Source organism: Leucobacter aridicollis (assembly GCF_013409595.1).
In the GTDB taxonomy this organism is placed as follows: Bacteria; Actinomycetota; Actinomycetes; order Actinomycetales; family Microbacteriaceae; genus Leucobacter; species Leucobacter aridicollis.
The window spans coordinates 342,533-399,181 of record NZ_JACCBD010000001.1; the positions used below are offsets into that span (position 1 = coordinate 342,533).

53 protein-coding genes (2 of these 53 only partly in view) are annotated in these 56,649 nt (G+C 68.2%); 40 read left to right on the plus strand and 13 right to left on the minus strand.

The genetic code is table 11. The features are described from left to right. From BJ960_RS01510 to BJ960_RS01525, 4 genes are all read left to right on the plus strand, one after another. On the plus strand, nt 1-526 hold the 3' portion of the coding sequence (locus BJ960_RS01510; RefSeq protein WP_185985972.1) for a carbon-nitrogen hydrolase family protein. The gene continues 275 nt to the left of window position 1, outside the view; only the last 526 of its 801 coding nucleotides appear in the window; the start codon falls outside the window, past its left edge; its stop codon occupies nt 524-526. Nucleotides 527-550: 24 nt separating this feature from the next. Further along, a complete protein-coding gene (locus BJ960_RS01515) occupies nt 551-1,237 on the plus strand; it encodes an RraA family protein (protein ID WP_185985973.1) in 687 nt (228 codons plus the stop codon). A gap of 111 nt (nt 1,238-1,348) precedes the next feature. Continuing rightward, the gene (locus tag BJ960_RS01520; protein WP_185985974.1) at nt 1,349-2,074 is read left to right on the plus strand and encodes a 3-keto-5-aminohexanoate cleavage protein; all 726 of its coding nucleotides are present in this window, start codon (nt 1,349-1,351) and stop codon (nt 2,072-2,074) included. 89 nt (nt 2,075-2,163) lie between these two features. Continuing rightward, on the plus strand, nt 2,164-2,628 hold the full coding sequence (locus BJ960_RS01525) for an Lrp/AsnC family transcriptional regulator (RefSeq protein WP_307814713.1): 465 nt from the start codon (nt 2,164-2,166) through the stop codon (nt 2,626-2,628). A 6-nt stretch (nt 2,629-2,634) separates the two neighbouring features. Here BJ960_RS01525 and BJ960_RS01530 read toward each other — a convergent pair whose 3' ends face one another. Beyond that, a complete protein-coding gene (locus BJ960_RS01530; protein WP_185985976.1) occupies nt 2,635-3,162 on the minus strand; it encodes an Lrp/AsnC family transcriptional regulator in 528 nt (175 codons plus the stop codon). A gap of 144 nt (nt 3,163-3,306) precedes the next feature. Here BJ960_RS01530 and BJ960_RS01535 point away from each other — a divergent pair, with 144 nt between their 5' ends. From BJ960_RS01535 to BJ960_RS01560, 6 genes are all read left to right on the plus strand, one after another. Next, on the plus strand, nt 3,307-4,134 hold the full coding sequence (locus BJ960_RS01535; protein ID WP_185985977.1) for a nitrilase-related carbon-nitrogen hydrolase: 828 nt from the start codon (nt 3,307-3,309) through the stop codon (nt 4,132-4,134). A gap of 109 nt (nt 4,135-4,243) precedes the next feature. Beyond that, complete coding sequence (locus tag BJ960_RS01540; protein WP_185988096.1) at nt 4,244-7,273, plus strand: DNA polymerase III subunit gamma and tau; 3,030 nt, start codon at nt 4,244-4,246, stop codon at nt 7,271-7,273. Between the two features lie 3 nt (nt 7,274-7,276). Beyond that, on the plus strand, nt 7,277-7,885 hold the full coding sequence (gene recR / locus BJ960_RS01545) for a recombination mediator RecR (protein ID WP_121073939.1): 609 nt from the start codon (nt 7,277-7,279) through the stop codon (nt 7,883-7,885). A gap of 85 nt (nt 7,886-7,970) precedes the next feature. Beyond that, complete coding sequence (locus tag BJ960_RS01550; RefSeq protein WP_121073937.1) at nt 7,971-9,248, plus strand: aspartate kinase; 1,278 nt, start codon at nt 7,971-7,973, stop codon at nt 9,246-9,248. A gap of 58 nt (nt 9,249-9,306) precedes the next feature. Further along, complete coding sequence (locus tag BJ960_RS01555; protein ID WP_185985978.1) at nt 9,307-10,374, plus strand: aspartate-semialdehyde dehydrogenase; 1,068 nt, start codon at nt 9,307-9,309, stop codon at nt 10,372-10,374. Nucleotides 10,375-10,400: 26 nt separating this feature from the next. Beyond that, entirely contained in the window at nt 10,401-11,621 is a 1,221-nt protein-coding gene (locus BJ960_RS01560; protein ID WP_185985979.1) for an LL-diaminopimelate aminotransferase, read from the plus strand. A gap of 158 nt (nt 11,622-11,779) precedes the next feature. Here BJ960_RS01560 and BJ960_RS01565 read toward each other — a convergent pair whose 3' ends face one another. Further along, nucleotides 11,780-12,712: a metallophosphoesterase gene (locus tag BJ960_RS01565; protein ID WP_185985980.1), complete on the minus strand. Its 933-nt coding sequence runs from the start codon at nt 12,710-12,712 to the stop codon at nt 11,780-11,782. A 6-nt stretch (nt 12,713-12,718) separates the two neighbouring features. Then, the gene (locus tag BJ960_RS01570) at nt 12,719-15,247 is read right to left on the minus strand and encodes a transglycosylase domain-containing protein (RefSeq protein ID WP_237463731.1); all 2,529 of its coding nucleotides are present in this window, start codon (nt 15,245-15,247) and stop codon (nt 12,719-12,721) included. A gap of 185 nt (nt 15,248-15,432) precedes the next feature. Here BJ960_RS01570 and sp36 point away from each other — a divergent pair, with 185 nt between their 5' ends. Continuing rightward, entirely contained in the window at nt 15,433-15,600 is a 168-nt protein-coding gene (gene sp36, locus BJ960_RS01575; protein ID WP_121073925.1) for a Sp36 family protein, read from the plus strand. Nucleotide 15,601: 1 nt separating this feature from the next. Continuing rightward, nucleotides 15,602-16,078 carry a RidA family protein gene (locus BJ960_RS01580; RefSeq protein ID WP_185985982.1) on the plus strand — a complete coding sequence of 159 codons (477 nt, stop codon included), beginning with the start codon at nt 15,602-15,604 and terminating at the stop codon, nt 16,076-16,078. Nucleotides 16,079-16,145: 67 nt separating this feature from the next. Here the strand turns inward: BJ960_RS01580 and acs are convergent, their stop codons facing one another. Further along, complete coding sequence (gene acs, locus BJ960_RS01585; RefSeq protein ID WP_185985983.1) at nt 16,146-18,149, minus strand: acetate--CoA ligase; 2,004 nt, start codon at nt 18,147-18,149, stop codon at nt 16,146-16,148. 156 nt (nt 18,150-18,305) lie between these two features. Between acs and BJ960_RS01590 the strand changes: the two genes are divergently transcribed. The 5 genes from BJ960_RS01590 to BJ960_RS01610 all read left to right on the plus strand — a co-directional run bounded on the left by BJ960_RS01590 (nt 18,306) and on the right by BJ960_RS01610 (nt 21,587). Then, the gene (locus BJ960_RS01590) at nt 18,306-19,307 is read left to right on the plus strand and encodes a TadA family conjugal transfer-associated ATPase (RefSeq protein WP_185985984.1); all 1,002 of its coding nucleotides are present in this window, start codon (nt 18,306-18,308) and stop codon (nt 19,305-19,307) included. Next, the gene (locus tag BJ960_RS01595; protein ID WP_342354335.1) at nt 19,285-20,298 is read left to right on the plus strand and encodes a type II secretion system F family protein; all 1,014 of its coding nucleotides are present in this window, start codon (nt 19,285-19,287) and stop codon (nt 20,296-20,298) included. Before BJ960_RS01590 ends, BJ960_RS01595 begins: the two co-directional genes overlap by 23 nt. A gap of 169 nt (nt 20,299-20,467) precedes the next feature. Then, complete coding sequence (locus BJ960_RS17115; RefSeq protein ID WP_307814705.1) at nt 20,468-20,878, plus strand: DUF4244 domain-containing protein; 411 nt, start codon at nt 20,468-20,470, stop codon at nt 20,876-20,878. 14 nt (nt 20,879-20,892) lie between these two features. Continuing rightward, complete coding sequence (locus BJ960_RS01605) at nt 20,893-21,261, plus strand: pilus assembly protein (protein WP_185985985.1); 369 nt, start codon at nt 20,893-20,895, stop codon at nt 21,259-21,261. Continuing rightward, nucleotides 21,258-21,587 carry a helicase gene (locus BJ960_RS01610; protein WP_185985986.1) on the plus strand — a complete coding sequence of 110 codons (330 nt, stop codon included), beginning with the start codon at nt 21,258-21,260 and terminating at the stop codon, nt 21,585-21,587. Before BJ960_RS01605 ends, BJ960_RS01610 begins: the two co-directional genes overlap by 4 nt. Here BJ960_RS01610 and BJ960_RS01615 read toward each other — a convergent pair. Further along, nucleotides 21,553-22,767 (minus strand): TetR family transcriptional regulator, encoded by a 1,215-nt coding sequence (locus BJ960_RS01615; protein ID WP_185985987.1) that lies wholly within the window; start codon nt 22,765-22,767, stop codon nt 21,553-21,555. The two genes, BJ960_RS01610 and BJ960_RS01615, sit on opposite strands and share 35 nt — an antisense overlap. A 196-nt stretch (nt 22,768-22,963) precedes the next feature. Continuing rightward, a complete protein-coding gene (locus tag BJ960_RS01620; protein WP_185985988.1) occupies nt 22,964-23,902 on the minus strand; it encodes a DUF808 domain-containing protein in 939 nt (312 codons plus the stop codon). Nucleotides 23,903-24,091: 189 nt separating this feature from the next. Here BJ960_RS01620 and topA point away from each other — a divergent pair, with 189 nt between their 5' ends. Then, entirely contained in the window at nt 24,092-26,920 is a 2,829-nt protein-coding gene (gene topA / locus BJ960_RS01625) for a type I DNA topoisomerase (RefSeq protein ID WP_185985989.1), read from the plus strand. Nucleotides 26,921-26,927: 7 nt separating this feature from the next. Beyond that, entirely contained in the window at nt 26,928-27,548 is a 621-nt protein-coding gene (tmk, locus tag BJ960_RS01630) for a dTMP kinase (RefSeq protein WP_185985990.1), read from the plus strand. A 173-nt stretch (nt 27,549-27,721) separates the two neighbouring features. Here tmk and BJ960_RS01635 read toward each other — a convergent pair whose 3' ends face one another. Beyond that, complete coding sequence (locus tag BJ960_RS01635) at nt 27,722-29,116, minus strand: glutamyl-tRNA reductase (protein ID WP_185985991.1); 1,395 nt, start codon at nt 29,114-29,116, stop codon at nt 27,722-27,724. Between the two features lie 110 nt (nt 29,117-29,226). Between BJ960_RS01635 and hemE the strand changes: the two genes are divergently transcribed. The 6 genes from hemE to hemL are packed head-to-tail and all read left to right on the plus strand — an operon-like array spanning nt 29,227 to nt 36,009. Then, nucleotides 29,227-30,336 (plus strand): uroporphyrinogen decarboxylase, encoded by a 1,110-nt coding sequence (hemE, locus tag BJ960_RS01640; RefSeq protein WP_185985992.1) that lies wholly within the window; start codon nt 29,227-29,229, stop codon nt 30,334-30,336. Next, a complete protein-coding gene (locus BJ960_RS01645; RefSeq protein WP_185985993.1) occupies nt 30,326-31,792 on the plus strand; it encodes a protoporphyrinogen/coproporphyrinogen oxidase in 1,467 nt (488 codons plus the stop codon). Before hemE ends, BJ960_RS01645 begins: the two co-directional genes overlap by 11 nt. Beyond that, nucleotides 31,789-32,826 (plus strand): hydroxymethylbilane synthase, encoded by a 1,038-nt coding sequence (gene hemC / locus BJ960_RS01650; protein ID WP_185985994.1) that lies wholly within the window; start codon nt 31,789-31,791, stop codon nt 32,824-32,826. The genes BJ960_RS01645 and hemC overlap by 4 nt, the downstream gene beginning before the upstream one ends. Continuing rightward, the gene (locus BJ960_RS01655; protein WP_185985995.1) at nt 32,823-33,674 is read left to right on the plus strand and encodes a uroporphyrinogen-III synthase; all 852 of its coding nucleotides are present in this window, start codon (nt 32,823-32,825) and stop codon (nt 33,672-33,674) included. The genes hemC and BJ960_RS01655 overlap by 4 nt, the downstream gene beginning before the upstream one ends. After that, nucleotides 33,671-34,645, plus strand: coding sequence for a porphobilinogen synthase (gene hemB / locus BJ960_RS01660; protein ID WP_185985996.1), 975 nt, complete (start codon nt 33,671-33,673; stop codon nt 34,643-34,645). Before BJ960_RS01655 ends, hemB begins: the two co-directional genes overlap by 4 nt. Further along, nucleotides 34,642-36,009 carry a glutamate-1-semialdehyde 2,1-aminomutase gene (gene hemL, locus BJ960_RS01665; protein WP_185985997.1) on the plus strand — a complete coding sequence of 456 codons (1,368 nt, stop codon included), beginning with the start codon at nt 34,642-34,644 and terminating at the stop codon, nt 36,007-36,009. Before hemB ends, hemL begins: the two co-directional genes overlap by 4 nt. Nucleotides 36,010-36,387: 378 nt before the next feature. Here hemL and purL read toward each other — a convergent pair whose 3' ends face one another. Then, on the minus strand, nt 36,388-38,715 hold the full coding sequence (gene purL, locus BJ960_RS01670) for a phosphoribosylformylglycinamidine synthase subunit PurL (RefSeq protein ID WP_185985998.1): 2,328 nt from the start codon (nt 38,713-38,715) through the stop codon (nt 36,388-36,390). Between the two features lie 138 nt (nt 38,716-38,853). Here purL and BJ960_RS01675 point away from each other — a divergent pair, with 138 nt between their 5' ends. From BJ960_RS01675 to BJ960_RS01700, 6 genes are all read left to right on the plus strand, one after another. Beyond that, nucleotides 38,854-39,816, plus strand: coding sequence for a hypothetical protein (locus tag BJ960_RS01675; protein ID WP_185985999.1), 963 nt, complete (start codon nt 38,854-38,856; stop codon nt 39,814-39,816). Nucleotides 39,817-39,913: 97 nt separating this feature from the next. Then, nucleotides 39,914-40,942, plus strand: coding sequence for a GNAT family N-acetyltransferase (locus BJ960_RS17120; RefSeq protein ID WP_185986000.1), 1,029 nt, complete (start codon nt 39,914-39,916; stop codon nt 40,940-40,942). A gap of 224 nt (nt 40,943-41,166) precedes the next feature. Beyond that, a complete protein-coding gene (locus BJ960_RS01685; RefSeq protein ID WP_307814706.1) occupies nt 41,167-42,177 on the plus strand; it encodes a siderophore ABC transporter substrate-binding protein in 1,011 nt (336 codons plus the stop codon). Continuing rightward, nucleotides 42,174-43,265, plus strand: a complete 1,092-nt coding sequence (locus tag BJ960_RS01690) for an ABC transporter permease (RefSeq protein ID WP_185986001.1) — start codon at nt 42,174-42,176, stop codon at nt 43,263-43,265. The genes BJ960_RS01685 and BJ960_RS01690 overlap by 4 nt, the downstream gene beginning before the upstream one ends. Further along, nucleotides 43,258-44,286, plus strand: coding sequence for an iron chelate uptake ABC transporter family permease subunit (locus BJ960_RS01695; protein WP_121073866.1), 1,029 nt, complete (start codon nt 43,258-43,260; stop codon nt 44,284-44,286). Before BJ960_RS01690 ends, BJ960_RS01695 begins: the two co-directional genes overlap by 8 nt. Further along, a complete protein-coding gene (locus tag BJ960_RS01700) occupies nt 44,283-45,047 on the plus strand; it encodes an iron ABC transporter ATP-binding protein (protein WP_121073863.1) in 765 nt (254 codons plus the stop codon). Before BJ960_RS01695 ends, BJ960_RS01700 begins: the two co-directional genes overlap by 4 nt. Before the next feature lie 262 nt (nt 45,048-45,309). Here the strand turns inward: BJ960_RS01700 and purQ are convergent, their stop codons facing one another. Both purQ and purS read right to left on the minus strand, forming a co-directional pair. Then, nucleotides 45,310-46,014, minus strand: coding sequence for a phosphoribosylformylglycinamidine synthase subunit PurQ (gene purQ, locus BJ960_RS01705; protein WP_185986002.1), 705 nt, complete (start codon nt 46,012-46,014; stop codon nt 45,310-45,312). After that, on the minus strand, nt 46,014-46,280 hold the full coding sequence (purS, locus tag BJ960_RS01710) for a phosphoribosylformylglycinamidine synthase subunit PurS (protein ID WP_121073857.1): 267 nt from the start codon (nt 46,278-46,280) through the stop codon (nt 46,014-46,016). The genes purQ and purS overlap by 1 nt, the downstream gene beginning before the upstream one ends. A 116-nt stretch (nt 46,281-46,396) precedes the next feature. Between purS and BJ960_RS01715 the strand changes: the two genes are divergently transcribed. Then, nucleotides 46,397-47,419 (plus strand): nitronate monooxygenase, encoded by a 1,023-nt coding sequence (locus tag BJ960_RS01715; protein WP_185986003.1) that lies wholly within the window; start codon nt 46,397-46,399, stop codon nt 47,417-47,419. Nucleotides 47,420-47,480: 61 nt separating this feature from the next. On the opposite strand, the gene BJ960_RS01720 is transcribed toward BJ960_RS01715, so the two are convergent. Next, entirely contained in the window at nt 47,481-48,407 is a 927-nt protein-coding gene (locus BJ960_RS01720) for a phosphoribosylaminoimidazolesuccinocarboxamide synthase (RefSeq protein ID WP_185986004.1), read from the minus strand. A gap of 113 nt (nt 48,408-48,520) precedes the next feature. On the opposite strand from BJ960_RS01720, the gene BJ960_RS01725 reads away from it, so the two are divergent. After that, nucleotides 48,521-49,447: an SRPBCC family protein gene (locus tag BJ960_RS01725; RefSeq protein WP_185986005.1), complete on the plus strand. Its 927-nt coding sequence runs from the start codon at nt 48,521-48,523 to the stop codon at nt 49,445-49,447. A gap of 252 nt (nt 49,448-49,699) precedes the next feature. On the opposite strand, the gene purD is transcribed toward BJ960_RS01725, so the two are convergent. Beyond that, on the minus strand, nt 49,700-50,962 hold the full coding sequence (purD, locus tag BJ960_RS01730) for a phosphoribosylamine--glycine ligase (protein ID WP_185986006.1): 1,263 nt from the start codon (nt 50,960-50,962) through the stop codon (nt 49,700-49,702). 22 nt (nt 50,963-50,984) lie between these two features. Here purD and BJ960_RS01735 point away from each other — a divergent pair, with 22 nt between their 5' ends. The 4 genes from BJ960_RS01735 to tatA all read left to right on the plus strand — a co-directional run bounded on the left by BJ960_RS01735 (nt 50,985) and on the right by tatA (nt 52,461). Then, nucleotides 50,985-51,350: a sterol carrier family protein gene (locus BJ960_RS01735; RefSeq protein ID WP_185986007.1), complete on the plus strand. Its 366-nt coding sequence runs from the start codon at nt 50,985-50,987 to the stop codon at nt 51,348-51,350. A 79-nt stretch (nt 51,351-51,429) separates the two neighbouring features. After that, complete coding sequence (locus BJ960_RS01740; protein ID WP_185986008.1) at nt 51,430-51,846, plus strand: hypothetical protein; 417 nt, start codon at nt 51,430-51,432, stop codon at nt 51,844-51,846. A gap of 52 nt (nt 51,847-51,898) precedes the next feature. Further along, entirely contained in the window at nt 51,899-52,108 is a 210-nt protein-coding gene (locus tag BJ960_RS01745) for a Sec-independent protein translocase subunit TatA/TatB (protein WP_121073836.1), read from the plus strand. Nucleotides 52,109-52,248: 140 nt separating this feature from the next. Further along, nucleotides 52,249-52,461, plus strand: a complete 213-nt coding sequence (tatA, locus tag BJ960_RS01750; protein ID WP_121073834.1) for a twin-arginine translocase TatA/TatE family subunit — start codon at nt 52,249-52,251, stop codon at nt 52,459-52,461. 66 nt (nt 52,462-52,527) lie between these two features. On the opposite strand, the gene BJ960_RS01755 is transcribed toward tatA, so the two are convergent. Continuing rightward, nucleotides 52,528-53,688, minus strand: a complete 1,161-nt coding sequence (locus BJ960_RS01755) for a helix-turn-helix domain-containing protein (RefSeq protein ID WP_185986009.1) — start codon at nt 53,686-53,688, stop codon at nt 52,528-52,530. A gap of 169 nt (nt 53,689-53,857) precedes the next feature. Between BJ960_RS01755 and BJ960_RS01760 the strand changes: the two genes are divergently transcribed. The 3 genes in view from BJ960_RS01760 to BJ960_RS01770 are tightly spaced (at most 2 nt apart) and all read left to right on the plus strand, a layout consistent with a single transcriptional unit that may run on beyond the window. Beyond that, nucleotides 53,858-55,201, plus strand: a complete 1,344-nt coding sequence (locus BJ960_RS01760; protein ID WP_237463732.1) for an MFS transporter — start codon at nt 53,858-53,860, stop codon at nt 55,199-55,201. Beyond that, a complete protein-coding gene (locus BJ960_RS01765) occupies nt 55,201-56,427 on the plus strand; it encodes a thiolase family protein (RefSeq protein WP_185986011.1) in 1,227 nt (408 codons plus the stop codon). Before BJ960_RS01760 ends, BJ960_RS01765 begins: the two co-directional genes overlap by 1 nt. A 2-nt stretch (nt 56,428-56,429) precedes the next feature. Beyond that, nucleotides 56,430-56,649: the 5' end (the start) of a class I adenylate-forming enzyme family protein gene (locus BJ960_RS01770; RefSeq protein WP_185986012.1), read on the plus strand. 1,415 nt of this gene lie beyond the right edge of the window; the window shows 220 of its 1,635 coding nt (coding positions 1-220); its start codon is at nt 56,430-56,432; its stop codon lies off the right edge, out of view.

Consider the following 56,649-nt stretch of genomic DNA (forward strand, 5'->3'; position numbering starts at 1 on the left):
GCCATACAACACGATCCTCGCGGTGGACGCCACGGGGCTCGAGGTCGCGCGCTATCACAAGCTGCACACGTACGATGCGTTCGCCTACCAGGAGTCGGCATACGTGACGCGCGGGAGTGAACTCCCTCCCGTGATCGAGATTGCCGGGGTAACAATCGGCATCGCGAATTGCTATGACATCCGTTTCCCGGAGCTGTTCCGCAGCATTGCCGACCGCGGTGCCGATGTGATCTCGCTCTCTGCGGCTTGGGTATCTGGCAAGGGTAAGGAGATGCACTGGGAAGTGCTCACACAAGCACGTGCCATCGAGAACGTCGCCTGGCTCGTCGCCTCCGGCACTGTCGGCGACGAATCGGTCGGGCTCAGCCGGGTGATTGACCCACTCGGCATGGTCGTTGCAAGCGCAAACGCGCATTCCGAAGGCCTTATCTTCGCGACCATTGACAGTGAACGCACCCGCAGCGCACGCGCGATGCTTCCCGCGCTCGACAATCGTCGTATCGAACTCAGCTACCGCGTAGCGTAACGCTGCGCCCAGAAAGGAACTGCGATGTTCTTCCACACCGGTCAAGCGCCCGCCCCCCTGCCTGCGACGCTCCGCGACAAGCTCGAGAAGCTCAGCTTTCCGACGCTCGGACACTACCTTGAAGAGGGATTTGCTGACACCGAGGTTCGCCGGATCGTCGCTGCGGGCGGCCGCGTCATCGGTTCCGCGTTCACCGTGCGCACGACAGCGACAGACTCCACCGCGTTGCATCATGCGGCAGGGCTGATTGGCGAGGGCGACGTGTTGGTCATCGACACTGGCGGCGACCGCAGGCATGCTCCGCTCGGCGAGGTCGTTGCGGCGCAGCTTGTCGCCCGGGGCGCCGCCGGTGCGATCGTCGATGGCGTAGTGACAGATACCGACGAGATCACCGAACTCGGTCTCAGCGTGCACGCCCGCGGCACGAGCATGCTCACCACTAAACTTCACGGCATCGATGCGGGGGGAGTGAACATCCCGGTCACCTGCGGCGGTGCCGTGGTGAACCCAGGCGACGTCGTCCTCGCCGACGCGAACGGCGTGCTCTTCGTCGCACCCGACGTGCTCGCGCGCATCGTCGACATCGCGCTCGCCGATGATGCCGAGGAACCCGAGCTTGTCGAAGAACTGCGAACAGGCGCCCCACTGGGGAGCCTTACAGGCGCAAGCGACACGGTCGCAGAACTACTCGCGCTCGACTCCCCGCAGTAGCGAACCGAGGCGCTTCGGCGTCGTCCGAACTCAACCCCACCCTGGCGGCGGAGCACCGGCACCATGCCGGTGCTCCGCCGTGCCCAAAATTTGTGAAAGGACCATACACACATGCTTCTCAAGGCAGCAATCAATGGAGGCCGTTCGACGGACGAGCACCCCGCAGTGCCTCGTACCACCGACGAGATTGTCGCCGCGAGTCGCGCCGCGATCGCCGCGGGCGCCGATGTCGTGCACGCGCACGTGCTCACCGAATCGGGAGAACAAACGATTCACCCGGACGACATTGGCACCTGGGTTCGTGCGATGCGCGCTGCAGACCCCACTGTTGTGATTGGTACCACCACAGGCCTGTGGACTGTGACCGGTCACGAACAGAGAATGTCCTACCTTGCAGAGTGGCCAGCTGACGCGCTGCCCGACTTCGCCTCCGTCGCGTTCTGCGAGGAAGGCGCCGCTGAGGCCGCCCAGCTCGTGCTTGAGCGAGGAATGGTGCTAGAGTCGGCAGTCTGGTCGATGGCTGATGTCCCCGCACTACTCGCCTCGCCGACACTGCACCAGAACGTGCGCGTGCTCATCGAGCCCGAGACGGAAAACCCAGACGAGGCAGTCCAGCAGTGTCGCGAGATTGCTGCAGTGATCCGTAAAGCCGGCGTGACGGCGCCGATTCTCTACCACGGCTACGACACGACAGTTTGGCCTGTCGTCGAGGCAGCTATCGCCGACGGGTGCGAGACTCGTATCGGATTTGAGGACGGCGTTACGATGCCCGACGGGAGCGCGCCGGTCGACAACGCGGACCTCATTCGTGCAGTGCGCGAACTCGAGGGGCGCTGATCGAGCGAGCGGCCGCTGAACGGCCCCTCTCTGCCGGCAAGGTACCCTGGTACTCCGCGCGGAGAGGGGCGTTCGACGTGTTAGATGAGGTGGATCGGGAGCTGATACAGCTGCTCGCGAGAGATGGCCGACGCAGTTTTGCGGCGCTATCGGAGGAGCTGGGCGTTTCGCAGTCGACCGTGCGCACCCGGCTCGCGAAACTGCGTGAAGACGACACCCTGCAAATCGTCGCACTGTGCAACGCGCTCCTGCTGGGGCACCAGGTCGTCCGATTGCTCCTGCGCGTGCGAAACCTGACGCCACGCTCGGTCGCAGATAGCCTCCTCGGGATCCACCAAATCAATCATGTCGCGCTGGTCACTGGCTCCCACGACCTCTACCTCGAGGCAACATGTCGTGACCAGAACCAGCTCATCGACCTCATGGACGAGATCCGTCGGCAGCCTGGCGTGGCATCCATCCAACCAATCATCGTGACGTCGCTGGCCAAGGACTACACGTGGGAGGGGTTGCGTGGCACTGCTGGTCAGAGCATCAGCGACCCGGGGAAGTAGCCGCGGCTAACGCGACGGACGCGCGATGAGTCTGCCTGCCCGATTTGCCGGGATGGGATCGCGGAACCCCTGCCATAGGTACGTATCCTTCATGACCTCAAGTACCGTGAGCGTCTCGAGGTCAGAGATACCACGAATCCTGCGGAGATCCTGCAACACGATTTGGCCGAGTTCCTGGGCATCTTGGGCCACGATGTCAAGGATGATGTCGTAGTAGCCAAGCGCGCAAGCCACGTACTTGATGTTCGGATGATCAGCAATCTCAGCGGCGACTTTCGCGACGGGGACCCCGGCAACGCGGATCCCCACGTGTGCTGCGATCCCTCCGATTTTTGTCTCGTCGTACATTCCCGCGACGTAGATAATCCCGAGCGACACGAGGCGGTTGTAGCGCTGACGAACAGTGGGCTCAGAGAACCCGATCCTGCGAGCGATTTCGCCGAATGAGAGTCGGCCGTCGACGCGTAGCTGGTCGATGATGTCGCGGTCGACATCGTCGAGCAGGTGCTCCTCGGTGCGCGGGGGTGCATCCATGACGCCAGTGTACCGTCGGCGGGACTACGCAGACCGCCGATCGGCGCTCGGGGAACGCGATGAGGCGGAGTGGCCCCGCACCGCTCACCTGATTCAGCCCCGTGGCACTCGCGGTTCCCTCCGAGCTCAGGCAGAATCGGTGCTATGAAGATCGCAGCCATTCAGATGACGCCGTCGGTCGAGCCGAGCGAGAACTTCGCGACGATGCGGGCGCGCGCGGCGGAGGCGGCAGCCGACGGTGCGCGGGTGATCGTGTTTCCCGAACAGGCGATGATACTCCTACAGTCAGTGACCGTTGACGCGCTCACGGGGATTGCCGCCGAGTGGTGGGACGCGTTCGCGGCGCTGACAGCGGAGCTCGCAATGGAGCATCGTGCCGTGGTGATCTCGGCGGGCTTCGAGCCTTCGGCTGATGGTCTGCCGTTGAACACGGTCATCGCCGTCGGGCCCGACGGCGCGGAGCTCGCCCGCTACCGGAAGCTGCACCTCTATAAGGCGTTTGCGCAGAGCGAGTTCGAGCACACGCGGCCCGGCGACGAGCTGCCTCCGGTGTTCGACGTGAACCTCGACGGCGAGAGTCTGCGACTCGGCCTCGCGAACTGCTACGACCTGCGATTCCCGGAGCTCTTCCGCTCGCTCGTGGACCGCGGAGCCGACACACTCGTAGTGGTTGCAGCGTGGGCATCGGGGCCGGGCAAGGAAGAGCACTGGTCGATCCTGACCCGTGCACGCGCGCTCGAGAATGTGAGCTGGCTCGTCGCGAGCGCGGCCGTCGGCGGTGGCCCGCGCGACGCGGCGACCACGGGGCTCAGTAGGATCGTTGACCCGCTCGGGGACGTGGTCGCCGGCCTCGGACCGCGCGGCGAGGGCGTTGCGCTTGCGGATGTGACGTCCGTGATCGTGGCCCGCGCGCGTGGCGTGCTGCCCGCGCTTGAGAACCGGCGCATCGGACTCGCCTACGAACTCGGGTGAGTTCTCCCCAGCCTGGACGCCCCCCACGCAAATGTCGGTGCCCGCAGGTAGCATTGGTGTCGTGGTAGCAGCACTGTATCGGCGGTATCGGCCAGAGTCATTCTCAGAGATGATTGGGCAGTCTCAAGTGACCGATCCGCTCATGACCGCGCTGCGCACCGGCCGGGTCGGGCACGCGTATCTGTTCAGCGGCCCTCGTGGCTGCGGCAAGACGACGAGCGCCCGCATTCTCGCGCGCTGCCTGAACTGCGCTGAGGGTCCCACTGACACCCCGTGCGGCACCTGCCCGAGCTGCGTCGAGCTGAGTCGCGCCGGTGGTGGATCGCTCGATGTCGTTGAGATCGACGCTGCGAGCCACGGTGGTGTCGACGACGCGCGCGACCTGCGTGAACGGGCCGTGTTCGCTCCTGCCCGCGACCGGTTCAAGATCTTCATCATCGACGAGGCACACATGGTGACCGCGGGCGGCTTCAACGCCCTGCTGAAGATCGTGGAAGAGCCGCCGCCCCACGTGAAGTTCATCTTCGCGACGACGGAGCCCGAGAAGGTCATCGGCACCATTCGCTCCCGCACCCACCACTACCCCTTCCGCCTGATCCCGCCCGCCGCGCTGATCGACTACGTGCAGCAGCTGTGCGATAGCGAGGGTGTTGCGGTCGAGCCTGGCGTCCTCCCGCTCGTCGTGCGTTCAGGTGGGGGCTCGGCGCGAGATACGCTGTCGATCCTCGACCAGCTCATCGCCGGCTCCGAAGGTAACAGCGTGTCCGCCGAGCGCGCAGCCGGGCTGCTTGGCTTCACGCATACGGAGCTGCTCGACGACGTCGTTGCTGCCCTCGGCTCGGGCGATCCCGCTGCGGCGTTCACCGCGACGGATCGGGTGATCCAGACGGGGCAGGATCCGCGGAGGTTCGTTGAGGATCTGCTCGAACGGCTCCGTGACCTCATCATCGTGAACGCGACCTCCATTGATGGCGCTGCCGCAGTGCTTCGTGGAGTGCCGCAGGACCAGCTCGACCGCATGTTCGAGCAGGCACGCGCATTTGGTGCCCGCGAGCTCTCCCGCACCGCGGACACCGTGAGCGAGGCGCTCGACCAGATGACGGGTGCGACCCCGCCACGACTGCACCTTGAACTCATGATTGCTCGTGCGCTCGTCGAGCTGTCGGGCGCAGACACGCACGACGTGCACGCGCCCGCGCCGGGAAGCGGCGCCCCTCACCCGAGGCAGGCGGCGCAGAGCCCCGGCGCTGCTCCACGTCAGGGTGCGGCTCCCGCTGCCCCGGTTCCTGGGGGAGCCGCCACGACGGATACTTCGGCACCATCCGCACCGACGCACCCTGCATCAGGCCAAGCCGGCCAGGCCGCCGCAACGCAGGGCGCGGGCGCTCCGGGGCAGAACACTGGGGCCCCGGCTCCCGCAGCCCCGAGCCCCGCAGCACCGAAGCCCGAACGCGTGGCGAACGCTGCGGAGACTGCGGCGTCGATCCGCGAGTTCCTCCGCAACGAAGACGCGGGCACGACCACACAGCAAAACCAGCCTGCGGCCCAGGCCCAGCCGGCGCCCACGCAGGCCCCGGCGGCGCCAGCCCAGAACGCTCAGGGTCCGACGGCCGGGCCGGCGACCCCAGCCGCTCAGCAGGCAACGGATGAGCGGGACAACCCTGCCGCGTCGAAGCAGCCCGCCGCCCCGCGCGACGCTGGCCCCCAGCCCGCGGACGGCGAGCGCGGGACCCACCCGAACGAGGGCGCCGCCGGGTTCGGCCGCCCCATCTCGGACATATTGAGTGCCGCGCAGATCGCGTCGATCGGCACTGAGCCGACGACCCCTGCGCCAGCGGCACCCGCTGCACCAGCCGCTCCCGTTGCGCAGCCCCCTGCTGGGCAGCAGTCGTCCGCAGCAGCGCAGTCAGACGGTCGGCCAGAGCCGGAGTCGGGTATCTCGGCCGCTGCAGCCGCTCCGGCGGATGCGCCGACTGAAGACGCCGAGGGCGCTGCTGCAGCGCAGAGCGACGAGCTCGCCGGGTTCGAGGACCTCCGGGAGATGTGGCCGGACCTGCTCGAGGAGCTGCTCGAATCCAACCGCGAAGCTTGGAACGCGGTTCGCGCGATCGAGCCGCTCGGACTTGAAGACGATCTCCTGCTCGTCGGGGTCGCGAACCGCTCGGACCTCGAAGCATTCAAGAGCGCTGGAGCAGGGCCGCTGCGCGAGACGATCCTTGAAGCGACCGGTATCCGTGTTCGCTACGCGCCACGCCAAGTGACCACAGCCCGCGAATCGCAGGAGCAGTCGCAGCCGCCGGTCGGCACTGGCGACTCAGAGGAGCCTCACCGAGGCTCTCCAGCACCAGTCACGCCGCCCGTCGACGACCTCGCGGAGCGCGCCGCAGCACGGCTGAGTTCGCTTGGACCGAAGCTCGCCGCACCCGCCTGGGCTGATCCGATTCCCGAGCCCGTTGCGCAGAACGATTCGGCCCCCGCCCAGGCGACCTCGACGTCGGGTGACAAGCCCGCCCCCGCCCCTACTGGGCCCGCGCCAGCGCAGCCTCAGGCCTCGCGGGAGATGGCTGCCGCCAACACGCCATCGACCCACACCGAACGCGCACCCCAGTCTGACCCAGACCCCAGCGGTCCATCGGCCCAACCGGAGGCGCCGGGCGCGAAGGTGATGCCCGGGACGGGAACCCGCGATGACGACGGGTACGGCGACGATTCGCCCTACGGCGACGGCCCCAGCTACAGCGACGATGAGTACGGCTACCCCGACGGTGACCCGTACGCATTTGGGGGGCGCGCCTCGTCCGGCCGCCCCGGCGCTGGCGGCACCGCCGCTCAGGCAACCCCCGTTGCTCCGGTCGCCCCCGTTGCTCAGGCCGCCCCCGCTGTCCAGGCGGGCCCCGCCGTCCACGCCGCCCCCGCTGCGTCGGTGAGCCCCGCCGGGCCCGCCACCGCTGGCGCTGCTGAGGCGGTTCCACCGGCAGCAGTCTCGCAGGCGGCAGCATCGCCGGGCGACACCGGTTCGCCAGCGTCAGGCGGAGCCAAGGCCGCGCCGAAGTTCACGCGGTACGGCGAAGCGGTGGTGCGCGAGGTACTCGGCGCAGTGTTTGTAGAGGAGCGCCCGCTCCCAGAGCCCAGGAGGTAGTCGATGTACGACGGAATCGTGCAGGACCTGATCGACGAATTCGGCAGGCTCCCCGGAATCGGGCCGAAGTCGGCCCAGCGCATCGCCTTCCACATTCTGCAGACGCAGAGCTTCGACGTCTCGAAACTCGCCGAACTGCTCACCGAGGTACGCGAGCGCGTTCGCTTCTGTGAGGTCTGTGGCAACATCACCGAACAGACCCGCTGCAGCATCTGCTCGGACCCGCGGCGCGACCACACCCTCATTTGCGTTGTCGAGGAGCCGAAGGACGTCGTCGCCATCGAGCGCACCCGGCAGTTCCGTGGCCTCTACCACGTGCTCGGGGGAGCGATCAGTCCGATCGATGGCATCGGCCCGGACGACCTCAGTATCCCAGCGCTCATGCGCAGGCTCGGCGAGGCGACGGGCGACGACAGGATTCGCGAGGTCATTATCGCCACCGATCCGAACCTCGAAGGCGAAGCGACGGCGGCCTACCTGTCGCGGCTGCTGACGAGCATCGATGTGCCGGTTTCGCGCCTCGCATCAGGGCTTCCGGTGGGCGGTGATCTCGAGTTCGCCGACGAGGTGACGCTGGGGCGGGCGTTCGAAGGGCGCCGCGTCGTCGAGTAACGCTGCGTAACGCCACCCTCCCGCGAGGCCAGGGAGTACGCCTCGCGCTAGACTGGAAGCTGGCCCAGAACCAAGGAGGACCCTCGTGGCATTGATCGTGCAGAAGTTCGGGGGGTCGTCTGTCGCAGACGCCGAGAGCATTAAGCGCGTCGCGAAGCGAATCGTTGAGACCCGCCGAACCGGCAACGAGGTCGTCGTCGTGGTGAGCGCCATGGGCGACACCACCGACGAACTCCTGGACCTCGCGGCCGACTGCACCCCGATCCCCGCCCCGCGCGAGCTCGACATGCTGCTCACCTCAGGTGAGCGCATCTCGATGGCGCTGCTGGCGATGACAATCAAGGGCATGGGCGTCGAGGCACTCTCGTTCACCGGGAGCCAGGCCGGCATGATCACGACGCCAGACCACGGGTCGGCGAAGATCGTCGACGTCACCCCGGGGCGCGTCCGCGAGGCGCTCGACGAAGGCGCTGTCGCCATCGTCGCGGGCTTCCAAGGGTTTAGCCGGGATTCACGGGACATCACGACGCTTGGCCGCGGCGGCTCAGACACGACCGCTGTCGCCCTCGCCGCCGCCCTCGACGCGGACCGGTGCGAGATCTACACCGACGTTGACGGGGTCTTCACCACCGACCCACGCGTCGCCCCGCTCGCCCGCAAGATCGACGCGATCTCGTCCGAGGAGATGCTTGAGCTCGCCGCGTCCGGCGCGAAGGTGCTGCACCTGCGCGCTGTCGAGTATGCGCGGCGCCACGGCGTCGAACTGCACGTGCGTTCGTCCTTCTCGGGCGAACCAGGAACTGTTGTGTACACGCCCAAAACGGGGCACCCGAAGGGAGATCTTGTGGAAGACTCGGTCATCACTGGCGTCGCAGCCGAGGCGAGCGAAGCGAAGATTACTGTCGGCGGCGTTCCAGACATTCCGGGCAAGGCCGCGCAGATCTTCGAGGTCGTCGCAAAGACGAACGCCAACATCGACATCATCGTGCAGAACATTTCAGCCGCGGACACCAACCGCACCGACATTTCGTTCACCGTTCCGATGGGCGAGGGCCGCAAGGTGACCGAGGCGCTCGAGGCTGCGCGCGACGATCTCGGCTTCGAGACGCTGCTGTACGACGACCAGATCGCGAAGATCGCGGTTGTCGGTGCGGGAATGCGGACGAGCTCCGGCGTCTCCGCACAGCTCTTCCGCGCGCTGTACGAGGCAGGCATCAACATCGAGATGATCTCGACCTCTGAGATCCGGATCTCGGTCGTGACCCGGGCCGATCTCATGGAGAAGGCAGTGCGGGTACTCCACACCGCGTTCGGCCTCGACGCTGAAGAGACCGCCACGGTCTACGCGGGCACCGGCCGCTGAGCCGGCCGCCATCGCGCGCCACACATACATTCGAAGTACGAGGACAGGATCCACTCACATGACTGAACAGCAGGGTTTCGCCGTCGCCATCGTTGGTGCAACGGGGCAGGTCGGCGCTGTCATTCGCACGCTCCTGCAGGAGCGTGACTTCCCGGTCGCATCGCTGCGGCTCTTCTCGAGCGCCCGCTCCGCGGGGACCACGCTGAGCTTCCGCGGCACGGACATCACCGTCGAAGACGTGGCGACTGCCGACAAGACCGGGCTCGACATCGTGCTCTTCTCGGCAGGCGGAGCGGCCTCCAAGGAGTACGCTCCGCAGTTTGCGGATGCTGGCGCGATCGTCATCGACAACTCGAGTGCCTGGCGCATGGACCCGGCGATCCCGCTCGTCGTAAGCGAGGTCAACCCCGCCGACCTCGACGCGACTGTCGCAGTGCGGAAGGGCATCGTCGCGAACCCGAACTGCACGACGATGGCCGCCATGCCCGTCATGAAGGTGCTCGACGCCGAAGCGGGCCTCGAGCGGATGAAGGTGACGACGTTCCAGGCGGTGTCCGGATCGGGCCTCGCCGGCGTTGCGGAGCTCGCGGGCCAGATCACGGCGGCCGTGGAGACGGGCAACATCGAGGGACTCGTCCACGACGGCGCGGCCGTCGATTTCGTCGCTCCGAAGGTCTACACGAACACGATCGCGTTTGACGTGATTCCGCTCGCCGGATCGATCGTCGAGGACGGCCAGGGCGAGACCGACGAGGAAAAGAAGCTGCGCAACGAGAGCCGGAAGATCCTCGGGCTCCCCGACCTGCTCGTCGCCGGGACGTGCGTGCGCGTTCCCGTGTTCACCGGGCACTCGTTGGCGATCCACGCGGAGTTCGCGAACCCCATTACTCCGGAGCGCGCACGCGAGGTGCTCAGCTCCGCGCCTGGCGTCGCCCTGAGCGACGTTCCCACCCCGCTTGAGGCGGCCGGAAGCGACCCGAGCTACGTGGGCCGCATCCGCGCCGACCAGTCCGCCCCCGAGGGCCGCGGACTCGTCTTCTTCGTCTCCAACGACAACCTGCGCAAGGGCGCTGCACTGAACACGGTGCAGCTCGCCGAGGTCGTCGCAGCCAAGCTCACCGACTAAGACACGGAACGGACAGGATCTCCCCGATGATCATCAACACACACTTCGGGGAGATTCCCCAGTCGTACCTTTTCAGCGAGGTCGCCGAGCGAGTCCGGCGCTTCGAACAGCAGCAGCCCGACGCCCGGGTGCTCAGGCTTGGCATCGGCGACGTGACGCGCCCGCTCGCACCGGCGGTGATTGGGGCGCTGCACGCGGCGGTCGACGAACAGGCCACGACCGAGGGCTTCCAGGGGTATGGCCCCGAGGCGGGCTACGAGTTCCTCAGAGAGGCGATCGCCGCGGGGGAGTACGGCTCGATCGGGGTTGACGTCGCACCAGACGAGATCTTCATCGGTGACGGCTCGAAGTCGGACTCCGCGAATATTCAGGAGCTCTTCTCGGAGACGGCTAGGGTCGCCGTGACCGACCCCGTCTACCCGGTGTACGTCGATTCGAACGCGATGGCCGGCAGGCTCGGCTCGTTCGACGGCGAACGCTGGACAGGACTGACCTACCTCCCGTGTGACGACGCGAACGGGTACCGGCCCCCGCTGCCCGCCGAGCCCGTTGAACTCATCTACCTGTGCTCGCCGGGGAACCCGACAGGGACAACGATGAGCCGCGCGGACCTCGAGGAATGGGTACAGTATGCCCGCCGGACGGGCGCCGTGATCCTCTTCGACGTCGCCTACCGCGCGTTCATCACCGGTGACGACGTCCCACGTTCGATCTATGAGATCGAGGGCGCCGACGAGGTCGCGATCGAGCTGGGCTCGTTCTCGAAGACTGCCGGTTTTACCGGCCTCCGGTGCTCGTGGACGGTGGTGCCGAAGAACCTCACCCGAGACGGGGCCTCGCTCAACGCGATGTGGCTGCGCAGACAGTCCACCAAGTTCAACGGGACTCCCTACATCGTGCAGCGGGCCGCCGAGGCCGTCTACAGCGCGGACGGGCGCGAACAGGTCCAGGCCGATGTCGACTACTACCTGCAAAACGCGCGGCTCATCCGGGCGACGCTCGAGCAGGCGGGTGTCAGCGCCGTGGGCGGCGAGCACTCGCCGTACGTGTGGTTCAGGTGCCCGTCCGGGATGGACTCGTGGGCATTCTTCGACGTCCTGCTCGAGCAGGCGCAGATCGTTGGGACCCCGGGCGTCGGGTTCGGCCCGACAGGCGCGGGCCACTTCCGGCTGTCCGCGTTCAACACGGCGGAGGCGACCCGGGAAGCTGCCGAGCGACTCGCGAAGCTGCTCCCGACGCTCGTGTAGGGGCTGTCCAGGGGTGGGGGCCTGCGCCCCCTGTCCGGCTCAATACCTGCGATCGGCACATCGAATGCTCTACGCCCGCGAAGCCGGCATTTGATCTGCCGATCTCAGATGTTCTGCGCGCGAGGTCGGGCTGATCCGTCGAACCAGCCCGGCCTGGGTTACGCCGCGGGCGGGGTCAGCGTGAGGAGGCTCGCCTCTGGCCGGCACGCAAACCGGACCGGCGCATAGATCGAGTTCCCGAGGCCAGCGCTCACGTTGAGGTATGCCGCGCGGTGTGCGTCGTACCAGACGCTCAGCCCGCGGGCCTGGTTGGTCGGCAGGTCGCTGTTCGAGGTGAGCGCGCCGACGCCAGGGACGCGCACCTGCCCGCCGTGCGTGTGGCCGGCGAGGATGAGGTCTGCGTGCTCGTCGAGGAGCTCACCAAGCGCCGCCTGGTACGGCGCATGCACGACCCCGATCCGGGGCGACGCGGGATCAGGATCGGCGATCCCAGCCGCCGCGATCGCAGCACGCATCGCATCGCCATCGTCAAACCGGATGTGCGGATCGTTGAGGCCGAAGACGTCGAGCTTCGTGCCGCGCAATTCGAGCGAGGTCGCTGAGTTATTCAGATCGGTGAACCCGAGCCCGGTCAGACCCGACGTCAGTGTGGCGTTGTCGATGTCCTGCTCGCGCGTGCTGAGGCGGCTCGGCTCGCGGAGGTACTTCATCGGGTTCTTCAGCCTCGGACCGTAGTAGTCGTTGGAGCCGTGCACGAACAGCGTCGGTGTTCCTGCAAAGGCCTCAAGCGTGTGGAGCAGCGACGGGCGCGCTCCAACGTGGCCCATGAGGTCGCCGGTGAGTACGACGAGATCGGGGTTCAGCTCGGCAAGGGAGCGCACCCAGTTCATCTTGTTCGTCTGCCACGGCGCAAGATGGAGATCAGAGAGCTGCAGCACCCGGATCGGGGCGGCGCCTGCCGGAAGAATCGGAAGCTCGTGCCGACGAATCGTGAAAAGCCTGCGTTCGACGACGGTCGACCACAGCAGCACTCCCGCTGCGGCCCATCCAAGGGCCGCAGCGGGAGAGCAACAGCGTGAGTTACGAGCCATCTGGGGCTAGGAGCACTTCACGCTGAGGGTGACGCGGGAGTTCAGTGCGACTTCCTCGCCAGCGGCGGGCGAAACCGACTCGACCTTGTCCTTGCCCGAGTCGACCTTGCCGCCGCCCGTGCAACTGGTGGAGACCGAGCTGAAGCCAGCGGACTTCAGTGCGCTCTCCGCTTCCTTCGCGGTCATGCCGCCAAGCCCGCCAGGGACCTTCGCAGCGTTGCCGCGCGACCGGTATAGGGTGATCTCGGTTCCGAGGCCCGTGGCTTCGCCGGCGGCGGGATCGGTACGGGCGATGGTGCCCTTCGGCGCGGCGGAGTCAACCTCGCCGCCGTCGCGGTAGGCGAAGCGTGCGTTCTCGAGGATGCCTACGGCCTCATCGAAGGACTTGCCGGTGACGTTGGGCACGTTGACCATGGTCTGACGCAGCGCGGTCGCTGCCGGGTCACCGAAGCCTTCGCCGCCAAACTTCTCGTCGGCCACGTACATCACTGCGGGCCAGATGCGGCTGTCAGCCGCGGTGAGGCCCTGGTAGCCACCGAAGTTACGGGTGTCGACGCGCTTGCAATCGGCCTGGCCGAGGCATTGCGGGTTCGGGCCGACGTTGCCAACCCACGTCGCGGTCGAAACCTTGCTCGAGGCGCCGACTGTCCAGTTGTCGATGTACTCGTCGGTCGTACCGGTCTTCGCGAGGTGCGGGATGCCAAGCTGCGAGCGTGCGTGCCCAGCAATACCGTTGTTGATCGTGTACTCGAGGGCGTAGGCGACGCCTGCGGCGACCTCGGGCGAGAGCGCCTCGGAGCACTCGCTCTTCTTGAACGGCACGGCCTCGCCGTTCGGGCCGGTGATCGAGTCGATGGCGACGGGCGTGCAGACCTTGCCCTTGCCGGCGAACGCCCCGAACGCCGTCGCCATGGTGAGCGGCGACATTTCGTCGGTGCCACCGAAGGTGTTTGACGGGTTCATCGTGAGTTCGAGGGTGCCTTCGTTCGCGAAGTCGGGGTGTGTCGCGGGGGACGCGCGGTGAAGGCCGAGCTTCTTCGCTAGGGCGAAGGTATCGCAGAGGTCCATCTGCTGCTGCATCGAGACCAGACCGCCGTTGAGGGACTGGGCAATAGCGGTGAGGACCGACTGATTGCCGCGCACGCCCATGTTGTCGTTGTTGAACTCCCACGGGCCGTACCCGTAGACGCCGCCGTCCATGCAGCTCGCGCTGAAGCTCTGCAGCTGCACGGTGCGGCCGTTCACGTTGACGACGTCACGCACGGAGTGCCCGGTGCGAATCCACTCGGCGAGCGTAATCGCCTTGAACGTCGAACCGACCTGGAATCCGGACGAGCCGCCGTCGCTCTGGTCGGTGCTGTAGTTGATCGCCGTGTAGCCCTGGCTCGTGAGCGCCTCGTCATTGCTATACGGACGGTTCTGGGCCATCGCGAGCACGCGGCCGGTGCCCACCTCGGTGCTCACGGTCGCGCCGCCGACGTCGATGCCCTCCATCGTCTTGGGCACCTCGTTGCGTACCGCATCCGTTGCGGCCTTCTGGAGGTCGAGATCGACGGTGGTGTAGATGTCGTAGCCGCCGCGGCGCATGTTGAAGTCGCGCGTCTGCGCGTCGGGGCCGAAGCTCTCGTCCTTCTTCATCTGGTTCTGCACGTAGTCGCAGAAGTGGCCGAGGCCGTACGTCGCCTCTGCCGCGGCGCAGCCCTGCACGCGCGGGGTGATCTTCGGCTCGACGGGGGTGGCAACGGCCTCGTCGTGCTGCGCCTGGGTAATCTTGCCGTGCTTGAGCATCTGGCCAAGGATCAGGTCGCGGCGGGTCTTGTTCGCCTCGATGTTCTCCTCGATGTCGAGCTGGTAGGCGGTCGGCTGGTTCACAATTCCGACGAGGCTTGCAGCCTGCGGCAGCGTGAGATCCTTCGCCGTCGTGTTGTAGTAGTAGTGCGCGGCCGACTCGATGCCGTAAACCTGGCGGCCGAACAGGGCGATATTCAGGTAGCCGGTGAGAATCTCGTCCTTCGTGAACTTCTTCTCGACGCCGATCGCGAGCTTCATCTCCTTGAGCTTGCGATCCATGGTCTGCTGCATGGCCTCCTTGTAGGCGGCCTCCTGCTCCTCCGGGTCGGGCACCGCCGTCGACTCCTGCACGAGCACGTTGCGCACGTACTGCATCGTGATCGTCGAGGCGCCAGACATGTTTCCACCGGCGGCGTTCTGCAGCACCGCACGCGAGGCAGCGAGCGCATCGACACCGCCGTGCGTGTAGAAGCGCGGATCCTCGATGGCGACGAGCGCGTCCTTCACATAAGGCGAAATATCGTCCCAGCCGACCGGGATACGATCCTGCTCGTAGAATTCCGCGATCTTGACGTTCTTATCGCCCTGCTTCGCGTACAGGGTGCTCGGCTCGGCGAGCTGCCCCGGCTTGAGGTTGCTGGGAAGGTTCTCGAAAATGCTCACGGCAGAGGTCGCCGCGGCGCCCGAGAGGGCGACCACGGGGGTGACTGCAGCGGTGACGAGGATGCCTGCGATAGCGCTCATTGCTACCGCTCCGAGGATTCCGCCGACGACGCCACCAACCGAACGAGGTTTGGCTGTGGGCACGCGCGAAGACTTTGAGGCCTTTGGGGTCATAGACTCAAGGGTAGGCGATAAAAGCTGGCAATCAGCGCCGCTCGCGCCAAAACTCGGCGTTTTCACCCGCTATTTTCAAGAAGGAGTCTCACGTGAGTGATGCCCCAGACGCACCGAAGTGGGAGTACTTTGTTACTCCGCTGTTGCTGCACAATGAAGCCCAGATCCTCAACAACTGGGGATCCCAAGGCTGGGAACTCGTGCAGATCATCGAGGGTCCCGCCGGTGGAAACGTCGCATATCTCAAGAGAAGGGCCTGACATGTCATCAGTTATCGAAGACCGCATCAGCGAGCTTGGATTCGAAATTCCCGAGATCGTTCCCGCGGTTGCGGCGTACGTCCCAGCGGTGCGCGACGGTGACTACGTCTACACGTCGGGGCAGCTCCCGATCGCCAACGGCGCGCTCGTCGCGACCGGCAAGGTTGGAGAGGGCGAGGGCCTCGTCAGCCCCGACCAGGCCCAGGAGCTCGCGCAGTTGTGCGCCCTGAACGCTCTCGCCGCAGTGCGCGGCGTGCTCGGCTCGCTGGACAAGGTCGAGCAGGTCGTCAAGGTGACCGCGTTCGTCGCGTCGGAGCCGAACTTCACCGGCCAGCCGATCGTCGCGAATGGCGCATCGGTGTTCCTCGGCAAGGTGTTCGCCGACCAGGGCATCCACGCGCGCTCGGCGGTGGGCGTCGCGGTGCTGCCGCTCGACGCTCCGGTCGAGGTGGAGTTCATCTTCCGCGTTCGCGACTAAGCCTAGCGATACGCGAAAGGGGCTGCGGATCCGAACTCGGATCCGCAGCCCCTTCGTTATTGCTGCGCTACTTCGCTTCGCGCTCCGCGACGACTCGGTCGGAGATGAGCTGCATCACCATCGTGTCGGCGAGCGTGGTGGTGTCGCCGATCTTGCGTCCCTCCGCCGCGTCCTTGAGCAGGCGGCGCATGATCTTGCCGGAGCGAGTCTTCGGCAGCTCGTTCACGACGTAGACGTTGCGCGGGCGGGCGATCGCGCCGATGTGCGATGCGACGTGCGACCGGAGCTCCTGCTCGGCCTCCGCCTCTGTAATGAGATGCTGCTGCGACTTCAGGATCACGAACGCGACAACCGCCTGACCCGTGGTCTCGTCGTCCGCTCCGACGACGGCCGCCTCCGCGACCGCGTGGTGGCCAACAAGGGCGGACTCGATTTCCGTGGTCGACAGTCGGTGACCTGAGACGTTCATCACGTCGTCCACGCGACCAAGGAACCAGATGTCGCCATCCTCGTCGAGTCGAGCGCCGTCGCCGGCGAAGTACTTGTCGCCAAACTTGTCCCAGTAGGTGTCGATGAACCGCTGCGGATCGCCCCAGACGTTGCGCACCATCGACGGCCACGGCCGCTCGACGACGAGCAGGCCGCCCTGGCCGTTCTCGACGGGGTTGCCGTCATCGTCGACAACGGCGATCGAGATTCCCGGCTGGGCAATCTGCGAGCTGCCCGGCTTGAGCGAGGTGAGCCCTGGGAGCGGAGCAACCATCATGGCGCCCGTCTCGGTCTGCCACCACGTATCGACGATCGGTGTCTTGCCCGCGCCGATGACGTCGCGGTACCAGCGCCACGCCTCGGGGTTGATCGGCTCGCCGACGCTGCCGAGCAGGCGAAGGCTGGAGAGGTCGTACTGCTCGGGAACCTGGCGTCCGACCTTCATGCAGGAGCGGATCGCGGTGGGGGCGGTGTAGAAGATCGAGACCTTGTACTTCTCGATGAGCTGCCACCAGCGGCCCCAGTCGGGGGTGTCCGGGGTGCCTTCGTACATCACCTGCGTCGCGCCGTTGGAGAGCGGGCCGTACACAATGTAGGAGTGGCCGGTCACCCAGCCGACGTCAGCGGTGCACCAGAACACGTCGCTTTCCGGCTTGATGTCGAAGACGTCGCTGAACGTGGTGGTGACCTGCGTGAGGTACCCGCCAGTGGTGTGGAGGATGCCCTTCGGCTTGCCCGTGGTGCCGGACGTGTACAGGATGAACAGCGGGTTCTCGGCGGGGAAGCCCTGCGCGGTGTGCTCCCCGTCGTACGCGGTGATCTCCTCGTGCCACCAGAGGTCGCGGCCGTCGACCATGTTGACCTCGTTGCCGCCGCGGTTCACGACGAGCACGTGCTTGACGGTCCCGGGCTTGCCGTCCGCGTCGTCAAGTTCGAGGGCCTGATCGACGACGGGCTTGAGCGGCGACACGCGCCCCTTGCGGTAGCCGCCGTCGGCGGTGATGACGAGTTCCGCTTCGACGTCGTCGATGCGTGCGCGCAGGCTCTCAGCGCTGAAACCGCCGAAGACGACGGAGTGCGCCGCACCGAGGCGAACCACAGCGAGCATGGCGATGACGGTCTCGGGGATCATTGGCATGTAGATGGCGACCCTGTCGCCCGCGGTGACGCCGAGGCTTGCGAGCATGTTGGCTGCGCGCTTCACCTCGTGCGTGAGTTCTGCGTAGGTGAGCGTGCGGGTGTCGCCTGGCTCGCCTTCGAAGTGGATCGCGACGCGGTCGCCGTGGCCGTTGGCGACGTGCCTGTCGAGGCAGTTCTCCGCGACGTTGAGCTCGCCGTCGGCGAACCACTTCGCGAACGGCGGGTTCGTCCAGTCGAGCACCTCAGTGAATGGCTTCTTCCAGGTGAGCCGGTTCTGCGCCTGCTCGGCCCAGTAGGCCTCTGGGTCGGCCGCCGCGCGGAGGTAGATCTCTGAGGAGTTCTGGTTCGCCTGCGCACGGAATTCCGGTGAAGGCGGGTAGCTCTCGCCGGCGTCGTGCGCGAGGGCAGAAAGACTTTCAATTGTGCCGTGATCGTCGCTCATGGCTACCCTTTCAATCAGGAAACGTCGTTGTCTCGGTCAATGGTAGACCCAGGCCCATCGCCCACAGGCCCCCCGAAAGAGGGGACCGGTCGGCGTTGTCCACATTCGCGTGCCGATGCCTTGAAATGCACGCCGCTCCTCGTTTACATCGTGGGTATGAACCCGGGAGCGTCACCACACGAGCCAGGCCGCTCGGCAGCGCTCGGCACCGATGCCCGTCGCGCGCTTGGTGGACTCGTCTCCCTCGTCGACGACCCGCACGTTCGCGACATCATGCTGCACGCACGCGGCGGCTCTGGTGAGCTGTGGGTCGACCGCGGCGGCGGGGTCGAAGCAGTGGGCGGCTGGGCGGCCCCAGCGCGCGAGGTTCGTGAGCTCGCGGTTCGCCTCATCGCGGCGGGCGGGCGGCATCTCGACGAGCTCAATCCTGTCGCGGACGTGCGCCTCGGCGACGGCATTCGGGTGCACGCAGTCCTTGACCCAGTGGCGGTGGCCGGCACCGTGATCTCGATCCGGCTCCCCGCGCTGCGGCCACTGAGCTTCGCCGACGTGGTCGCCGGTGGGGCGTGTTCTCCCGCCGTCGCGCGGCTGCTTGCGGACAGTGTCGCTGGGAAGCGGAACGTGCTCATCACCGGCGGCACTGGTAGCGGCAAAACCACGCTGCTGAGCGCGCTGTTCTCTCTGGTGCCTGCCGCGGAGCGCATCGTCACGATAGAAGACGTCGCCGAGCTGCGTCCAGATCACCGCCACCACATCGCGCTGGAGGCGCGACAAGCGAACATCGAGGGAGTCGGCGAGGTCAGCCTCGAGCGGCTGCTTCGCGAGGCCCTTCGGATGCGGCCAGACAGAATCGTGCTTGGAGAGTGCCGAGGCGCCGAAATCGCGACACTGCTCGCCGCGCTGAACACGGGGCACGAGGGCGGCGCGGGAACGCTGCACGCGAACCGCATTCAAGACGTTCCCGCCAGGCTTGAGGCACTTGGCATGCTGGCGGGCCTCGGTCGCGAGGCACTGGCTCGGCAGGCAACGGTGCTTGACCTCGTCGTGCACGTGACCCGCCTCGGTGGCCACTACCAGATCGCTCAGCTCGGACGCCTGCGGGTGGGCGAGGCCGGAATGCTGGAGGTGCGGGCACGTGAGGCAGCGGACTACCGGTAGGTCACCGCGACCGCGGACCGGACCAGCGAAAGCGGGCGGCAGGATCAGGATCGCCGTGCGCGGTCTCCTCGACCGCTCGCGAGGTGACGTGGGCGAGGGAGAAACGTCGGTGCCGGCCGCCGTCGCCGCCAGGTGTGCCGCGCTGCTGCGCGGCGGGATGTCGCCAGCACAGGCCGTGCGCGTGCTCGTGACCGACCTTGAGGGCGTGGAGACGCGCGCGATCGCCGCCCGCGTCGCCGAAGGCGTATCGGTGGGGCAGGCGTTCGGAGAGGTTGACGGGCCCGAGTGGCGCGTGCTCGGGGCGGCATGGAGGATCGCCGAGACGAGCGGTGCCCCCTTCGCGCCCGCGCTCGACCGTATCGCGGCGGCCCTGCACGGAATCGCCGAGGGTGCCAGGAAACGCTCGGTGCTTCTCGCTGGTCCGAAGATGACCGCGACCCTCGTGGCCTGGCTTCCGCTTGCCTCAGTGCTGGTGAGCCTCCTCCTCGGTTTCGATCCGATCCCGGTCTTCTTCACACCGCTCGGAGCGGTGCTACTCGTCGTCGGCGTGACCCTGCAGGCGCTGGGGATGCGTTGGTCCGCGAGGCTGATGGCGAGGGTGGAGCGGCAGGATCGCGTCGCTGGGCTGGAATGCGAACTTGCCTGGATCGCGCTCGCAGGCGGGGCACCTCCGGCGCTCGCCCTCAGACGGGTGGCTGACGCCGTGTCTGAAGCGCGCGCTGAGTGGATCCCGCTCGACGCCCTGCGGAACGGCGAGCCGCTCGCCCGTGCGCTCCGCACCGCAACCGCGGCCGGGGTGCAAGCGTCGGCCCTGCTGCTCGACGCTGCTTGCGAGGAGCGTGCGCAGACGCAGGCCGCGCTCGAGCGCGAAGCCGAACGGCTCGGGGTGCGCATCCTGTTGCCGCTCGCCTGTTGCGTGCTGCCGGCATTCATCGCGGTCGGAGTCGTCCCCATCGTAGTGGCGCTGATGGGTGACCTGTTCCCGGGGTGATCCGCCCGCGTTCGTCCACAGCTTCGGTCTCGTGGTGCAGCGTGCGACGTAGTCCACAACTTACTCAATCCGCGCCCGCCGCCGGCACCGTGGTCGGACGATGGAAGTCAGAACCCGAGGACCGCAGCAACAACAGGGTGCGCGGCCCGGCAACCTGAAGGAGGTCACCATGACTACGCCCCAACTCGACCAGGGCCAGACGGCTGGCGAGGCGACCGTCGAGAGCCGCGCAGAGCGAGACGTGCTGCGGGAACTCGGCTTTCCCGTCGCGCCCGAGGCGCCCGATGGCGCAATGGAGCCGAGCGGTCCGGGACCGGATGCTCCCGCCCGCGTCGATCACGCGGAAGCCGCGTCGAGTGGCGACGGGACGCGCGGGCGCCGTCGTCGCGGCCGTCGGCGGGGAGCGTCGTTGCGCGTCCGGTTTACCGAAGACGATCGTGGAGCCGTGACGGCCGAGTATGCACTCGTCATCATGGCTGCCGTGGCATTTGCGGGGCTGCTCATCGTCATCATGCGCTCCGCAGAGGTTCGTGCGATGCTGCTGGCGCTCGTGCAAAACGCCCTCGGCAGCGCCGGTTGACTCGCACCTCGGCCATGACCCGACACAGCCTCGTCGGCGACACGAGCGGATCAGTGACGGCGGAGTTCGCCGTGGCGGTGCCGGCACTGCTGCTTGTGCTCGGCCTCGTTATCGGTACTGTGCAGCTGTCCGCGCAGCGCATCGCGCTCACCGCGCTCGCAGGCGACGTCTCGCGCCTGGAAGCACGCGGCGACACCCGGCTCGCCTCGGCCAGGCTGTCCGAGCATCAGGGAACGCCGGTGATCTCGCGGACTGAGAGCGGCGGAGTCCTGTGCGTCGTCGCGACCGGGTCTCCGGGCTCCGGCCTCCTCGCACCGCTGCGGGTCGCGGGGCGTGGGTGCGCGGCGATCGCGCACACCGGTGCCGGTGAGGCCGCGCCGTGAGCGTGCCAATCGTTGCTGCCATGGCGGGCGGGGCCGTCGTACTTGCGTTGCCGATCCTCGTTGCAGCCCAGGCGCTGGTGGCCGGCGCGAGCGCGGCGAACGCGGCCGATGCCGCGGCGCTCGCCGCAGCCGACGCGCAGTTTGGCGCCGTCGCCGCCGAGTCGGCTGACGCGTGCGAGTTCGCTGCGGTCGTAGCTGAGGCGAACGGGGCCGCGATCGTCGAGTGCTCGCTCGGGCCCGCCACGGCCGAGGCCCGCGTGACGGTGCGCGCCCGTGCCGGGGTGCTCTGGGCTACGAGGCAGGCGCGAGCGGGACCGCCGCAGTGACCTCGTCGGCAGGCCCGGCGGCGCTGACTGGCAGCAGAATCGCGTTGGCGAATGCAATCAGCCGCGCGGCGGCCGCATCGTCGAATGCCGGGACCATCGCGAGCTGATCACCGATCAGAACGAATACTGTGTAAAGCTTGACGGCGGCCTCGCGGTCGTTCAAGTCCGGGTAGACCTCGCGAAGGCACTTCACCCAAATGGACAAGTGCTCTTGCTGCATCTTGCGAAGGCGGCGACGGTCGCCGTCGAGAAGGTTGGCCTGCTCTGCGAAGTACATCCGCATGAGGTTCGCGTCTCGGAAAGAGAGCTCGACATACGACTTCGTTAGCGCGCGAAGTCGCTCTACCGGAGTAGTTCCAGTCGCCTCCGCACCTCGCGCAGTTTCGATGAGCCATTCAGAGGCGCGGTCGAAGGCTGCCATGAGGAGGGCCGGTTTGCCGTCAAAGTGCCGATAGATACCAGAAGGGGTGAGAGCTACCTCCCCGGCTATCTGCTCGACGGTCACTGCGTTGTAGCCGTGAGCGGCGAAGAGCCTCACGCTGGCATCGATGAGCTGCTCTCGCCGAGATGCGGCGGGTGGCACCGTCGGGGAGGCGTTGTCTGCTGCGTCTGCCGCCGGAACGCCCGCCGCGGGCTGCTCGCGCAACGCGTCAAGGCTCAGATCGAGGAGGCTCCACGCGGATGCCTGGAGCAGTTCGCGCAACCGCGGTCGTGCAACGATGGTGTCGTGCCGGGTGATACTTGCCAGCGCGGTCAGCGCGCCGGCGACGAGATACATCCGCTCCGTGTCGTCGACGTCCGGGCGATACACCTTATGGATGTCGTAGAGCCGTTGACCGAGGAGCCCGAACCCTGAGCTGAACTTGATCCGGTCCGACTTCTCGAGGTAGAGACCGGCCCAGCGATAGATCCCTGCAGTGGCCCGGGTCTCAATGTCTACGGAGCACACGTCGTCGATGAGCCGTGCCGCAACAGTCTTGGCCTCTTCCGGCGATGAGACCGGTATTCCCGCAACTTCTTCTGTCGCGTCAAGTAGACGGTTGACGACAGCGACTGCGGTTTGTGCGAAGAGCGCATACTTATTTGGGAAGTGGCGGTAGAGGGCGGGAGCCGAAATCCCGACCGAATCAGCGATGTCCTGCATGCTCACGGGGTGGTAGCCATGGCGCGAAAATGCCACCGCAGCAGCTTGCTCAATGCGCTGCTTCCGGTCGGGCGGTCGCACACGCTTAGGCGTGACGGGCTTCCGTGTAGGCACGCTGTCAGTTTACCGTCGGCGGACACCGTGGTGACTGTGAACAATCGTTGGTACTCATGGGCGAAAGCTCAGAGCCTGCCTCTCTCTGGAGTGGGAGGTGCTAGCGCGAAGCTCTGACTCAGTGCGAGACGGGCTTCTTGAAGCGGAGCCTTGCGATGAGTCCGAGCACGAGCATCACGACGAGGCCCCACGCGAGGCCAAAAATCGCGGACAGGCCGGAATCGACGAACCAGGCGACGACACCTGGGAGCGGTGCTGCATGGACGATCCCGCTGACGATGTCGTAGGGAGCGCTGACACCGACCTCTGCGAGGTTGACAAGCAAGATATGGCCGCCGACCCAAAGCATCGCGAGGGCGCCCACGACGGTGAGCGCGCGGAACACCCACGGCATCGCCTTCACGAGGCCGCGGCCGATCGCCTGCAGCGCCTGCGCGGGCCGCTTGATGAGCCAGAACCCGACGTCGTCCATCCTGATGAGCAGCGCGACCGTTCCGTAGACGGCGACGGTCATGAGGAGCCCGACAACGATGAGCGTTGCGAGCCTGATGCCCCAGGACGAAGCCTCAATATTCGCAAGCGAGATGAGCATGATCTCGATGCTCAGCACCAGATCCGTGCGCACAGCGCTCGACACCATCTGCTTCTCATCGGTCGCGGTGCGCTCGACGACCTGTTCGACGTCAGCCTTCGCCGCGTGGCTTGGGCGGATCCAATGCCACACCTTCTCCGCGCCCTCATAGGCAAGGTAGGTGCCGCCGAGGATGAGCAGCCATGGGAAGATCCACGGGGCCCACGCGCTCAACACCATGATGCCCGCGATGATGATCGCCTTGTTCAAGAGCGAACCGCGCGTGATCTTCCACACCACGGGAAGCTCACGCTTCGGTGTGAGCCCCTGCACATACTGGGGTGACACGGCGGCGTCGTCGATGACGACGCCGGCCGCCTTCGCGGAGGCCTTGGCGGCTCCGGCCACGACGTCGTCGATGGATGCGGCCGCGGCACGTGCGAGCACGGCAATGTCGTCAAGCAGGGCGAAGAAACTAGCGCTCACGTGTGGTGCCTCTATGTAAGGGGAACGAATTGAAAATTAGGATAACCCGTGAACGGGCCAACGAGCTGCAACCAGGTCGGAACTCGGTGGAATGACAGATTCTCACGCGACTGTGTGTATCGTTGCGGTGCAGGGAGCCCTGCGCGACGAATCGCGTGTACGGGATAAAAAGGCGAGAATTGGAGTGCCGTGGGGAAAAAGCTAGTCATCGTGGAGTCGCCGACCAAGGCGCGCACGATTGGTGGTTACCTCGGTGATGACTACGAGGTGCGGTCGTCCGTCGGACACGTCCGCGATCTCGCCGAACCGTCGGAGCTCCCGGCGGAGCTCAAGAAGGGGCCGTTCGGCAAGTTCGGCGTCGACGTTGAGAACGGCTTCGCTCCCTACTATGTCGTCAATGACAATAAGAAGAAGACCGTCGCCGAGCTGAAGCGCGCGCTCAAGGGCGCCGACGAGCTCTTCCTCGCAACTGATGAGGACCGCGAGGGTGAGGCCATCGCGTGGCACCTGCTCGAGGTGCTGAAGCCGAAGGTGCCGGTGCACCGCATGGTGTTCCACGAGATCACCAAGGACGCGATCGCCGAAGCACAACGAAACACCCGCGAGCTCGACACCGCGCTCGTCGATGCGCAGGAGACCCGGCGCATCCTTGACCGCCTGTACGGCTACGACATCTCACCGGTGCTCTGGCGCAAGGTTGCGCCCAAGCTCTCGGCGGGCCGCGTGCAGTCCGCGGCGACCCGACTCGTCGTTGATCGCGAGCGGGAGCGCCTCGCCTTCCGCGCCGCAGAATACTGGAGCATCGCCGCGCGCTTCAGCCCCGCCGAGGACGCGCCGGATCGCGTGCCGTTCGAGGCAAAGCTCGTCAGGCTCGACGGCAACCGCGTCGCGTCCGGTGGCGACTTCGACGACACCGGAATGCTCACCGCGAAGGCAACCGGCGCCGGCGTGATCGCGCTTGACGGCACCAGGGCAGAGGCGATCGCCGCCGCCCTCGGCGAGGGCCCCGTGGCGCTCGTCCGTGCGCTCGAGACGAAGCCGCACACGCGCCGCCCGGCGGCCCCGTTCACCACCTCGACGCTGCAGCAGGAGGCCTCGCGAAAGCTCCGCTTCAGCTCGCGGCAGACGATGTCGTTCGCACAGTCGCTCTACGAGAACGGCTACATCACCTATATGCGTACCGACTCGCCGACGCTCTCGAAGCAGGCGCTCGAGGCGGCACGCAGCCAGGCCGCCTCGCTCTACGGCGCCGAGACTGTGCCCGACAAGCCGCGCGTTTACACCGGCAAGGCGAAGGGTGCGCAGGAAGCGCACGAGGCGATCCGGCCCGCCGGCGATACGTTTGTCCGCCCGAGCGAACTCAAGGGCAAGCTCACCCAGGGCGAGTTCGCGCTGTACGACCTCATCTGGAAGCGCACGGTCGCGAGCCAGATGGCCGACGCGAAGGGCTCAACGGCGACGGTCACGCTTGGCGTCGCTGTCGCTGAGGGCTCCGCGAGCACCGACGCCGAGTTCACCGCGAGCGGCACCGTCATCACGTTCCCCGGCTTCCTCCTCGCCTACGAAGAAGGCAAGGATGAGAAGCGCGGCGACGCCGAGAAGAACAACGTCTCGCTCCCGCAGCTGACGGAGGGCCAGGCCCTCGGCGTCAGCGAGGCCCTCGCGAAGCAGCACGAGACGAGCCCGCCGCCGCGCTACACGGAGGCGAGCCTCACCAAGCGCTTCGAAGAGCTCGGCATTGGACGGCCGTCGACGTACTCGTCGACAATCTCGACCATCATGGACCGCGGCTACGTCTCGAAGCAGGGCCAGGCGCTCGTGCCGAGCTGGATCGCGTTCTCGGTCGTGCGTCTGCTCGAGGAACACTTCGCGGCGCTCGTCGACTACGACTTCACCGCAGAAATGGAGAGCGACCTCGACGAGATCGCGGCCGGCCAGACCGACCGCTCCGAGTGGCTGAAGGAGTTCTACTTCGGCACCGACAACCACCCGGGTCTCCGCGGCGTCGTTGATAACCTCGGCGAGATCGATGCGCGCGCGATCAACACGATCCGGATCGACGACCAGATCTCGCTTCGCAACGGCAAGTATGGCCCCTATCTTGAGGTCTTCGACGAGAAGAGCGAGGTCGACGAGAACGGCGAGCTCAAGCCGCGCAGCGTGAACATTCCTGACGGGATGGCGCCTGACGAGCTTACGCCCGAGCGCGCGCACGAGCTCGCCGACGCCGAGCCCGCTGAGGATCGCGTCGTCGGCCTGCACCCGGTCACCGGCAAGCGCGTCATCGCGAAGAACGGCCGCTTCGGCCCGTACGTGCAGGAGCTGCCGAACGAGGACGAGGAACTCCCGAAGGGCGAGAAGCCCCGCACCGCGTCGCTCTTCAAGTCGATGGACCCCGCGACGGTCGACCTTGATACGGCCGTGGCCCTCCTCGACCTGCCCCGTGTCGTTGGCAATGATCCCGAGTCCGGCGACCCGATCACGGCGCAGAACGGCCGCTACGGCCCGTACCTGAAGAAGGGTACGGAGACTCGCACGCTGCCGAGCGAGGACTCGATCTTCTCGATCGACCTCCCTGGCGCGCTCGAGGTGCTCGCGCAGCCGAAGTACGGTGCCCGCAAGGCGAGCTCGGCGCTGAAGGAGTTCGACGCCGACCCCGTCAGCGGCAAGCCGGTGAAGGTGAAGGACGGCCGCTTCGGCCCGTACGTCACCGACGGCGAGACGAATGCGACGATCCCGCGGGGCGACTCGGTCGAGGAGATCACGTTCGAGCGCGCGATCGACCTGCTCGCTATTAAGCGCGCGAAGGGCCCCGCCAAGAAGAAGGCGCCAGCGAAGAAGAAGGCTCCCGCCAAGAAGCCGGCAGCGAAGAAGCCGGCAGCCAAGAAGTCGACGGCAGCGAAGAAGGACGTCGATCCGGCGCGTTCGGCCGCCGCGAAGAAGGCCGCCGAGACGCGCAAGGCGAACGCCGCGAAGAAGGCGGCGGAGGCTGCTGCCGCGGCCGAGGCCGCAGAGTAGGCCCCGCATGTTCATCACCCTCGAGGGCGGGGACAGCGTCGGCAAAACGACGCAGGCGGCGATGCTCGAGGCCTGGCTGACCAGCGAGGGCCGCGAGGTCGTGCGCACGCGGGAGCCGGGCGGCACACCGCTCGGCGTCGAGGTGCGCAGGTTGCTGCTGCACGGAGGCGACGAGATCGGTGCCGTTGACCCACGCGCCGAGGCGCTGCTGTACGCGGCGGACCGCGCGCAGCACGTTGCAAAGGTGGTTCGGCCCGCGATTGAGCGCGGCGCGGTCGTCGTGCAGGATCGGTACATCGACTCCTCCCTCGCCTACCAGGGCGCAGGCCGAGTCCTCGACGTCGATGAGGTCCGCCGCATCAGCGAGTGGGCGGTCGGGGGGTTGTGGCCCGACGTCACGGTGCTGTTCGACCTCGCGCCAGAGATCGCGGCCGGCAGGCGCTCGTCGCGAGACGACGACAGGCTTGAGGCCGAGCGGCAGGAGTTCCACGAGGCCGTCCGGGCCGCCTACCACGGGCTCGCTGCGGCGTCGCCGGAGCGATTCCTCGTCGTCGACGCCTCGGGAACTCCCGAGGAGATCCACGCCGTCGTGCGTGCCCGGGTCGCGGAGCGCCTCGCCGCAGCCTGACGTCCGCGTACCGCCGGCACCTGCTGGTTTCGAGCGCGAGCGAGGCGCTTCCCTGCAAAAGAGCACTGTTCTCGCAGTGGGGAACTACCTGTTCGGCAGGAAAAGCCCTGTTTGGCGGGGGGAGGTTTGAGGGTGAGCCCGTGATTCGGCCAGCCGGCGAGGTGGGATCGGACTCAGTCGGCGTGGGTGGGGCCGCCGGACTGGGTCTCGATACCGAAGAGCGTCTCGAGCGCCTCGGCAGCGGCGGGCACGCGGCCCTCGCGCCCGAGTGTGCGGATCCGCGTCATCGGCGTGTGCAGTAGCTTGCCCGTGAACCGGCGCAGCGCGGCCTCGTAGTCGGCCGTGACGAAGGTGGCATCGGCGCCAGTACGGTCGGAAGCCACGCCAGTACGGTCGGAAGCCACGCCGGTGCCAGCGCCGGTGCCTGTGCCAGAGCCGGTGTCAGCGCCAGCGCCAGTGGGCGATTCGAGGCCCGCGCCCGCCCCCGCCGAGGCCGCCGACTGCGAGGCCGCCCTGGCCCGGCAGAGCTCGTCTTCGAGAATGCCCATCACGTGCGTGCGGAGCGCGAGCAGCGCCGGCAGCGCGTCCCGTTCCGCCCGGGACGCGGAGAACTCGTCGGCGGCCTGTCGCACGATCTCGTGCGCTTCGGCCGCGGTGCTGAGCTCTTCGACGGGCGCGTGCTTTGACACCGTCTCGAGGTCGAGCAGTTCGATTCCGGGGAGCTCTGCGACGGCGTGTTCGATGTTCCTGGGCATCCCCAGGTCGATGAGCAGTCGCTCGTTCGTTTCGGCCGCCCCCGGGCGCAGCAGCTCGGCCGTGAGCACGGGCTCCTCCGCGCGGGTGCAGGCGACAACGACGTCGGCGGCGCTGAGCGCCTCCGCGAGTTCGCCCTGCGGTACGACGATGAGGTCGTGCTCTGCGGCGTAGGTCTCGGCCCTGCCCGAGGGGGAGTACACCCGGATCGCACCCGCCCCGCGCGCCCGAAGCGCCGCCACCGTGGCGCCGGCGTAGGCGCCCGTGCCGATGAGCAGCACGTGTGCGGAACCCCAATCTGCCACCCGGGCCTCCGCCATGCGCAGCGCGAGCCGCACGAGCGACCGGCCGGCCGAGCGGATGTCGGTGCGGTGCCCCACCTCGCGCGAGGTGCGGGTCGCGGTGCGGAAGAGATGCTCGAGGTCGTGGGTGAGCGTGCCGCGGGCCCGTGCGTCGTCGTGGGCGCGCCTGACCTGGCCCGCGATCTCGCTCTCGCCGACCACGGCCGACTGCAGGCCGGCGGCGACGGCGAAGAGGTGCGCCGCGGTGTCGTGATCGGTGGCGCTGCTCGAGGCGGCCGCGAGCTCGGCGACGTCGATCCCCGTTGACGCAGCGACGCGCGCGAGCACCGGCTCCGGCCTGCCCTGGCCCGTCTCGGCGTAGATCTCGAAGCGGTTGCATGTCGCGAGGACGACCGAGCCGACGGTGAGCGTGGGGTCGTCGAGCCCCGCCGCGATGTCCTCGGAGCGCTTCGAGAGGGCCTCAAGGAGCTCGAACGGCGCGCGTTCGAGGCTGAAAGAAAGGGAAAGAAGCATGCGCGTTTCTGTGATCGTGAGGGTGATCTGGCTGACGAAAAGCAAGCAAATCACGCGAACCTGAGCACATCAGATTTATCACATCAGATCTATGGGTTACTATCTCGGCGATGAAACTTCTCAGCGAAACCCATCCGCTCGTCACCGGGCGTACCAGCAACTCCCCGCTCGTTCGCGCCCTCCGGGGCGAGCGGCCCGACCGCGTGCCCGTGTGGTTCATGCGGCAGGCGGGCCGCTCGCTGCCCGAGTACCGGGCGCTGCGCTCCGAGCATCGTATGCTCGACGCCTGTCTCAACCCTGAACTCGCGAGCGAGATCACGCTGCAGCCGGTGCGGCGGCACGGCGTCGACGCGGCGGTGTTCTTCAGCGACATCGTGGTGCCGCTGCTCCTCGCGGGCGTGGACGTCGACCTCGTCGCCGGCGTCGGCCCGGTCTTCGCGGAGCCCGTCCGCACCGCGGCTGAGGTTGCGCTGTGCCGGGCCGAGTACACTCCGGAGCGGCTGCGGGCGGCGCTCGGTCCGATCCGAGAGGCCGTCGCGCTCACCGTCGCCGAGCTCGGCGAGACGCCGCTCATCGGCTTCGCCGGTGCGCCCTTCACGCTCGCGGCATACCTCGTCGAGGGGCGGCCGTCGCGCGAGCACCTGCGCGCTCGGACGCTCATGCAGTCTGACCCGGAGACCTGGCGTGCGCTGCTCTCGTGGACCGCGGAGCTCAGCGCCGTGTTCCTCGAGGCGCAGATCGAGGCCGGGGCGAGCGCGGTGCAGTTGTTCGACTCGTGGGCGGGGTCCCTGAGCGCCGCCGCGTACCGCGAGCACGTCGCCCCGGCGTCGCGGCAGGCGCTCGGGCTTGCGCGGCAGCTCGCGTACCCGCATCCGTGGGAGGCAGGAGCCCAGGCCCGTGTCCCCGTCATTCACTTCGCGGTGGGCTCCGGGCACCTCCTCGAAGAGCTCACCGCCCTTGACCCAGATGCGGTCGGCGTCGACTGGCGCACGCCGCTCGACGAGGCGAGTGCGCGCCTGGGCGACAGGATGCCGCTTCAGGGCAATATCGACCCCGCGTTCCTTGGCGCCCCGGCGGCAGTCCTCGACGCGCACGTCGCCGACGTGCTCGCCCGCGGGGAGCGGGCCCCGGCGCACATCCTGAACCTCGGCCACGGTGTGCCGCCCGAGACGGACCCCGACGTGCTCACCCGCATCGTGCAGCTCGCGCATGCACGCTAGCGCCCACGCGCGGCCACACATCGCCGTCGTCGGCGGGGGCATCTCCGGGCTTGTTGCGGCCCGCGAGCTCGCCCGCGCCGGTGCGGCCGTCACGCTCGTTGAGCGTGGCGAGCGGCTCGGCGGTCGGGTGCGCGGGGCCGAGCTCGGCGGCGCGACGTTCGACGTCGGCGCGGAGGCATTCGCGACCCGCGGGGGAGCGGTCGCCGCGCTCATCGCCGATCTCGGGCTCTCGGGCCGGATCGTGCAGCCGGCGCAGCTCGGTTCCTGGGTGGTGACGGCAGACGGCGCCCTCCCGCTGCCTCCGGGCGGCGCCGTCGGGATCCCAGCGAGGCCCCTTGCCGCATCAGTCCGGGCGCACCTCGGGCTGCGCGGAGCCCTCCGCGTCGCTGTCGAGCCCCTGCTGCGGCGCGACAGGCCTGGCGCACGGGCGTCCGCGGGGGCAGAGGCGGAGGCAGGCGCAGCGACTGAGACGCTCGGCGCGCTCGTCCGCCGCCGGCTCGGGGAGCGTGCCCTCGACAGGCTCGTGCGGCCGATCGCGCTCGGCGTGTACTCCACGGATCCGGATCTGCTCGAACTCTCGGCGGTGCCCGGACTGGCCGACGCGTACGCGCGGACCGGCTCGCTCGTGCGGGCGGCGAGGCAGCTCCGCGACTCAAGCGTCGCGGCTGGCGGCGCCGTCGCCGCACTCGCTGGCGGGATGACGACGCTCGTCGACGCGCTCGCCGCCGACGCAGCGGACCGGGGCAGCGAGATCCGCACGGGCTCCCGGGTCGTCGAACTTACGCGCGGCGTTTCTGAGCATGGCGCGGAGCCGGGCCGGCCCTCCGGGGCCCAGTGGACGTTGCGGGACGGGTCGGGCAAGACGATCCTCCGCTGCGACGCGGTGCTCCTCGCCGTGCCCGAGACGGTGGCGGCCGCGCTCCTCGCCGAGCGCACGCCCCCGCCGGCCGAGCACGACATCGAGGTCGTCGCGCTCGCGGTCGCAGACCCGCGACTCGACGCCGCACCGCGCGGCACCGGAGCGCTCGTCGCCGAGGGCGCGGGCATTGCTGCGAAGGCGCTCACCCACGCAACGGCGAAATGGCCGGACCGGGCCGCGACCGTGCCCGCGGGCACGCACGTGATCCGGCTCTCCTACGGTCGCGCCGGCGCAGCCCCTGAGACCGCCGCGCTCCCCGACGCGGAGGCGCTGGATCTCGCGTGCCGCGACGCCTCTCTGATTCTCGGGGTGCCCATCGACCCCGCCGCGGTGCTCGGGTGGACGCGCCAGCCGTGGCAGGTCGGCGCGCCACCCGGGCGAGCGCCGCGGCTCGCCCCGCCCCCGGGCGTGGAAGTCGCCGGCGACTGGGTGAGCGGCACGGGGCTCGCCTCCGTCGTTCCCGGCGCCCGCGCGGCCGCGGCCCGCATTCTCGAACACCTCACCGCAACGAACGAAAGCTCGGTATCGCCAGCATGACCGCATTTCACGCACCCGCATCACCCGCACCGGCAGGCGCCGCTACTCCGGGCTCGGTCACCCGCGCCGCCGGTGCGGTCGCGGCCGCGCCGGGGCTCCTGCGCATCGGCACCCGCGGCAGCGCGCTCGCGGTCTCGCAGACGACGACGGTCGCCGAGGCGATCGCGCGCGCGACGGGAGTCGACGTCGTGCTCGTGATCATCACCACCCACGGCGACGTGTCGCGGGCCCCGCTCGCGCAGCTCGGCGGCACCGGCGTCTTCGTGAGCGCGCTGCGTGAGGCCCTCGTCGCCGGGGAGTGCGACCTTGCGGTGCACTCGTTGAAGGACCTGCCAACGGGCCCGTGCGACGGGATTACCCTCGGCGCCGTCCCCGTGCGGGCCGACCCGCGGGACGCGCTCTGCGCGCGCGACGGCATGACGCTTGCGACGCTGCCCATCGGCGCGAGGGTTGGCACCGGATCGCCGAGGCGCGCCGCGCAGCTGCTCGCCCGTCGGCCGGACCTGCAGGTGTCGGACATCCGCGGCAACGTCGACACCCGGCTCGCCCGGATCACCGACGACCTCGACGCGGTCGTGCTCGCCGCGGCTGGCCTCGACAGGATCGGCCGAAGCGACGCGATCTCCGAACGCTTCCCCCTTCACGCCGCGCCGCCAGCGCCGGGCCAGGGCGCCCTCGCGATCGAGGTGCGCTCGACTGATGTAGCACTGCCGGTGATGCGCCGGGCGCTCGCCGCGCTGAACGACCCGCGGGCGCGGGCCGAGGCGATCGCCGAGCGCGCGCTGCTCGGCACGCTCGAAGCCGGGTGCGCCGCACCGATCGGGGCGACCGCAGCGGTCGAGGGCGGCACCCTGACGCTCTCGGCAACGGTCTACCGGCTCGACGGCAGCGAGCAGCTCACGGCGGCCGCAAGCGCAGCGTGGGACGCCGCCATGCCGGATGCCGCCGCGCCGACGGAACTCGGGCGCCGCGCCGCGGAGGAGCTGCTCGCCCGCGGGGCGGAGCAGCTCGCACCACTGGGTGGCACGAGATGACCCTCGCGAACCTGGCTGACCCGCCGACGCTCGGCGGGCGGATCGTGCTCGTGCCGCGCGGCGGCGAACGGGGCGAGCGGATCGCCGAGCACGTGCGCACCCTCAGCGGCGAGGCGGTCCTCGTCCCGCTCATCGAACAGCTGCCGCCGCACGATGGCGCGGCGCTTCGCGCCGCGATCGCGCGCGTCAACGCCGGACACTACGGCTGGGTCGCCGTCACGAGCGTGCACGGCGCCGACGCGCTCATCTCGGGTGGGGCGCTCTCCGGTCGAGCCCGGATCGCGGCCGTCGGCCCCGCGACGGCGGAGCGTCTCGAGGCCGCCGGGTTCGACGTCGACCTCATCCCCGCCGAGTTCACGGGCGCGCGGCTGGCCGAGCGGCTCGCCGCCGAGCGTGCGGGCGGGGCGGGCGCGGCAGTGGGGGATCCTGATCCCGCCGACCGCGTGCTCCTCCCGCTCTCAGACCTCGCCGATCAGACCGTCGAGAACGGGCTGCGCGAGGCGGGCTTCGAGCCCGAGCGCGTCACGGCCTACCGCACCGTCCCCGTTGCCGCCGTCCGCGCCGACGCCGAGCTCCGGCCGCGGCTCGGTGCCGTGCTCGTCTTCAGCTCGTCCGGCGCGCGGGCGCTAGCCGGCCGCTTCGCGCCGCTCCCACCCGGAGCGCTCGTCGCCGCGATCGGTGAACCCACCGCCCGCGAACTCGCGCGGCTCGGCATCCCCGCTGCCGTCGTCGCCGCCGAGCACACCGCGGCGGGCACGGTGCGGGCGCTCGCCGAGCACTGCGCGCGCCTGAGCTCCGGCCCGACAGCTTTCACTGAAACCACCAACCGAGAAGGAACCGACGCATGACCCCCACTGTTCGCCCCAGGCGGCTCCGCGCGACGCCAGCGATGCGCGGCCTCGCCACCGAGACCCGCGTGCACCCCCGCGACCTGATCCTCCCGATGTTCGTGCGCGAGGGGATCGACGCGCCGTTCCCGATCGGCTCCATGCCGGGCGTCGTGCAGCACACTCTCGACTCCCTCCGTGCCGCGGTCGCGGAGGCGGCCGCGGCCGGGGTCGGGGGCGTCATGCTGTTCGGGATCCCGGCGGTGCGCGACGCCCGGGGCAGTGCTGCGGACGACCCCGCTGGCATCCTCAATGTCGCGACCGCCGCCGTCCGCGCTGAGGCCGGCGACGCGCTCGTCGTGCAGACCGATCTGTGCCTCGACGAGTTCACCGACCACGGGCACTGCGGGGTGCTCACTGCCGACGGCGCCGCCGTCGACAACGATGCGACCCTCGACCGGTACCGCGCGATGGCCGTCGCGCAGGCCGAGGCCGGGTCGGAACTCCTTGGGCTGTCGGGCATGATGGACGGCCAGGTCGCCGCCGTGCGCGAGGCGCTCGACGACGCCGGTCACCCCGACACGGCGCTGCTCGCCTACTCGGCGAAGTACGCCTCGGCGTTCTACGGGCCGTTCCGCGAGGCGGTGGACTCGCAGCTCACCGGCGACCGCAAGGGCTACCAGATGAACCCGGCGAACCGCCGCGAGGGGCTCCGCGAGGCCGAACTCGACGTGCTCGAAGGCGCCGACATCGTCATGGTGAAGCCCGCGATGAGCTACCTCGACGTGCTCGCCGACGTCGCGGCCGTCAGCCCCGTGCCCGCCTGGGCCTACCAGGTGTCGGGTGAGGCCGCCATGATCGAGGCTGCGGCCCAGAACGGCTGGATCGACAGGCGGCGGGCGATCGAGGAGTCCGTGCTCGGGATCAAGCGGGCAGGGGCTGATGCGATCCTGAGCTACTTCGCCACCGAGCTCGCGGGGTGGCTGCGATGAGCGCGGCGGAGGCCGCGACCCGGCCGCTTCGCTCGGAACCCGGCGCGACCGGTCCAGCCAGCGCGAACGCTGAGTTCGCCGCGCGGGCCGCCGGCGTGATTCCCGGCGGCGTGAACTCGCCCGTGCGCGCGTTCGGCTCGGTCGGCGGCACACCCAGGTTCTTCGTCAGCGGAAGCGGCGCGACGGTCACCGACGCCGACGGTCGCGAGTACGTCGACCTCGTCGGGGCGTGGGGCCCTGCCCTCCTCGGCCACGCGCACCCTGCGGTCGTCGAGGCCGTGCAGCAGGCGGCCGCGCGCGGCCTCGGGTTCGGCGCGTCCGTGCCCGGCGAGTACGAGCTGGCAGAGGAGATCATCGCGCGCATGCCCGAGGTCGACCTCGTGCGCCTCGTGTCCACGGGCACCGAGGCGACGATGACGGCGATCCGCGTCGCCCGCGGAGCGACCGGGCGGCCGCTCATCATCAAGTTTGCGGGGCACTACCACGGGCACTCGGACGGGCTGCTCGCGGCCGCGGGCTCGGGGCTCGCGACGTTCGGCCTACCGGGGTCCGCGGGGGTCACCGCCGAGACCGCGGCGCAGACCCTCGTGTTGCCCTACAACAACCTCGCGGCCCTCGAGCACGCGTTCGCTACGCACCCCAGCGAGATCGCCGCCGTCATCACGGAGTCCGCCGCAGCGAATATGGGGATCCTGCCGCCCGACCCTGGCTTCACCGAGGGGCTCATCCGCCTCGCCCACGCGCACGGCGCGCTCGTCATCACCGACGAGGTGCTGACAGGCTTCCGAGCGAGCGCCGCCGGGTACTGGGGGATCGAACGTGCGACCATGCCCGATGGCCTGCAGCCCGACCTGTTCACCTTCGGCAAGGTCGTGGGTGGCGGGCTGCCACTCGCCGCGCTCGGCGGCAGACGCGACCTCATGGAACAGCTCGCCCCGCTCGGGCCCGTGTACCAGGGCGGAACGCTCTCGGGCAATCCGCTCGCTGTCGCGGCCGGGCTGACGACGCTGCGACACGCGGACGACGCGGTCTACGAGCGGCTGTCGGCGGCCGCAGACGCGCTCGCGGTCGAACTCGACGACGCGCTGACCGCCGCAGGTGTCGCCCACCGGGTACAGCGGGCGGGGACGCTGCTCAGCGTGCTCTTCGGCGACTACCCGGTCGCGCCCGCCACCTACGACGACGTGCTCGGGCAAGACACCGCAAAGCACCGGGCGTTCTTCCACTCGATGCTCGAGGCCGGGGTGAACCTGCCGCCAAGCGCCTTCGAAGCCTGGTTCGTGAGCGCCGCGCACGACGACAGAGTCATCGGGAGGATCGCCGAGGCGCTGCCGGCCGCGGCTCGGGCCGCCGCCGCGGCGTAGGAGCGCTTCGGGCTGGCACTCGGGTTTTGGCAGGGGTTCGGGCTGGGCTCGGGCTCGGACTTCGGCCCGGGCTCGGGGTTTCGGCCAGGCTCGGGCTTCGGCCCGGGCTCCGGCTCGGTGCTCAGTCGTACGGCCTGGGATCTGCAGAAGATCTGCCCGTGCGCGGGTGGAACGGCATATGAATTGCAGAACGCATTGGCAATGCCGGGCTGGGGTGGGGCCGGTCGGGGGCGCTGGTTGTGACTGAGGCGGCCCGGGCGCGGCTGGGATGGGACCAGGTATGCCGGGCACGGCCTGGGCCCGAGCACGCAAACGGGGAGGGCGCCACCGAATGGTGACGCCCTCCCCGTTCTGAGCCTCAGGGCTCAACGCACTGGATTACTCCGCGATGACCGGACCGAAGGCCGCGGGCAGCGTTGCCTCAACCGATGCGCGAAGCTCGGCGAGGGGGAGCGTGAAGCGATCCTGAACCTCGATCGCAGCGTCCGCGCCCGCAAGATCGGTGACGCCAACCTTGAGCACGGGGTAGTTCCGGCCCTCGCAGAGGCCGCGGAACTTTACGTCCTCCTCGTGGGGAACGGCGACGAGCACGCGGCCCTGGGTCTCCGAGAAGAGCGCGGCGACAGCGTCGACGCCGTCGCGCTCCATGATCTCCGTGATCCACACGCGAGCACCGATGCCGAAGCGGAGCGCGCCGTCGACGATGGCCTGCGCGAGGCCACCCTCTGACAGGTCGACCGCGGCCGAGAGCAGCCCGCCCTGGCTCGCCGCGTGGAGCAGCTCGGCCAGCGTGCGCTCAGCGTCGAGGTCGGCCTTCGGGGGGAGCCCGCCGAGGTGGGAGTGCACGGCCTCAGCCCATGCCGAGCCGTCGAGCTCGTCGCGGGTCACGCCGAGCAGGTACAGGTTCTCGCCCTGATCCTGCCAACCCGACGGGATGCGGCGAGCGACGTCGTCGATGATGCCGAGCACGCCAACAACGGGAGTCGGGTGGATCGGGGTATCGCCGGTCTGGTTGTAGAACGACACGTTGCCGCCGGTGACGGGAACTTCGAGCTCGAGGCACGCGTCAGACAGGCCCTCGACGGCCTGCGAGAACTGCCACATGACCTCGGGGTTCTCGGGGCTGCCGAAGTTCAGGCAGTCGGTGACCGCGGTCGGCACCGCACCCGAGGTGGCGACGTTGCGGTACGCCTCGCCGAGCGCGAGCTGCGCGCCAGCGTGCGGGTCGAGCTGGCAGTAGCGGCCGTTCGCGTCGGTCGAGATCGCGACGCCGAGTCCGGTCTCCTCGTTCACGCGGATCATGCCGGCGCCGTCGGGGAAGGACAGCGCGGTGTTGCCGCCGACGTAGTAGTCGTACTGGTTCGTGACCCACGACACGTCTGCCTGGTTCGGCGACGAGGAGACAGCGAGCAGCTGCGCGCGGAGCGCGTCGCCGTCCTCGTCGCGTGCGAGACCCGCAGCGTTGACCGAGTCGGCCTGGAGAGCGTCGATCCACGTCGGGTAGGCAACCGGGCGCTCGTAGACGGGGCCGTCGACGGCGACGGTGGAGGGATCGACGTTCACGATCTCCTCGCCGCGCCAGTTGATGACGAGACGGTTCGTGTCGGTGACCTCACCGAGCACGCTCGTCTCGACGTCCCACTTCGCGGTCACCGCGAGGAACTCGTCGAGCTTCTCGGGCGCGACGATCGCCATCATGCGCTCCTGGCTCTCCGACATGAGGATCTCCTCAGCCGTGAGCGACGGGTCGCGCAGCAGCACGCTGTCGAGCTCGATGAACATGCCGCCGTCACCGTTCGCCGCGAGCTCGCTCGTCGCGCACGAGATGCCGGCAGCACCGAGGTCCTGGATGCCCTCGACGAGCTCGCCCTGGAACAGCTCGAGGCAGCACTCGATGAGCACCTTCTCGGCGAAGGGGTCGCCGACCTGCACGGCGGGGCGCTTCGTGGGGCCGCCCTCATCGAACGAGTCGGAGGCGAGGATCGACGCGCCGCCGATGCCGTCGCCGCCGGTGCGGGCGCCGAAGAGCACGACCTTGTTGCCGAGGCCGGAGGCGTTCGCGGTGTGGAGATCCTCGTGGCGGAGCACGCCGACGCCGAGCGCGTTCACGAGCGGGTTCTGCTGGTAGACGCCGTCGAACACGGTCTCGCCGCCGAGGTTCGGGAGGCCGAGGCAGTTCGCGTACGACGAGATGCCCGAGACGACGCCGTGCACGACGCGCGCGGTATCGGGATCGTCGATCGCGCCGAACCGCAGCTGATCCATGACCGCGACGGGTCGTGCGCCCATCGAGATGATGTCGCGGATGATGCCGCCTACGCCGGTTGCGGCCCCCTGGAACGGCTCAATGTAGGAGGGGTGATTGTGGCTCTCCACCTTGAACGTGACAGCGAGCCCCTCGCCAACGTCGATGACGCCGGCGTTCTCGCCCATGCCGACGAGCAGTCGCTCGCGCATCTTGTCGTTGACCTTCTTGCCGAACTGGCGCAGGTAAATCTTCGACGACTTGTACGAGCAGTGCTCGGACCACATCACCGAGTACATCGCCAGCTCGCCCGAGGTGGGGCGGCGGCCGAGGATCTCGCGAATCTTGTCGTACTCGTCTGGCTTGAGCCCGAGGGCCGCGTACGGCTGTTCTTTCTCGGGGGTGGCAGCCGCATCGGCGACCGTATCGGGGCGAATGGGAGAGGCAGCGAAGTCAGTCACCCCCTCAGTCTACGCGGCTTTCGAACGCAGAATTTCCCCCGTCACCCCCAGTGCGTGGGGCCCCTCGCAAAACCGTGAACTGGCGGTGGAATGACGCTTTTCCGCCCCTTCCCCGCCCGCAGGTGCCAAACTAGGGGTATGAGCGAACAGCAAGCGCCACAGTCAGCCCCGCAGGGCGTCGATCTCAACGCCGCCCAGACGTTGACCGGTGACCAGCCGGGCAAGAAGAAGCTGTCACTGTTTCTTCGTGTCAGCATCATCCTGCTGATCGGCCTCACACTCGCCTCAATCTCGCTGCTCTTCATCGGCGACTTCGAGGGACGTTTCGAGCGCATCTTCTCGACATTCGCACTGTTTGCGGTCTTCGTCGTACTGACGGCGATCGATACGAGCCGCGACCGCGCGAACGAGTGGTACGCGCCGGTCGCCCTCATCGCGAACACGTACATCCTTGGGCTCCTGCTCGTTGTCATCTGGATGACGCCGTACGATTCGTTCTCCCTGATGTTCCAGATCTTCTGGAAGTCGTTCCTCGTGATCCTCGTCACCCGACTCGTGATCCTCTGCTGCGAGCTGCTGCTGCGCACGGGCCGGGAGGACGACGAAGCCGGCAACCGGTTCGCATTCGTCACGAGCGTGCTTGCGGTGCTGTCGGGCATCCTGTTTACGGCCCCGGTCGGGATCGAGGCGTTCAGCCTCCACGTGCCGGACATGTACTGGAAGATTGCGACCGCTGTCCTGATCCTCACCGCTCTCGGCCTCTCCGTCACGCTGCTGCTGCGCTGGGCGAACAGCTCTGACGAGCGCACCGCCAGGCGCGAGGCCGACAAGGCCGCGCGCGGTGCTGCGGCGCTCACGGCGCCGACCGGCGCCGCTGAGCCGGCGGCAAGCGCTCCCGCAGTTCCCGCCGAGGCTCCCGCGCAGGCGGCGCCGCTGCTCCAGCAGGGGTCCGGCGAAACGCAGACTCCGCAGGACCAGCACGCGCCAGCCGAGGTGCTCCTCCCGTGGCCGACGTTCGCCGACGGCCGGCCGATCCCCGCTCGCCCCGACGGCCAGCCGGACTTCTCGGTGCCGGGCGCACCGCTCCCGCCCACGTTCTAGCTGAGCCTCGACGGGGCTCGCGACGGAACCTGTGTTGTCAGGCGCCCGCATCGGGTGCCTGGCAGTCCGGCGTCGTTCGCGGCCCTAGACTGACTGGGTGAATGCTGCAGTAACCCCACGTGTGCGCCCAATCCGGGCAGCTGAATACCCCGCCGAAGTCGCGCTCCTCGACGCCGCCTACGGGGCTGGCCCCTACGCCGCGGAGCTCGCGGGGGACCCAGAATGGGAGCGCTCGGTGAGCGACGTAGCCGGGCGAGACGCCGACGGCCGGGTCATTGTGGTTGAGGAGGCAGGCAGGCTGCTCGGAGCCGCCTCGGTACTGCGTCCCGAAAGCTCACACGCGAAGCTCGCGAGCGCCGGCGAAGCCGAGCTGCGGCTCGTCGCGGTCGCCCCGGAAGCGCAGGGGCGCGGCATCGGGGAGTCGCTCGTGCGGGCAGGTCTGGAAGTCGCGCTCGGCTGGGGGCGCTCGGCCATGCGGTTGGACACCGGCGTGCGCAATCCCGCGCAGCGGCTGTATGCCCGCCTGGGGTTCGACCACACCGTCGACCTAGACGCGCGGCTCGCGGGCACCGGCTATGGTGACTCGCTCACCTTTAAGTACGCGCTGCAGGATCGGTCCGACGTGCGAGTGCGGCTCATTCGCGACGAGGAGATCCCCGCGGTGAGCGACCTCGTGCTCGCTGCGTACCGCGACGACTATTCGCATCTCGCGGCCGACTACCTGGCTGACATTGCCGATGTTGCGGCGCGTGCGGCGACGCACCTCGTCTGGGTGGCGGAAGACACCGCGACGGGGGATCTGCTTGGCACCGTCACCACCCCGCGGTATCGGGAGCAGCTCACCACGGTTTCTGTGCCTGGGGAGATGGACATCCGGCTGCTCGGCGTCTCGCAGGCGGCCCGCGGGCGAGGGATCGGCGCCCTGCTCATGCAGCACACCCTGCGGCTCGCGCGGATCCGAGGGGCGAGCCGCCTCGTGCTCGAGACGAGCCAGATGATGGAGGCGGCGTGGCGGTTGTACGAGCGCCTGGAGTTCGCCAGGTTGGGAGAGCGGGACCGCACGATCACTCTCGCCAGCGGGGACGACCTGCGGCTCATGACGTACGGTTTCGCCCTCACGGCGTAGCGCAAGCGGCCCGCCGGGCGCCGGGGTGGCGTCACAGATGCCCAGATCAGGATGATAATTTCACCGAACGCTTGAACATCAGATGAATTCGAGGTTAGGGTTACCTAAGTGGGTTCCAGTGTTGGGCACATTCCCGTGCACGGGAATCAACACGGAACCCTTTTCGCTTCCATCCGGAAGCCGGCGCGCCAAACCCGAACCCCCGTCAAAAGGAATTCATTACCGTGACTCTCCGTACCTCTCGCAAGCCGCGCCTGCTCGGGCTCGCTGCAATCGCGGCAAGCGCCGCCCTCGTGCTCTCCGCCTGCAGCTCGTCGCCGTCCGAAGAGACCGACGCGAAACCCGAAGCCAGCGGCACAGTATCGATCACTGACAACTTCGGCACCGTCGACGTGCCGGTCAACCCCGAGACCGTCGTCGCGCTCGACAACCACGTCTTCGAGACGCTCACCGAGTGGAACGTCGACCTCGCGGCAGCGCCCAAGGGCATCATGGGCTCGGTCTGGCCCGGATACACCGACAACGACGACGTCGTCGACATCGGATCGCACCGCGAGCCCAACCTTGAGGCGATCGTCGCGGCCCAGCCCGACCTGATCATCGCCGGCTACCGCTTCGGCGACTCCTACGAGGACATCAAGAAGCAGAACCCGGACTCGGTCGTCATCGACATCGCCCCCCGCGAGGGCGAGGACCTCATGAGCGAGCTCAAGCGCGGCAACACTATCCTCGGCCAGATCTTCGATCACGAGGACGAGGCAGAGGCGACCAACGCCAAGCTCGACGACGCGATCGCCGGCGCGAAGGAAGCCTACAACGGCACCGACACCGTCATGGCAGTGAACACCTCGGGTGGCAAGATCGGGTACCTTGCTCCCGGCGTCGGCCGCTCGGTCGGACCCGTGTTCGGCGCCCTCGGGCTCGTTCCCGCGCTCGAGGTTGAGGGCGCATCGAGCGACCACCAGGGCGACGACATCTCGGTCGAGGCGATCGCCGCCTCGAACCCCGAGTGGATCATCGCGCTCGACCGCGACGCGTCGTTCGCCCCCGAGGAGCGCGAGGAGGGCTCGGCGCCGGCCGCTGAGCTCATCGCCGGTTCGGAGGCACTGAAGAACGTGCCCGCCGTCACCAAGGACAACATCATCTACCTCGACGCGAACTTCTACCTCACCGAGGACATCCACGCGTACACCGAACTGTTCGAGCAGATTCAGGCGGCTTTCGCAGCAGCATGAACGTGAACAGCACGCCCACCGACCCCGGTGGTGGAGGAACGCCCGCTCGCGAGAGCGGGCGTTCCCGCGTTCGACCCGTGGGGCCACGGCCAAGCATCGCGACCGCGCTTCCCGACGCCGGCGATGAGATCGCGCCGGAGAAGCGGGCGAAGATCTGGCCCCTAGCGGTCGCGACGCTCGCCGTTGCGGCCCTCCTCGCGCTCTCGCTCTTCGTCGGCGTGTACGACATCACGGACGGCGAACTCGGAGCCGAAATGATGTGGATCACGCGAGTCCCGCGGACGGTCGCCCTCATGCTCGCCGGTGCCGCGATGGCCGCGAGCGGGCTCGTCATGCAGATGCTCACGCAGAACCGCTTCGTCGACGCGACAACATCGGGGACCACCGAATGGGCGTCGCTCGGCCTCCTCCTCACCGCGATCGTCGCGCCGAGCGTCGGCCTTGTCGGCCGGATGGCTGTTTCGAGCCTGTTCGCGTTCGTCGGCGCGATGGCCTTCATGCTGATCCTCCGCCGCATCGTCATCCGTTCGACGCTCGTCGTGCCGCTCATCGGCATCATGCTCGGCGCGGTCGTCAGCGCGCTCACCACCTTCCTAGCCGTGCAGTTCAACCTCCTGCAGATGGTCGGCACCTGGTTCATGGGCAGCTTCACGAGCGTCGTCCGCGGCCGCTACGAGGTGCTCTGGATCGTCGCGATCGTCACGCTGCTCGTCTTCCTGCTCGCCGACCGGATCACCGTCGCTGGCCTCGGGCGGGAGGTCGCGACGAGCGTTGGCATGCGGTACGAGACGATCCTCATCGCGGGCACCGCCCTCGTCGCGGTCGCCGCAGGCGTGACGACCGTCGTCGTCGGTTTCCTCCCCTTCCTCGGCCTCGTCGTCCCGAACGTCGTCGCCACGCTTCGCGGCGACAACGTCCGCAGCAATCTGCCGTGGGTGTGCCTCGGCGGCATCGCCCTCGTCACGGTCTGCGACATCATCGGCCGCGTCGTCCGGATGCCGTTTGAGGTGCCGGTGTCCATGGTGCTCGGAATGGTCGGCGCCGTGGTCTTCATCACGATCCTGATGCGGGGGCGGTCGCGTGCGTGAACCCATCCAGCTCAGCCCGGCGGGCGAGCTTCCCATCCCACCCGAGCCGACGCTGCCGCGCTGGCGCCAGCTGCTCCCAATCGCGATTGTCTTCGCGGTCGCGATCCTCTTGGCGGTCGCGATCCTCACCTACGCGAACCCGGCGCAGCCGGGCAGCGCAGGATTCTGGGTGATCGTCCGCTCGCGCGCGGCATCGCTCGGCACGATCGCGCTCGTCGCGGTCTGTCAGGCTGTCGCGACCGTGCTCTTCCACACCGCGACCTCGAACCGGATCCTGACCCCGTCGATCCTCGGCTTCGATGCCCTCTACGTGCTCACCCAGACCGCGCTCGTTTACGTGTTTGGAACCGCGGCGTCGGGCCTCGAGGGCATTCCGAAGATTCTCGCCCAGAGCGGACTCATGGTGATCTTCGCAACGGCGCTCTACGGGTGGCTCTTCTCGGGCAAGCGAGCGAACCTGCACCTGCTGCTGCTCGTTGGCGTCGTACTCGGCATCGGGTTCGGCTCAGTCTCGACCTTCATGCAGCGGATGCTCACGCCGAGCGAGTTCGACGTGCTCAGCGCGCGCCTGTTCGGCAGCATCGGCAACGGCAACATCGAGTACCTGCCGTTCGCCGCGACGATCGCCCTCGGAATTCTCGTGTTCGTGTGGCGTCGCCGCAGGGTCTACGACGTCGTCGCGCTCGGGCGCGACGCCGCGGTCAGTCTCGGCGTGAACTACAGGCGCGAGGTCGTCACGATCCTCGTGCTCGTCGCCGTGCTCATCTCAGTGTCGGTGACGATGGTGGGGCCGATGACGTTCTACGGCTTCCTCGTCGCGACGCTCGCGTACCAGTTCGCCCGGAACGACTCGCACGCCGAGATCATCCCGCTCGCGATCGGCATCGGCCTCGTCACCCTCCTCGGGGCGACCTTCGTGCTCAAGCACATCTTCTCGGCTGGCGGCCTCGTGACCGTGATCATCGAGTTTGCGGGCGGCCTGCTCTTCCTCATCGTCCTGCTCAGAAAGGGGCTGCGTTGATCCAGCTCACCTCCGTCGGCAAGGAGTACGCCGGCAAGCGCGTGCTCGGCCCCATCGACCTCACGATCGAGCCGGGCGGCATTACCGCGCTCATCGGCCCGAACGGTGCCGGCAAATCGACGATGCTCACCATCATCGGCAGGCTCCTTGGCGCCGACGCTGGCACCGTGACCGTCGGCGGGCTCGACGTGACGCAGGCGAAGCCGAAGGAGCTTGCGAAGGTCGTGTCGATCCTGCGCCAGGAGAACCACTTCATGGCCAGGCTCACCGTGCGCCAGCTCGTCACATTCGGCAGGTTCCCGCACTCCGCCGGGCGCACGACCGAGGCGGACCGGCGTGCGATCCACGCGGCAATCGCGTTCCTCGACCTCGCCGGGATGGAGGATCGCTTCATCGACGAGCTCTCGGGCGGCCAGCGGCAGCGCGCGTTCGTCGCGATGGTGCTCGCGCAGGATACGGACTACGTGCTGCTCGACGAGCCGCTCACGGGCCTCGACATGCGGCACGCGGCCGGCATGATGCGGCAGCTGCGCGCGGCCGCCGACGCTCTCGGGAAGACGATCGTGCTCGTCGTGCATGACGTGAACTTCGCCTCCGCGTACGCCGACAGAATTATTGCGCTCGCCGACGGGGAGCTCGTCGCGTCGGGCACGCCAGACGAGATCATGACCCCCGAGGTGCTCGAGCGCGTCTTCGGGACCGAGGTCGAAGTCATCGAGCACGGCGGCCACAAGGTCGCGATCTACTACCGCGTGGAGTGACCTGCGCGGCGCGGGCGAGGGGCTTGGCCAACCCCGGCTCGCGCCCGGCTCGCGCCCGGCGCCCACCTAGCCACCCCCGGCACGCCAGAGAGCCCCATCTCTGCAAGACACCCCGTACCCGACGGTAGGTAAGGCAGGAGCTTGCAGCGAACTACCTCGCTCGCGGCCTTGCCTACCGGAACAAGCGTCAGAAACAGCACGGGGCGGGTGGAACCGAAGTTCCACCCGCCCTGTGCACAGCGGGAGCCCGTGCCGGGTAGCGTTAGACGCGCGCCGCGATGGCGTTCAGTGCGCTCTCGAAGAACGCGAGGCCGTCAACGCCCGAGCGCATCGCCGCCGAGGTATCGGGCCCAAAGCCAGCCTCGATCGCGTGTTCGGGGTGCGGCATGAGGCCGACAACGTTGCCGCGCTCGTTGGTGAGGCCGGCGATGTCGTTCAGCGAACCGTTCGGGTTGATTCCCGCGTAGCGGAACGCGACGAGGCCGTCGCCCTCGAGCTGCTTCAGCGACTCGTCGCTCGCGATGTAGCCGCCGTCGCCGTTCTTCAGGGGAATGACGATCTCCTGGCCCTGTGTGAACGAGCTGGTCCAGGCAGTCGACGCGTTCTCAACGACGAGGCGCTGATCGCGACGGATGAACTGCTGGTGCGCGTTGCGGATCAGGCCGCCGGGCAGCAGGTGCGCCTCGACGAGCATCTGGAAGCCGTTGCAGATGCCGAGCACGGGCATGCCCTTGCCAGCGGCGTCGATGACCTCGGTCATGATCGGGGCGAGAGCCGCGATCGCGCCGGGGCGCAGGTAATCGCCGTAGCTGAAGCCGCCCGGGAGGATGATCGCGTCAACATCCTGCAGGTCGTGGTCAGCGTGCCAGAGCGCGACGGGCTCGGCGCCGACGAGGCGAACGGCGCGCTGCGCGTCCCGGTCGTCGAGGGAGCCCGGGAAGGTGATGACACCGATACGGGTCGCCATTAGCGCGCCTCGACTGCGACGCCGTCGACCGAGATCGCGACGACGTCCTCGATGACCGAGTTCGAAAGAATCTCGTCTGCCATCTGGCGCACCTCGGCGAGCACGTCTTCGGTGACCTCGCCCTGCACGGTCAGCTCGAAGCGCTTTCCGATGCGGACGTTCTCAAACTTGCCGTGACCGAGGCGCTCAAGCGCTCCCGTCGTCGCCTTACCCTGGGGGTCGAGGAGTTCGGCCTTGGGCATGACATCAACAACAATCGTGGGCAAGGAGTGCCTCCAGGTTCGCGAAATAAACGGGATGCGTACCGGACAAGTCTACCCTGGCAGTACACGGCGCGAATGCCCGCGGCCGTCGTCTCTCGCGAACCGTTTGGAGGAGTCACGTGACCACCACTTTCCTGCCCAGCGAACACCCGATTGTCGCCGCGCCGATGGCCGGCGGGGCGACCACGGTCGCGCTCGCGGCTGCTGCGAGCGCGGCCGGCGCGTTCCCGTTCCTCGCGGCGGGGTACAAGACGCCGGAGACGCTGCGCGACGAGATCGCTGCCCTGCGCGGGCGCACGGGGGAGTTCGGCGTGAACCTGTTCGTGCCCGATGGGTCGGAGCGGAACGCGGAGAGGATCGCCGGCTATGCGCGCGCGATCGCGGGCGAGCTCAGTGCGTACGATTTGCGGCCCGCGCCGATCCCGGTGAACGACGATGACGCTTGGGGAGCGAAGCTCGCGCTTCTGCGGGAGGATCCCGTCCCCGTCGTCTCGCTCACGTTCGGGCTGCCGCCAGCGAGTGACATCGCGCTCCTGAAACGGGCGGGCTCGGCGGTCGTCGCGACGGTCACCTCGCCCGCGGAGGCCCGGGAGGCGGAGGACGCTGGCGTCGATGCGCTCATCGTGCAGGGGCCCGGCGCCGGCGGGCATTCGGCGACGTGGGATCCGGATCGAAGGATCGCCGACGGTTCGACCGTCGACGCCCTGGCTGCCGTCGCGGCCGCGTCGCGCCTGCCGCTCGTGGCGGCAGGCGGCGTTGATGGGGCTGACGCCGTGCGTGTGCTCCTCGACGGCGGGGCGACGGCGGTGGCCGTCGGCACGCTGCTGCTACTCACCGACGAGGCCGGCACCTCGGACACGCATCGGCGCGCGCTCGCCTCCGGGGAGTTCGACGAGACCGTCGTGACCCGGGTCTTCACCGGACGCCCGGCGCGCGCGCTCCGCAACGGGTTCATCGACAGGCACGAGCGCGAGGAAGTTACGGCCTACCCCGAGGTGCACCACCTCACCCGCGAACTGCGAGCGCGGGCCGGCGCCGCGGGCGACACCGACAGGCTGCATCTGTGGGCGGGAACCGGCTATCGCGCGGCGCGGGCTGAGCCTGTCGCTCGGACCGTCGCGCGCCTCATCGACGGACTGTAGTCGGCCGCAACGCGCGCGGCTCAGGCCTCTGCGCAGCGGCTGGCGCCGCTGCGGCCGCCTGCTACTGCGCGCTCGGGGCGAACGCGGGCTCCTCGCCCGTCAGCCGCACGTACAGCTCCCGGTAGCGCGCGTACGTCTGCTCGACGATCTCGGCGGGGAGCACGGGCGGTACGCCCTGCTTGTCCCAGTTCGCCGCAAGCCAGTTGCGCACGATCTGCTTGTCGAACGAGGCGAGCCGCTCCGCGCCCGAGAGCGTCTCATCGAAGTACGTCGACGCGTCCCAGTAGCGGGAGGAGTCGCTCGTGAGCACCTCGTCGGCGAGGACGAGCTCGCCGGTGACGGGATCCTTCCCGAACTCGAATTTCGTATCGGCGAGGACCACCCCGCGCTCCGCGGCGAGATCGCGGGCTTCGGTGAAGATCTTGAGGGAGGCATCCCGGAGGGCCTCCGCGACGTCCTGGCCGACAAGCTCAGCCGAGCGCTCGAACGTGATGTTTTCGTCGTGCTCGCCGAACGGGGCCTTGTACGCGGGGGTGTAGATCGGCTCCTCGAGCTGATCGCCGTCGTTCAGCCCTGCAGGCAACTCGATACCGCACACCGCCCCGGTCTGCTGGTACTCGACGAAACCCGAGCCGGTGAGCGCGCCACGCACGACGCACTCGACCGGGTACATCTCCAGCCGGCGGGACACGACCGCACGGTCGGCGACGGCCTCGGGCACGGCCGGGGATCCTTCGCCGATCGCGAGGTGGTTCGCAAGCGGGATCCGCGAGAACCACCAGTTCGACAGTGCCGTGAGCAGCGCGCCCTTCCCGGGGATCGGCGGTTCGAGCACGAAGTCGAACGCGCTCACCCGGTTGCTCGCGACGACGAGCAGGTACGGCGAGGTCGCGGCGTCGGTGCCCTCCGGAACGTAGAGGTCGCGTACCTTCCCTGAGTAGGTGTGTGACCAGCCGGGCAGCGCGAGGGGAGTGGGAAGTACGTTCACGCCCCCATTCTCCCACCTCAATTCGCGTCACCGGGTCACAGTGTTGCTTCCGGCGAGGTGCGTCGCGGTGAGCGCGAATAAGATGAGGGCAAGAGATCTGGAGGGTGAGTGCCATGGCGGTTGTCGGACCGGTGATTGCGCGGATGCGGGCGAAGGCGCCGCGGGAGACCACGTGGCAGTACATCGCCCACCCCGAGCTCAGGGCCGAGTGGTGGCCGGACGTCGAACTCGACGTGGTCTTCGGCGGCGCGGTCGCCGAGCGCTGGACTGCCGAAAGCGGCGAGGCCGCGAGCCGCAACGCCGTCGGCACGGTCGACGTGCTCATCGAGGGCCACGCGCTCGGGTTCCGCTGGCGCGACGGCGACGACCCGCACGAGACCGCGGTGCTCATCACCTTCAGGTCGCAGGGCGACGAGACCGACATCATGGTGACGGAGACGGGGTTCGGTGTCTTCCCTGACGCGTTCGAGCGCACCGCCGACGCCCAGCAGAGCTGGATCGATCTGCTCACCGACTATGTCGCCGCCATTCCCGGCGTCACTAGCGAAGCCGTGGCTATCGGGGACGAGGCGGACGTCTCGGCTGTTCAGGCCATTGCCGATGGTGATGGCGACGCGGAGCCTGCCGAGGACGTGCCCGTCGAAGAGCTTGGCGAAGCCGCTGAGGCTGATTTGGTTGATGCAGCCACTGAGGCCGGCGACGTCGCTGATGCTGGTCGTATGGACGAGGTCGAGGACGCTGCTGAGGGCACCGAGGTAGCTGGGCCTGAAGGGCTCGCTGAGCTCGATGGGGCTGACGAGGCCGACGTCTTGCTTGACGGGGACGACGTCGCTGACGCTGAGGATGCTTCGGAAGCCGAAGCCACTGATGAATCCGAACCAGACGCGGTGTCCGAAATCGAGGCGCTCTTTGAGGCCGAGGAGGCCGAGGAGGCTGAGGAGGCCGAGGACGCCGAGACCGACCCGGCTGACGAGGAGGCCGAGGAGGAAGCGCTCGACTTCGATAGCCTCATCCGCGGTGACCTCGGGGACAAGCCCTAGGCATTCCACTGGCCCGTCGCGCCGGCCCCACCGCAGGCCCCAGGAGATGGGCAATACCGGTGATCCCCGGCGCCGCTCTCCACACCTCCGACCTCATCGAATGCAAAAAGCCGTCCGTATGCCCTCACTCTGAGAGGTCGGGCATACGAACGGCAGATCACATAGGCAACGTGCGCGGTGCGAACATGCGCGGTGCGAACGTGCGCAGTGCGCTTGAGTGGGCCGCCCATGCGCCGGACAGCTCCGGGGCGACTAGGCCACGCGCTCCGCGATGTCGGTGCGGAACTGGCCGCCCTCGAGATCGATCTCGTTCATCGCGGAGTAGGCACGCGCCCGCGCCTCGGCGAAGTTCTGCCCGCGCGACACGACGCCGAGCACGCGCCCGCCCGTCGCGACCCAACCACCGGATGGGGTGCGCGCGGTCGCAGCGTGCACGAGGTGCACCCCGGTGACGGCCTCAGCGGCCTCCAGACCCGTGATCTCCCGGCCCGTCGCGACGTCGCCTGGGTAGCCCTCGCTCGCAAGCACGACGATCATTGCCGGCTCCTCGGAGAACTCGGGGGCCGGGAGCGAGGCGAGGTCGCCCTGTGCCGCAGCGAGCAGGTAGGAGCTCAGCGGCGACTCGAGCCGGGCGAGCACGACCTGCGTCTCGGGGTCGCCGAAGCGCGCGTTGAACTCGATGACCTTAACGCCCTTGGACGTGACGATGAGGCCGCAATACAGCAACCCGATGAACGGGGTGCCCTCAGCTTCAAGCTGTCGCACCGTCGGAATGGCGACGTCGTGCTTGATCTCCTCGATGAATGCCTCAGTGCCGCCTGGCAGCCACGGCAGCGGCGAGTATGCACCCATGCCGCCGGTGTTCGGTCCCTGATCGCCGTCGAAGATGCGCTTGTAGTCCTGCGCTGGGGTGAGCGCGACGACGTCGTGGCCGTCCGCGAAGAAGAAGAGTGAGACCTCCTGGCCGTCGAGGAACTCCTCGACAAGCACCTCGCCGTGCGGGGCCCAGGTCGCGATGTGGTCGATCGCGGCGTCGCGGTCCTCGGTGACGAGCACGCCCTTGCCTGCAGCGAGGCCGTCCGCCTTCACGACGTACGGGGCGCCGAACTCGTCGAGCACGGCGCCGGCCTCGGCCGCGTTCGCAACCTTCGCCGCGCGACCGGTGGGGACGCCAGCCTCGTCCATGATGCGCTTCGCGAACGCCTTCGAACCCTCGAGCTGGGCGGCGTCGGCGTTCGGACCGAACACGGGGACGCCGCCGGCACGCAGCGGGTCGGCGACGCCAGCAACGAGTGGCGCTTCGGGGCCGACAATCACGAGGTCGAATCCGCGGTCGGAGACGAACTTCGTGACGGCGTCGGGGTCGGTGAAGGCGAGATCGACGGTCTCAACGCCGCTCGCGGCGATGCCAGCGTTACCTGGCGCGCAGACGATGCTGTGCTCAGCGTCTTCGGAGAGCAGGGACAGGACGATGGCGTGTTCGCGGGCACCCGGCCCCAGGACGAGAATCTTCACCCCTCAAGGATAGTCTGGGCAGATGGCCAGACGCAGGATCCAAGCGGCAGACGGGCTCGCCGCGCTCGCCGCCGTCGAAGCGGGAAGCACCGAACGCGCCGACATCGCGACGTCGGTGCGCTTCCTCCTTGAGGAACTCGCCGAGCTCGCGCCCGGCAAGTCCGTCGAGGTGCGGGTGCCGCCGTTTGGCGCGGTGCAGTGCGTTGGGGGGCTCACGCACACGCGGGGGACACCGCCGAACGTCATCGAGATGGATGCGGAAACCTGGATCGGGATCGCGACGGGCCGACTCGCCTGGGACGAGGCGCTCGAGACGGCGCGTGTGCTCGCGTCGGGCTCACGCGCGAACCTCGAGGGGCTGCTCCCCATCGTTCGACGGCGCGCCTGAGCGCTGCACGCGGCGCGCGTGCCCGGCCCGGGTTTCGGCTCCGACGAAACCCACACACGAAACCTGAGAGAATAGCCCCATGTCAAGCGAAACTCAGCAGTCTGTCGAACTCCAGCGATCGGTCCGCATTGGCCGGCTGTTGATCGTCGGCGCAATCGCTGGCGCGCTCGTTGGCGCGCTCGTCACGACGTTCTACAAGGTGCCGGAGGGGGCCCTGTACTCGCTCGGCCAAATTGCCGGCTTCATGCTGATCATCGGCGGCGCGGCCGGGCTCATGCTGGGTGGGCTGCTCGCCCTGATCCTGAGCGCCATCGCGAAGCGGAAGCGCGGTACTGCCGTGCTTGAGCACACCGTCGTCGTTGGCGAGGGGCTCGAGCCTGTGGCCGACGATGCGACGCCGACTGACGGCACCGTAGCCGATACCCCGCGCGACGATGTTCCTGCGGAACCGCGTGCCCCGCAGGCTGTCGAAAAAACTGAGGAAGAACGCGGCTGACGCGCAGCACTCTGTGCAATAATCAGCCAGTTCGTATTGAAAGGGGCTCGTCATGATTCAAGGACTGAGCGGACCGCACCTCATTGCCATCGTCTTCATTATCGTGCTGCTGTTCGGCGCACCGAAGCTGCCCGCGCTCGCGAAGAGCCTCGGCCAGTCGGCAAAGATCCTGAAGCGCGAGGTATCGAGCGACGACCCCGTGGACGGCGAGACTCAGCCGTCCGAGCCCACGAAGCCGAGCGGCTCCGCCGGCGCGAACTGATATCGCGCGCGGCTCGGCCCGGGCGGCGGCTGCCAGGGGTCGGCTCCGCCACCACCGGCTTTCCCAGGGTTCTTCGCGCGGCAAACCGTGAACTGCGGTAGTTTTGTTGGAAGCGTTGAACAGCGAGGAGTGCGTTAATCATGATCGGCAACATGGGTGGTCCCACCCTCATCGTCATTGTCTTTATTGTGCTGCTGTTGTTTGGCGCGCCCAAGCTGCCCGCGCTCGCGAAGAGCCTTGGCCAGTCGATGAAGATCCTGAAGAAGGAAGTCCGCTCGGACGACGACACGACGAGCAAAACGGACGACGCCCCCAAGGGCGATGACCCCGACGCTCCGAAGAAGAGCGAATAGCGCACTTCCCCCAGACATTTGAAGCCGCCGTGTTCATCGCGAACACGGCGGCTTCGTCGTTTCCGCTCAGACGACCCGCTGGTCCTCGGATCCTCCAGCGACGGCGAGCGCCCAGGCAACCTCGACCAGCGTGTCGAACTCGCCGAGCGAGGACTCCGTCAGCTCTTCGAATTTCTGCATCCGGTACCGCAGCGTGTTCGGGTGCACCGGCAGGCTCTTCGCTGCGGCGTCCACGCGAAGTCCGTGCCCGATGAAGGCGCGGATCGAGTCGAGGATGAGCGCGCCGAACTCACCTTCTGCGAGCACAGGTTCGATGTAACTGCGACGGAGAAACTCGTTGAGGGACGGCGAGGCTGGCACACCGATCCGCCAGCTTAGGTCGGCGAGCGTGTTCCGCCCCTGTCGGCCCAAGAGCTCGGCTGCCGCTTGCAGCTGCTGCGCAAGCCTGTGCGACTCTGGGAGCGTGTGCCAGTCGCCGAGTGAGCCCTCGGAGTAGCTGATGGTGTCGGGCAGCGTCTGATCGGCCGGAAGGTAGCCGGCGGCTCGACCCTGGTCGAGGTAGAGCGTGTCGGGCAGCGGTGCGCTCAGGGGCACGGGGAGCGGTCCAGTGACGACCGCCCGGATGGGCCCTGCTTCCGAGAGGCGCGCACCCGCGGCACGGTGCTCAGCATCGGTGAGATCTCCCGCGAGCAGTCGCCTGATCCACTGCTCCTGCTCCTGCTTCCGCGCGACCTCATCGGCGATCTGGATCTCCCGGTAGGCAAGCGAGATCCTGGCCGAGAAGGTGTCACCGAGATCCCAAAGCAACGTCGACGCGCGAAGCGCGATCTGGGGGTCAAGCCCGCGCTCGCTTGTTCGCGCAATGACGCGGCTCTGGATCTCTCGAAGTGACTCGCGAAACCCTCCCATGATGTCGGTGATCGACAGTCCCTGAGCCAGCCGCTGGTGGGTCGACAGCGCGGCCTCCCAGATCTGCTCGGGCGGGGGGATGACGCCCGACCGCAGCGTCTGGATTGCGAGCGCGCGATTGCGGCCGACCGCCTCGATGAGATCTGCGCTCGGCACGCTCGCGTACGCGGGAAACTGCGCCCTGCCGCGGTCGATGACGGCATCCGCGATGGATTCGTCCCGCGCGAGCTCGTCGAGGATCGCGTCGAACCGCGCAGCGGTGGCCGCGCTGATGGCGGTGTGGGCTGCTGGGCCCGCGGGAAGGTCTGGCGTGGTCATCGGCACCCTCGATCCTCGTTGGAAAAAAGCATGGCCAGAGGCAAAATCTCTTGGAATTCTAGCCATTGCTTGGAAGTTTCGACAACGTCAGACTCGATTCCGAGTGAAGCGTACAGCCACGAGGGCCGCCACCCGGCAGGTGCTCCCGGCTACAACAAGGAGGTTGGCGTTGACCGCACACACAGAATCATTGGTGCCCAGTCAGGGCAGGAACACAGCAGCCGTCTCGGGGCCGAGGCCGCTCAACGGTCCGAAGCAGCTGCTCGCTGCGTCCGTCGGGAACGCCGTCGAATGGTTCGACTGGTACATCTACTCGATCCTGGCCATCTACTTCTCGACGCAGTTCTTCCCTGCCGACGCTGAGAGCAGCCTGGTGCCGCTCCTGGGCACCATGGCGGTCTTCGCCGTCGGATTCTTCGCGCGGCCACTCGGCGGGTTGCTCATCGGCTACCTCGCCGACAGGTTCGGACGCAAACGGATTCTCGTGCTGACGGTGCTCGGCATGGGCGCTGGCTCGCTCATGATTGCGTTCTCGCCGACCTACGCGCAGATCGGTGTGTTCGCACCGCTCATCCTCGTCGTCGCCCGACTCGTGCAGGGGCTGTCCGCGGGCGGTGAGTACGCTGCGAGCTCGGCGTTGCTCGTCGAATCCGCCCCGACCGGCAAGCGCGGGTTCTATTCGAGCTTCTTCTACATCAGCGCGACCTCGGCGAACCTGCTTGCGATCGGCATTGCCGCGCTCCTCACGCAGTTGCTGCCCGCTGAAGACATGCGATCGTGGGGGTGGCGTATCCCGTTTGTCGTCGGCGCGGTCGCGGCGCTCATCGCGCTGTGGGTCCGTTCGCACGCCGCGGAGACGCTCCACGAGGACCAGATTGCCGCAGCCTCTGCGAGTCGCGGCACGGCGGAGCGGGTCAGGCTGTTCTCGTTCCTCAAGCATCACCCGAAGAGCGTGTTCTTCGTATTCGGCATGACCGCGTCTTCGGCGATCGTGTTCTACATCTGGACGGGCTTTCTTCCGACGTACGCCAATATCGCTGTCGGTTTCGACGTCACACAGGGCCTGTCAGCAAGCCTCATTTCGCTCACGTGGTTCCTGGTGTTGCAGCCCGTGATGGGCGCGCTGTCGGACCGGTTCGGCAGGAAGCCATTCCTCATCGCGTTCGGTGTCTTCTTTACCGTTGCCACGGTGCCGTTGCTGGGCTCCCTCAACGATTCCTTCGCAAGCTTCCTCGCGGTGCAGCTCCTTGGCGTGACGTTCATCGCAGCCGCGACCTCGATCGTTCAGGCCGTCTTCAGCGAGTTGTTCCCGCGCACGTTGCGTTCGGCCGGGATTGGGTTCCCGTACGCGGTCTCCGTCGCCCTCTTCGGCGGCACCGCGCCGTACGTCGCGACGTGGATGGCCTCGCAGGGCAACATCGGTGGCTTCGCCTGGTACGTCGCCGGCATCAGCCTGGTCTCGCTCATCATCATGTGCTTTGTCCCTGAAACCTACAAGAAGGAGCTCGACTAATGGTGCTTGCCCCAGTGTGGATCGCCGGCGCGGGGATGACCCCGTTCGGCATCCACCGTGATCTGACCGTCAAACAGCTCACCGCGCAGGCTGTGCGCGAGGCGCTCGCCGACGCCTCAGCGACGACCGCGGACGTTGAGGCCGTGTTCTTTGCGAACACGACACAGTCGCCGCTTGAGGGGCAACATATGGTGCCGGGGCAGATCGCCGTGCGCGAGCTTGGGATCCAGGGCGTTCCGGTTGTGAACGTCGAGAACGCCTGCGCGAGCGGCGCCTCCGCGTTCCACCTGGCTGTGGCCTATGTCCGGTCGGGGGCCGCCGACATTGTGCTCGCCGTGGGGGCGGAAAAGATGAACGTTGAGGATCGGTCACTCGCCATGTCGGTTTTCGACGGCGCCTATGACGTGAGTGCGCCGGAGGAACTCGCGCGCGTGCTGCGAGAGCTCGGCGGGGAAACTGACAGGCCGACCGGCCCGAGCTCGAGCTTCATGGATATCTACGCGGCAATGGCGCGAAGCCACATGGATCGCTACGGCACGACGCAGCGGCAGCTCGCGCTGATTGCGGAGAAGAACCACCGCCACTCGGTGGCGAACCACCGGGCGCACTACCGAAAGCCCATGAGCGTCGACGAAGTACTGGCGGCGCGTGCGCTCGCCTTCCCACTGACGGTGCCGATGTGCGCCCCGATCACGGACGGCGCCGCCGCCGTGATCGTGTGCTCGGAGCGCGGCATGGCTCGCCTCCAGAGCACCTCCGGGGTGCGCGTGCTCGCATCGGCGCTCGCGACCGGGAGCGACCGCGACTTCACGACGTTCGATGGCCATGTCAGTGGGGTCGCCGCTCAGCGCGCCTACGAGCAGGCGGGGCTCGGCCCCGATGACATCGACGTCGCCGAGGTACACGACGCGACGGCGTTCGGCGAGCTGCTGCAGCTCGAGGTGCTGGGACTGTACCGGCCAGGGGAGGCGGCTGCTGCCGGTGAGCGCGGCGCGACGAGCATCGGCGGCGCGCTTCCCGTGAACCCCTCAGGCGGTCTCGTCTCGAAGGGTCATCCGCTCGCCGCAACCGGCCTCGGGCAAATCTTCGAACTTGCAGAACAGCTCAGGGGCCGCGCGGGATCGCGTCAGGTATCGGGCGCGCGCGTCGCGCTCGCTGAGAACGGCGGCGGGTTCCATCGCGGCGAAGAGGCAGTGGCCTCGGTCATCATGTTGGGAGCGCAGTAGTCATGGTCACCGCAGTATCGTTCTTCGACCGCGGCTGGCGGATCAACCCAGACAAGCTCGCCTACGTCTCCGCGGATGAGTCGTGGACGTTTGACGAGGCGCGGCGCATGTCGAATCAGATCGCCCGCAGTCTCGCCGAGCTCGGCATCGCGCAGGGCGGCAAGGTCGGGGTGCTTTCCCCGAACGCGCCTCTCGCCTGGCTGTGCGTGCTTGCCGCGTGGC

Excerpts from the sequence above, each read along its gene's own strand:
- BJ960_RS01605 (WP_185985985.1), top strand. The coding sequence starts at position 20,893 with ATGACCCGACACAGCCTCGTCGGCGACACGAGCGGATCAGTGACGGCG.
- BJ960_RS01540 (WP_185988096.1), top strand. The coding sequence starts at position 4,244 with ATGATTGGGCAGTCTCAAGTGACCGATCCGCTCATGACCGCGCTGCGC.
- tmk (WP_185985990.1), top strand. The coding sequence starts at position 26,928 with ATGTTCATCACCCTCGAGGGCGGGGACAGCGTCGGCAAAACGACGCAG.
- BJ960_RS01645 (WP_185985993.1), top strand. The coding sequence starts at position 30,326 with ATGCACGCTAGCGCCCACGCGCGGCCACACATCGCCGTCGTCGGCGGG.
- BJ960_RS01515 (WP_185985973.1), top strand. The coding sequence starts at position 551 with ATGTTCTTCCACACCGGTCAAGCGCCCGCCCCCCTGCCTGCGACGCTC.
- hemB (WP_185985996.1), top strand. The coding sequence starts at position 33,671 with ATGACCCCCACTGTTCGCCCCAGGCGGCTCCGCGCGACGCCAGCGATG.
- purQ (WP_185986002.1), bottom strand. The coding sequence starts at position 46,014 with ATGGCGACCCGTATCGGTGTCATCACCTTCCCGGGCTCCCTCGACGAC.
- BJ960_RS01690 (WP_185986001.1), top strand. The coding sequence starts at position 42,174 with ATGAACGTGAACAGCACGCCCACCGACCCCGGTGGTGGAGGAACGCCC.
- BJ960_RS01565 (WP_185985980.1), bottom strand. The coding sequence starts at position 12,712 with ATGGCTCGTAACTCACGCTGTTGCTCTCCCGCTGCGGCCCTTGGATGG.
- hemC (WP_185985994.1), top strand. The coding sequence starts at position 31,789 with ATGACCGCATTTCACGCACCCGCATCACCCGCACCGGCAGGCGCCGCT.
- recR (WP_121073939.1), top strand. The coding sequence starts at position 7,277 with ATGTACGACGGAATCGTGCAGGACCTGATCGACGAATTCGGCAGGCTC.
- BJ960_RS01580 (WP_185985982.1), top strand. The coding sequence starts at position 15,602 with ATGTCATCAGTTATCGAAGACCGCATCAGCGAGCTTGGATTCGAAATT.
- BJ960_RS01530 (WP_185985976.1), bottom strand. The coding sequence starts at position 3,162 with ATGGATGCACCCCCGCGCACCGAGGAGCACCTGCTCGACGATGTCGAC.
- BJ960_RS01675 (WP_185985999.1), top strand. The coding sequence starts at position 38,854 with ATGAGCGAACAGCAAGCGCCACAGTCAGCCCCGCAGGGCGTCGATCTC.
- BJ960_RS01725 (WP_185986005.1), top strand. The coding sequence starts at position 48,521 with ATGGCGGTTGTCGGACCGGTGATTGCGCGGATGCGGGCGAAGGCGCCG.
- BJ960_RS01740 (WP_185986008.1), top strand. The coding sequence starts at position 51,430 with ATGTCAAGCGAAACTCAGCAGTCTGTCGAACTCCAGCGATCGGTCCGC.
- BJ960_RS01535 (WP_185985977.1), top strand. The coding sequence starts at position 3,307 with ATGAAGATCGCAGCCATTCAGATGACGCCGTCGGTCGAGCCGAGCGAG.
- hemL (WP_185985997.1), top strand. The coding sequence starts at position 34,642 with ATGAGCGCGGCGGAGGCCGCGACCCGGCCGCTTCGCTCGGAACCCGGC.
- BJ960_RS01765 (WP_185986011.1), top strand. The coding sequence starts at position 55,201 with ATGGTGCTTGCCCCAGTGTGGATCGCCGGCGCGGGGATGACCCCGTTC.
- BJ960_RS01735 (WP_185986007.1), top strand. The coding sequence starts at position 50,985 with ATGGCCAGACGCAGGATCCAAGCGGCAGACGGGCTCGCCGCGCTCGCC.
- BJ960_RS17115 (WP_307814705.1), top strand. The coding sequence starts at position 20,468 with ATGACTACGCCCCAACTCGACCAGGGCCAGACGGCTGGCGAGGCGACC.
- hemE (WP_185985992.1), top strand. The coding sequence starts at position 29,227 with ATGAAACTTCTCAGCGAAACCCATCCGCTCGTCACCGGGCGTACCAGC.
- BJ960_RS01755 (WP_185986009.1), bottom strand. The coding sequence starts at position 53,688 with ATGACCACGCCAGACCTTCCCGCGGGCCCAGCAGCCCACACCGCCATC.
- tatA (WP_121073834.1), top strand. The coding sequence starts at position 52,249 with ATGATCGGCAACATGGGTGGTCCCACCCTCATCGTCATTGTCTTTATT.
- BJ960_RS01745 (WP_121073836.1), top strand. The coding sequence starts at position 51,899 with ATGATTCAAGGACTGAGCGGACCGCACCTCATTGCCATCGTCTTCATT.
- acs (WP_185985983.1), bottom strand. The coding sequence starts at position 18,149 with ATGAGCGACGATCACGGCACAATTGAAAGTCTTTCTGCCCTCGCGCAC.
- BJ960_RS01570 (WP_237463731.1), bottom strand. The coding sequence starts at position 15,247 with ATGAGCGCTATCGCAGGCATCCTCGTCACCGCTGCAGTCACCCCCGTG.
- BJ960_RS01635 (WP_185985991.1), bottom strand. The coding sequence starts at position 29,116 with ATGCTTCTTTCCCTTTCTTTCAGCCTCGAACGCGCGCCGTTCGAGCTC.
- BJ960_RS01590 (WP_185985984.1), top strand. The coding sequence starts at position 18,306 with ATGAACCCGGGAGCGTCACCACACGAGCCAGGCCGCTCGGCAGCGCTC.
- BJ960_RS01520 (WP_185985974.1), top strand. The coding sequence starts at position 1,349 with ATGCTTCTCAAGGCAGCAATCAATGGAGGCCGTTCGACGGACGAGCAC.
- BJ960_RS01560 (WP_185985979.1), top strand. The coding sequence starts at position 10,401 with ATGATCATCAACACACACTTCGGGGAGATTCCCCAGTCGTACCTTTTC.
- BJ960_RS01655 (WP_185985995.1), top strand. The coding sequence starts at position 32,823 with ATGACCCTCGCGAACCTGGCTGACCCGCCGACGCTCGGCGGGCGGATC.
- BJ960_RS01555 (WP_185985978.1), top strand. The coding sequence starts at position 9,307 with ATGACTGAACAGCAGGGTTTCGCCGTCGCCATCGTTGGTGCAACGGGG.